We start from the raw sequence: 57226 nt of genomic DNA, 5'->3' as shown, positions 1-57226 counted from the left end.
GGCACGGCGTCGGTCCAGGGCCGGCCGCCGGCGAAGGTGGCGCGGACCCCTCGTTCCGGCAGCAGGCGGCCGCCCGGGGAGACGACCGCTCCGGAGATGATCAGGCCGCCGCGGGACAGCCGGTGGTGGTCGCTGAGGAAGGACCGGATGGCGACATGGGCGGTACCGGCGCGGCGGGCGCGGGCCGGACCGCCGGGCTCGACGTCGCGGAGCGTGTACCAGCGGCCGTCGTCGTCGGTGAAGTGGGTGACCACCCCGCCGAGTCCGCCGGGGCCGATGACCGCTTCGCGGCAGACGCCGTAGAGCCGCAGCGGCCCGTCGGGGCGGTGGTGGTGGCGCACGGCGCCGATCAGCGCCGGGTCGGGGTCGGACGCCGTCAGCCGCCGGGTGACGAGGAGGAGTTCGCGCAGGGCGCAGACCAGCTCGGGGAGGCTGTGGCCACCGTGCGGATCGCGCGCTTCGCGCACGCCGCGCACGACGCCGAGGGCCGCGTCCTCCGCGCGGTGCAGGCCCGCCAGTCGGGCCGTGTGGGCGGCACGGAGCAGCTCGGTCTGCAGGACCGCACCCGCGCCGGCCGTTCCGGCGGAGAGCACGGCCGCCGCCACCCTCCAGAGACCGGAGGCCGCACGGACCTGCTCGGCGGAGGGACCGGCGGCAGCACCCACCGGAACGCGAGCACGCCCGCCCCCGGGCCGCGCGAACCGCCCCGGTTCCGCCCGACTGAGCGTGCCGGCGCCGCGGTTCACATCGGCGCCGCGGTTCGCACCGGCGCCGCCCGAGGAGGCGCCGACGTCAGCACCGGCGCCATGGGTCGGACCGGCGGCACGGTCCGGGTCGGCGGCCCAGGGCGCCTCCGTGGTGCGGGCCGCCTCCGTGGTGCGGGGCGGGGCCGTGGTGCGGCTCGGGTTGGTGGGCGGGGCGGCCGGTGCGGGGGCCGTGGGGGCGACCGGGTGGGTGCTCGCTGCCGGGCCGCCGTTCGGGGCGGTGGCGTGGGACGCCTCCGTGGCGGGGTTCGGTGTGAGGGCGAGGGGGCAGGTGGTCAGGACCGCTGCGCGGTGCAGGCAGCGTGGTGCCAACAGGCAGGTGCAGTGGGCCTGGTCGGCTTCGGTGACCGTGCCGGAGGGGGCCGGCGTCAGGGTCACCCACGTGTCCTCGCCGCAGCGGACGCGGAAGGTCCCGTCCTCGGCGGTGACGGGCTCGGCGGCCAGGGCTTTCACGGCCGCGTCCAGCCTGCCGCGCAGCCGGGTGGTCAGGCCCTCCACCGCGGAGGCGACCACCTCCGGTGCGACCGGTGGGAGTGGGATGTCCGGGCCGGTCGGGGTCATCGGGTCGCTCCGCGAAGACGCTCGCCCACCCAGCGGGCGAGCGAGAGGGGACTGAGGGCGGCCACCGGCATACCGGCCGCGACGAGTCTCCGGGCGACCGGCACGGAGTAGCGGGGGGCTCCGTCGCCGTCCAGAGCGGCGCAGCCCAGCAGTTGGACACCGGAGGAGACGAGGGCCCTGGTCTGCGTCAGCAGACCGCCGACAGCGAAACCCTCCTCGAAGTCGCTCACGACGACCATCAGGGTGCGGCTCGGCACCGTCACCAACGAGCGGGCGTGGGCGAGCCCGGCCGCGATGTGTGTGCCGCCGCCGGTCTTCACCTCCAGCAGCAGGGAGAGCGGATCGGCCACCCGGTCGGTGAGGTCGACGACTTCCGTGCTGAAGGCGAGGAAGTGGGTGGAGAGCATGGGCGCACCGCCGAGCACGGCGGCGGTGAGCGCCGCCCAGATGACCGAGGACTCCATGGAGGCGGAGACGTCGACGACGAGGATGAGCCGCCAGTCGCTCTCCCGTGCGGTACGGGTCCGGAAGACCGGCCGTTCGGGCACGACCTCGACCCTGCCGTCCTCCAGCCGGCGGGTGTGCGCGAGGTTGGCCCGCAGCGTCCGGGGCAGGTCGAGCCGGCCACCGGGGCACCGGGTGGGACGGGGCGTGGTGAGGCCGGTCAGCGTGGGGCGCAGCCGGGTGGCGAGTTCCCGGGTGAGTTCCTCGATCAGCCGTTTGACCAGCGGCCGGAGACTCGCCACCCGCTGCTCCGGCATGCCCCTGGCGAGCGACAGCACGGAGGACAGCAGTTCCACGGAGGGACGTACCGAACCGGGGTCGAGGTGAGGGATCACATCCGTGCGGCCGTCGGCGACGGCACGGCCCAGGACCTCCTCCCGGATGTCCGCGCCGAAGAGCGCCTCCAGGTCCTCCGCCCAGTGACGGGCACTGGCATAGGCCCGGCCCTGGCCGCCCGTGCCCTGGTCCGGGCCGGTGCCGTCGGCCGGCTCCGCCTCCCCCTGTGCCCCGTCGCCGGCCCCCTCGGCACGGCCGTCGGGCGCGCTGCCGTCCGCGCTCTCCTCACCGCCCTGCTCGAACAGCTCGTCGAGGGCGCGGGCGTAGGGCCACAGATCGGGAGGGAGTTTCGCCGTGTCGCGGCCGAGCAGCAGCCGCCAGCGGTCGGCGGGACCGATCCGTGGCGCCGCGTGCGCCGGGCCGCCGCGTGCGGGCTCGTGCGCGGGTTCCCGGGCGCCGGTCCCGGTGTCGGCGGGCGAGGCCGGTGCCGAGGGGACCGCCAGGTCCGCCAGGCCCAGTTCCCTCAGTACGGCAAGGCCCTCGTCGTCGGCCTCGGCCCACCGGCCGACCAGCGCGGCGGGCGCGGTGAGCCGGAGGTCGGGCCGGTCGCCCAGGCGGTCGGTCACAGCGGCCAGCAGGCGCCCCCGTCCCGCCGGTGTGAGGGCCCGGAAGCCGCCGCGCAGGGCGGGAAGCCGGTCGAGGAAGCTCCGGTCGCTCATGGTCTCGACGCGCTCCAGCAGCGGGTCGAGGGCGGTGGGCGCGGACTCGATCAGCGGTGCGGCGGCGACGAGCAGTCCGGTGAGCCTGCGCTCCAGCCGGTGCCGGGTGTCCGGTCCCGTCGCCGTGTCGACCCAGCCGGCGAGCCTGGTGCCCAGCAGTGTCGAGCTGTCGAGGCCGAGCAGCACCCGGGCGGCGAGGGCCGCGCCCTGGACGAGCGGGGAGCCGTCGCGGCCAAGCCGCCGCAGCTCGCCGTCCAGGCGCAGGCCGAGCCGGTCCTCGGCGCTCCTGACGGCCAGGGTCACGAGAGCGGCGGCGTCCTCCTTCTCGTCGCTGCCTGCCAGCCCGGGCAGGGCGCGCACGGCTGCTTCCAGGAGCGTGCCGGAGAGTTGGGCGGCCCTGAGGCGCAGGCGCTCGGTGGTGCCGGGCAGATGCTCCCGGCGTATCGACTCCGACACGTCCAGGGCACGGAGCAGTTCGGGCAGGGTGGCCGCGGCCGGCAGGAGGCGGGCGGCCTCCGTGAGACAGTCGCCGACCAGGCCGGGCAGGGCGCACCGGGCCGCGGCCCCCAGCAGGTCGATGAGCAGGGCCGGGGTGGCTCCGCCGGCGTCCGACGCGCGGCGGTGGTGCTCCCGGAGGGTGGCGTCGGCCGCCTGGGCGGCGGTGACGCCTCTGGCGCCCACCAGTTCCAGCCGGCCGGCGACGGCCGGGGTCCAGGCCGCGCTCCAGCGGGTGGTGAGGGCCTTTCCGTCCCCGGCGGCGGACACCTCGGCCGGCTCGGCGTAGCCGGCCCCGCATTCCTTGAGGCGCTGGAGCAGGATCTCGCGCCGGGCGTCGAGGGCGGAGCGGAGCGGCGAGAGCCGGATCTCCCGCCGGTCGGGGGCGCCGGGACCGGGCAGCCGCAGCGACGCGAGTTCCGCTTCCACCCAGGGGCCGAGTCCGCAACGGGGTGTGCCGGGGGCGGTGCGGCCGCGGCCCGTGCCGACCAGTACCGCGTCCGCGACCCGGCCGAGGGGCTCTCCCTGGCCCAGTACGGACGTCACCGCTTCCAGCAGTTCGCTCCGGCCGGGTGCGGGCAGGCCGCGCAGTGTGCCGAGGTCGCAGGCCAGCCGCAGGGTCTCGATCGCCTCACCCGTACCGGCGGTGTGCCCGCTCGCGCGGATCTCCCGGCACAGTTCGGTGATGAGGCGGGCGGCGGCGTCGCGTATCCGGCCGGGATCGCCGGCGGCTTCGAACGCCGCCTGCTGCCAGCGCGGGTCGCGGACGCCTGCGGGGTAGCCGGAACGGGAGTCCAGCTGGGCGAAGGCGTACGGCACGAGCGACGTGACGACCGGGGAGCCCGGGCCCGTGTCCGGCAGGGCGCCGGTGCCGGGGGCCGGGGGCTCGTCGGCGCCGGCCAGGGCGGGGGCGTGGAAGGCGCCGATCACCGCCGCGACCCGGCGCTCTCCGGCCGCGGCGACGGCGCGGCGCATGTGTGCCTCGCGGGCGAGGTCGAGGGCCGGAATCCCGCCCCGGGCCCGCTGGTCCCGGCGCAGCGCCCAGCCGATGCCGAGGGCGGCGCGGCGCACGGCCTCGGGGGTGCCGCCGGGGGCCAGCACCTCCACGGTGCGGTCCCACAGGTCGTTCCCGCCCGGCCCGGTCGCCTCCGCGCCCCTCGCCGGGCCGGCAGACCAGTTCGGGGCCGTGAGGGGCAGGTCGCAGCAGATCACTTCCGCGCCTCGTTCCCGCGCCCAGCGGATCGCCGCCAGCTCCGGGGAGAAGTCGGCGAGGGGGTGGAAGTGCAGCCGTCCGTCCTGGTGGGCGCCGGCCAGTGCCACGGGCGCGACGGTGCGCGGGTCGGCCAGGTACGGCAGCCACGGCTGGAAGTCGGCCGGCAGTTCGACGCAGACGACCTCGGCGGCCGCGGCGTCCAGCAGTCGGGGCACGGCGACGGCCAGCGCGGGGCTGTGGTGCCGTACGCCGATCAGATACGGCCGTGCGCGGGCCGCCGGCGCGGCGACCTGAGCGGCCGTCTCTTCTCTTGCGGTCATGGGTTCCAGGTGCGGTCGGCTCGGGCGAGCGGTCAGGCGGGGCGGCCGTGTGCGGGCGCGGCGGCCGCCCCGTCTCCGTGTCAGGGTTCAGCGGCGGCGGCCCTTCCGGGGCCGGGGCACCTCCATTTCCTCCAGTCGGGGCTCGTCACCGTCCTCGATCCGCCGCCATGCCTCGCGGTAGAGACCGGCGACGGGTCCGGTGGGCACGACGACGCCCAGGACGGCCTCCTCGCCGTCGAGCAGGTCGTACATCGGCAGCTTCCACCGCTCCAGCGGAAGGTGCGGATTCGCGAGCTGGGTCCAGCCGCCGGGCAGGAACAGCGAGCGTCCGGCCTTGGAGCGCTTGCCCTCGACCACGAGGCCGGTGGCGGCGAGTTCGGCGCGGGCGGCACGCAGCCGGGCCGTTCCGCCGCGCTGCTTCGCCCAGCCGGTCCAGCGGGCGGTGTTGCGGTCGGTGGGGTCCGGCATGGCGAGCAGCATCAGGTAGACGACGGCGGCGTCCTCGCCGATGCCGTACCGCTTGGCCGCGTCACCGACGAGGTCGGGCACGGACCGGGACGGGTCCTGCGGCCACCACAGGCCGTCCTCGTCGCGTGCGCCCGCCGCCGGGTCGCCGGGGTCGGCGAGCAGTTCGGCGAACCGCTCGTCGTGCACCAGGCGCAGGGCGGTCTCCACGGCGTTCGGCCGTTCACCCACGGCCAGTGCGGCCAGGTGGGGATCGCTGCCGGCCGGGTCCAGCAGCGCCGTCCGGACGGCGGCGTACGGGTTGGGGCCCTCGGTGCCCAGCACGACCGCGCCGTAGCGTTCGAAGCCGTCGCCGGTCTCGGAGGGGTCTCCGGCGGCCCGGCGGAACTCCTCCGGGTCCACCCGCCGGTGGAGATCGATCAGCAGACCGGGGCCGGCGAGCCGGTCGCGTATCGCGGTCAGCACCCCGGGCAGGACGGCGCGGATCGGATCGCCCGACGGGAGGCGGTGGGCCAGCCATGCGGCCAGGGCCACCGAACCCTTCAGCACGGAGGTGTCGAAGCCGGGCGTGTCGCCGGCGGACTGGAGGTAATACCGGCCGGCCGTCCAGGTCCGGTCCCGGCTCAGCCGGGGTTCGGCGGACACGTCGAGGAATCCGCGCAGTGCCTCGGCCGGTGCCCATCCCTTGGAGTCCACGGTGCGGACCGCGTCGTTCAGCACCTCCTCGGGGACGGGGATGCGCCGGCCCAGCCGCTCGTTCCAGACCTCGGCCGCCGCGGCGGCGTCGGGGCCGTGCGTCCACAACCGGGACGGCTCGGCGGGCAGCAGCGCCGCCACGACGGCCCGCAGGGCGCCGGTGTCGAGCGACCTCAGTTCGTCCTTGGCCACGCGGGCGTCGGCGGACTTCACCCCGATGGTCTTCAGCGTCGCGGAGGGCACGGCCTCCCGCTTGTCGTCGATCGTGGGCACTCCGGCGAGGACCAGCCGGGCCACGGACGGGGTGACGCCGGTCAGCCGGGCGAACTCCTCGGCGGCCTCCGGGCGCCAGGGTGCCGGACCCCGCTCGGCGAGCTCGGCCCGGAAGGCCGCGACCCAGCCGGGGGCACGCGTCGTCTCCGGCACGAACGGCTCGGCGGAGACGAGGTCGTAGGGAGCGGGTGCCTCGAACCGGCCGGAGGGATCGTGGTGGACGGCTCCGTAGTGCCTGCCCGAGGTGTCGGACGGGTCGTACTCGCGGGCGAACTGGTACCACGTGTCGGGGAAGAGGAGGAACGCGCCGCCGCCCAGGTCGAGCAGGGCCGGTTTCGGGTAACCCCCCACGGCGTCGGGCCCCTTGAACAGGCCGTGGTCCAGACGCAGCCGGACACGGCGCCAGTGGCCGGGCTCCAGCTCCGTGAGCCGCTGCGCGTCCAGTTCTGCGAGGAAGGCGTCCAGCGCCTCCCGGTGCTCCTCCACCGTGGCCTCGGAAGCGGCCCGCAGCGCCAGCAGGGCCGGCAGTACGGGCAGGGCCAGCACGTTCAGGTGCTCCAACGACGACTGCTTCGCCAGGGTGTGGTGCACGCTGCCCGCGGGCGCCGGCTCGGTCAGGCCCTTCATCGACCGGGCGAGCAGGTGCGGCAGCTCGAAGAGGTGGTGGTGGAAGTCGTAGTACCAGCGGCGGTCGCGTTCGGTCAGGCCGGCGCCGCCCACCGCGGAGGCGAGCAGACCGTCGCCCGGCTTGGGCCGTGGCTCCTCGGGGACATCGCCCGTGAGTGCCGCGTCGAGCCGTTCGAGGGCCGCGTCCAGGGTGCGCTGATGCTCGGCGGCGTACCGTGCCACCCCGGTGATGCCCGCGCGCAGTGCCTCGTGGCCGACCTGCGGCAGCAGTGTGCGGACCAGTCCGGGCACCAGGTCCCCGTCCTCGGTCTCGGACAGCGCCCCTGCCAGCAGAGCCGCCGCGGTGTCCTCGCCCGTCCGGCGGAGCGCCGCGGAGCCCTCCGGGTCGCGGGGCCGGAGCATGTGCCAGTAGCGCAACGGGGGAAGCAGCGGGGTACCGGCGGTGAAGGGGCCGGCGGTCTGATCCGAGGACACTTGTGCGACCACGCTGCCGTCGGTGTCGAGCAGTTGGATCCCGCTGTACCGCCGGACCACGGCCAGGAGCCGGCCGGTGCCGGGCATCTCCAGCGCGTGCCGCGGGCTCGCACCGGTCTCGGCGGGTACGACGACGGAGCGTCCGGCCAGGTCCTCGCCGCGCCGCGAGCCGTCGGGCAGCGTCACGACGCGCCAGCCGAGGAGTCCGTCCACCGGGGCGCACACCGGGCCCGGTTCGACCGAGGGGGCGGGCCGCAGCCAGGAAGCCTCCAGGTCACCTCCCGGTGCGGTGCGCAGTCCCTCCTCGATCCACCGGGGCACCCCGGGTTCGCCCAGCGTGTCGCCGGCCGGGTCGTAGGCGTGCCAGGCGCTGCGCTTGTCGTCGGACCAGTCCTTGACCCACACCCAGTACGACGTCCCGTCGCTGATGACCGGCCGTCTCCCCGGAACCACGGTGTCCCCGCGGCGCAGCACACCGTGACCGGTGGTCCGGCCGCCCCCGGGAAGCGGCAGGGAGACGGGGGCCATGCCTCCGCCGGAACCGTCGCTCCCGTCCACCTTGGTGACGTAGGAGCTGTGGACGGCGCCCTCGACCGGTATCGGCGGGGCGTCCGCACAGTGGTGCCAGTGCCCCCGCCCGGCGGACGCGGCGTACGAGTACCACCAGACGAACAGTTCACCGTCCACGTACAGGCAGTCGATGCGGCGGAGTCGGTCCGACGGGTCCGCCGGGAGGCACGCCTCGTGCGTGAGCACCGTGCCCTCGGGGCCGATCACGCGGACCTCCGTACCGGCGACGACGACGAGGTACGGCCAGGAGTCGGTGACGCGGATCGCCGCCGTCGCGTCCCGCGACGCGGCCGACGCGAGTGCCTCGTCCCACGCGGGCCAGCCCAGCTCGTCGAGGAGCCCGCTGCGCAGGGTCCGGGCGAGCGCCGGGGCGAGGCCGGTGGCCAGCGCCTCGCGTACGGCCTCCTCGGCGACGGCCAGCACCTCGCCGGGCAGCCAGCCCAGCGTCCGCAGGACTCCGGAGTAGCCGGAGAACGCCGGGAGTTCGGCGGTGAGATACGCACGGCTGACCTCGGCCACCCATTCGGCGAGCATCGGACGCCCGCCGGGGGACTCGGCGAGGGTGAGGACGGTCTGCTTGTCGTTCGCCCTGTCGTCCGTGGGGCAGGCGCGCCGGAACGCCGGGCGGAAGCGGGCGTCGGCCGCCAGGGCGAGGAGGTCGCGGCGGTCCTCGCGGGCGGCCCACGCCGTCAGGCCGAGTCGCGCCCGCTCCCCGGGTTCCGCCACCGGTACGCCCAGGGCCAGGAGCTGGTCGAGGAGGTCCACATCGCTGACCGGGGGCGGCAACGTACCGCCGGTGGTCTCCAGTTCGGTGCGCAGGACGCCGGCCATGCGGTCGACGAGCGGGTACAGCCCGGCCGGGGCAAGGCTCCCGTCGGCGGTCCGGCACAGCGCGAAGAACCTGCGCGCCCATCCCGCCGTGCCGTCGGGGGACCGCTCCTCGGCGGGCAGCGCGGCGTTGCACAGCCCGGCGGTGGCGCCGGTCTTCTCCAGCAGGTCCAGCCACTGGGGCAGTTCCTCCTGCTCCCACTCCGCGGGCATGATCCCCAGCAGCGTGCCGCGGACGGCGGGCTCCCGCCGGGTCAGCTCCAGCAGGGCGGGCCGGTGGGCCTTCCACCAGCCGAGGGGTGCCCTGGCCGTGCCGGGCAGCGCCAGCATCTCGCGCAGATAGGCGATCTCCTCCGCGAGCGCGTTCTTGCCCGCGACCGCCCTGGCCAGTTTGCGCAGTTCGGCGGCGCCCGGACTCGACGGAGGCTGCCCGTTGGCCGCGAGCCGGACGAAGAGCCCGCGCAGATGCCGGAACGCCGTCGCCGCCGGGACCCGGGACGACAGTCCCTTGGCGTAGCCGGCGAGCACCTTCGTCGGCATGGCGTCGGCCAGGGCGAACTCCAGGAAGACCGCGTCCATGCGGGCCTCGTCGAACGGCAGCGCGTGCGCCGTCTCGGCCTTGCGCGCGTTGACGAACATCTGGGACGCGTACGCCTTCTCGTCGGCGGCCAGGAACACCCGGCCCGCCTGCTCGTAGAAGGCCGGCAGGAAGTGCGGCACGGATCCGGCGAGCCGTTCGCCGATCGTCTCGTAGGTGGCGCGGGCCTTCTTCGGTCTGGATCTCACCGTCCGCGCGACCTTGTCCATCTCCTCGACCAGGGACATGGCCAGGTGGGCGTCCGCGGGGTGGCGGACGAGCACCCATTCAGGGAAGCCCAGTGCCCGGGGCTGCCCGAGACCGACCTCCACCGGCTCGCCCACGGGTTCGAGGCCGAGGAAGCCGGTGCGCGGGTCCTCGTCCTGTCCCGCGGCTTCCACGGGGGTCAGGCGCACGACGACCCGGCCGTCGAGCCCGGGATGCCGGTAGGCCTGCGTGACCATGGGCACCGCCCGGTCGCCCGCCCCCGTGGTGCCGGGCGGCAGCACGGCACCGGCGCGCAGCAGCTCCTCCGCGTCCGCGCCCGGCCCGGTCCCTGCCGCCGCCATCGCCGTCGCCCCGTCCTGTGCCGTCGCGTCGTTCATTCCTGCGTGCCTTTCCTGGGTGTCCGCCGTGTCGTTCACTCGTCGCCGTCCGCGGTCACGGTGCGGCCGGCGTGGAGCGCCGCGGCCATGCGCATGCCCTCGGACCAGGCCACCGGGCCGACCTCGGCCAGCGGGAGGATCCGGTGCCCGTCCTGGTCGCTCCAGGCCAGCCTGCCGGTCCAGGCCTTGTCCTCGGTGTAGGGGTCGCCGATACCGACCGAGGCGGTGAAGATCCGCCCGGCGTCCCGGATCCGGTCGGTGGCGTAGGTGCCGGAGACCTTGTAGCCGAGCGACGTGGCGCGGTTGGAGAGGTGGAACCACGACCGGTACTCGGCACCCGCGAACTCGGTGACCGCACGGGCGTCGCCGTCGACGTCGGCGGGCTTGTGCCAGGTGGCGCGGTGGAGCTGCTCGACGCCCTGGACCACGCCCAACTCGGCGACGAACGTGCGGAGTTCCTCCAGGTCCGGCAGGAGGACCGGGTGGGGCATGGTCACCGTGCGGGGGGTCAGGCGGACGGTCTCGCCGTCCAGGTTCACCACCCGCAGCCCGCCCGAGTCGTCCGCGTCCCGCAGGAATCCGACCTCGTCGGGGCCGTCACCGACGACAACGATGTCCCGCAGCGCCGACCGCCACGCCTCGTCGGGCCAGACCCTGGCCAGCAGACCGGCCGGCACCGGCAGCGAGGACACCATCCAGTTGCCGACCTGCGCGGCGCACTCGGCCGCGTGCCACTGAAGCCACTCGGCGAACCGCTGAAGCTCGTGCACTTCGGGGCGGTCCCGTATCTCCGCCGGCAGCGTTGTCACCTGCCCGGCCCCGGAGGCCCCCGACGCCTGCCGGGCCACCACCCGGCCTTCCACCAGAGCTACTTCGTAAGTGTCGCCCGCTGACAGCCAACCCATGCGTCCTTCGCCTCTTCCACGTCCGGAGACCGGCACCGCGCGTCCGGCGGCCGGATCTGCACGCCCCGCTGTACCGATGGGCGAAAGACTAGGGGCACCCACCGACAGTCCGCGCCGCCGGCGGGCTGTCCTACGGCACGGTCATCAACCGGCTGCACGATGCCGGGACCGTGATGCGCACGTCGTGGCAGACCCGAAAGCACTGGGCACGACCGGCTGCCCGGCTCCCCTGGCCGCCCGCGCACGAGGCAGCCCTGCCCGACCCGGCCTGGCAGATGCCGGCCGGCGCCACCACCGCCCTGTCCCTCGCGACCCCGGCCTCGCCGTACCCGCCCTCGCCAAGGCCCTCGCCGGCCCGAACGCCGACGTCCGCAAGGCCGCCGGGGCGGCACTGACCCGGCACCGTGCCACCGGGGACGCCCGAGCGGCCCTGGCCACGGCGACGACGGACCCGGACGCGGACGTCAGGGCCTGTGCGGCCCCGGGAACTGTGACGGCACCGATGTGCTGGTGCCAGAATCAAACCAAGGCGCTGGGCAGCAGTTCTGATTCTCCACCGCCCTCGGCGACCCCGGCCGCCGGGAGCAGCGGCGTGAGCACCGCCCCCACGGGCGATCCGGTCGGACTCCGTTGTCAGGCCTCCGCGAGCGCTCCGTCGGTGGAGGCACCGGAGGCGATCCCGTACGCGGGCTCGGGCACCGACTCCGGCGCCAGCAGCACCGAGCGGCGGCCGTCGACGCCGACCGGGACGTCTCCGTCGATGGTGACGCGGCGCAGGGTGCGCTCGTGGTCGTCGGAGTCGTCCACGCCGTAGTGCTGGGTGGCGCGGTTGTCCCAGATCGCGACGTCGCCGGCCCGCCATTGCCAGCGGACCGTGTTCTCCGGGCGCTCGACGTGCGACTGCAGGACGCCGATGAGGGCGCGGGAGTCCGGGCCGTTGAATCCGGTGAGCTTCTGCAGGAAGTTGCCGAGGATCAGGGTGCGTTCGCCGGTCTCCGGGTGCACGCGGACGACGGGGTGCTCGGTCCGGAACGTGATCGACGCGAACACCTTGCGGTGCTGCTCCAGCGCTGCGGACGGGGCATCGGGGCGGGCGGCCGCGTAGTCGTAGTCGTTGGTGTGCACGCCGCGCAGGCTGTCGGCCAACACCCGCAGGGGCTCCGGGAGTTCGGCGTAGGCGGCGGCCGTGTTGGACCACAGGGTGTTGCCGCCGTAGGGCGGGATGACCTCGGCACGCAGGATGGAGAAGGCCGGGTAGGCGGGCACGAAGGTCACGTCGGTGTGCCACTGGTTGGCGCGGCCGCCGTGGTCGTTGTCGATGCCGAGGGCGTAGCGGCCGTCGATGGACGGCACGGTGGGGTGCGCGACGAGTTCGCCGAGCAGCCGGCCGAACGCCTCGTGGCCCTCCGCGTCCAGGTGGTGCTGGTCGCGGAAGAAGACGACCTTGTGCTCGAGGACGGCGGCGCGGATCGCGGCGACGGTGGCCGCGTCCAGGTCACCGCCGAGGCGGACTCCGGAGATCACGGCGCCGAGGCGGCCGCCGATCTTCTCGACGGTGAGGGTGGCGGTCGGGGCGGGCGCGGTGGAGGTCATGACGAGCATCCCTTCACAGGTTGGGTTGCCTGAGTTGCTTCAGTTGCTTTCCGAGCGGGAGGAAATCAGCGCAGCTGAAGGCCGATTGGGTGGCTGCGGTGAGAGAGAGGGTGTGGTGCCGTCAGAGACACGGACACGCGGCCGGGGCGGGGCGCGCCGGGCCGGCGTGGACCTGCGGATCACAAAGGTGCGGCGCGGTCATGTCCAAGAGTCTGGGGACCCGCCGGAGTGCCGGTCAAGGTCTCCCGGGACCGCTTCACGACCCTGCAATACCCCCCAGCGTCCCGGTCGTGGTCCTGGTCACTGGCACTCGCCGGACCGCTCCGGTGCACGGCATGTTGGAGCAGCCCGCCCCCAGGTGCACGGAAGGATCCGCCATGTCGACCACCGTTCCCGCCGTCGCCCGCCCTCCGGCGACGGCCGCCGGGAGGCCAACGCCGCATCCGTGCTGCGGGCCGTACTCGACACGGTCCGGTGGCCCGCAGCGGGATCGCCCGGCTGTCCGGGCTGAGCCCGGCGGCGGTGTCCCGGCACCCTTGTCTTCCGGACCGGTCGACGGGCGCGGGAAACGGCTCGTTGACGCAGGTGTCGACGGTACCGCTCAGACCGCCCGCAGGGCGCCGGGGCGGCGGCCGGTGAGGCGGTCGAGTGCGGCGGCGCTCGCGTCGTCGGCCGGCAGGTGGACGACGAGCTGCTGGTCGTCGTCGGCGGGTAGGCCGAGCGTTTCGTACGCCAGCCGCACCTCCCCGACCTGCGGGTGGACCATGCGCACCACCCCGTTCGCCCGCGGCAGCCCCGGCACCGCCCGCAGCCGGCCGGCGAACGGTTCCCCGCAGGACACCGTCAACTCGTCCATCAGTGCGCCGACAGCGACGTCGGTCTGCCCCGGCCCCTGCTTGAGGGCCGCGACCTGCTCGTCGGCGACCGTGTCCCAGTCCGGGTAGACCGTGCGCGCCCGCGGGTCGGTGAAGACGAAGCGCGCGAGGCTGGGCCGGACACCGTCCAGCAGGCCGAGCGGTTCGGTCAGCCGCCGGTACCCGTCCGTGCAGGCCAGGATCTCGCTCAGCCGGTTCATCAGCACGGCGGGCGCCGGTTCCAGCCGCTCCAGCAGCGCCCGCACCGTGGGTCTGACCGCCCTGTTCGGACCCGCCCCGCCCCGGCAGCTGAAGCCGGGGTCGGCACCCTTGGCGAGCCGGTGCAGATGGACCCGCTCACCGGGGGTGAGCAGCAACGCGTCCGCCAGGGCCGCCAGCACCTGCACCGAGGGCCTGCGGTCCCGCCCCTGCTCCAGCCTGGTGACGTACTCGACACTCACCCCCGCGAGCGTCGCCAGCTCCGCGCGGCGCAGCCCCGGCGTACGGCGGCGCGGCCCGGCGGGCAGTCCCACCTCGGCCGGTGTGACGGCTTCCCGGCGCAGTCGCAGGAAGAGGCCGAGCTCGTTGTCGCTCATCCCTCGAACGTAACACCGGCCACCCCGGCGGATCGTGGCCCTGCCGCTACCACCCTCCGCCCGGCCTCCCTCGTCCTCCGGCCCGCCCGGCACCGTGGAGCGCACGCCCCGGCCTGGGGCAGCACCAACCCCTCCGTAGGAGAGCAATCATGTCCAGCGCACGACTGAATCTCGCAGTGATCGTCGGCAGTGTCCGGGAGGGCCGCTTCGGCCCGGTGGTGGCCAACTGGTTCGTCGAACAGGCCAAGCGGCACGACGAGTTCACGATCGACCTGATCGATCTGGCGGACGTCGACCTCCCGCTCGCACTGCCGCCCACACCGCCGGCCCTGCAGCCCGACCTACCGCGTCCCGAGGGCATGACCGAACTGACCCGGCGGCTCGACGCCGCCGACGCGGTCGTCATCGTGACGCCCGACTACAACCGCAGCTTCCCGGCGTCTCTCAAGGCCGCCATCGACTGGCACTACACCCAGTGGAAGGCCAAGCCGATCGGCTTCGTCGGCTACAGCGGCCTCAGCGGCGGTCTCCTGGCGATCGAGCAACTGCGGCAGGTCTTCAACGAGTTGCATGCCCACACCGTGCGCGACTACGTCGCCTTCCCCAGTTACTACCTCCTCTTCTCCCCCGAGGGCACGCTCCGGGACCCGCAGGGCCCCGAAGACGCCGCCAGAGCCATGCTCGATCAGCTGCTCTGGTGGGGCTCGGTCCTCCACGACGCCCGCCGCGACCGCCCGCAGATCGCGAACCGGTAGCCCTCCCCGGTCCCGGCCGACGGCCCTCGCCCCGGCCCCGAGCCGGCCGCGTCGCCGTCCAGGTCAAGGCAAACGGACGTAGCCACGGGCGGAGGGCGCTGCCACCGATGCCGAGGTCGGTGGCCAGGGCGAAGGGGCGCTCCTCGCTGAACAGGCGGTGCAGTGTGTCCGTGATGCGCTCGAACCCGTCAACCACCGTCTCGTCCAGAGCGAGCCGGCCGCTCCGCCCCGGCAGGCGCGGGCGGCCGGGCTCGGCTCTCTGGCCCGGGGCCATGGGCCGCGCACCATCAAGAGCGGCCGGCGTGCAGCGCCTCGCGGTCCCACAGGTGGCGCGGCTGCGTGTGCAGCTGCCAGTAGTGCTCTGCGATGTCGTCGGGGTCGAAGTCGGTGCCGGGGGCGACCGGGCCGTCCACGGTGACGCTCGCCACGTGCACTCCGGAGGACCTGTACTGCTGATCAAGCAGCGCGACCAGAGTCCGGACGCCCGCCTTGCCCAGGGAGAGGCTCACGTACTGCGGCTTGGGCTCGGGCATGCCGCCCGTGACAAGGAACGTTCCACTCCCGCGCGTCGCCATTGCCGGCGCGAGGCGTGCCGCGGCATTGAGCGCTCCCACTACGTTGACCGCCCATGCCTCCATGTGATCACGTACCGACAACTCACCCAGCTCATCCGCGCGGACGAGCGCAGCGTTGTACACGGCGACCTCCGGCACGCCGTGCTCGCCGATGGCCTGGTCCAGGGCCGCGTCCAACTCGGCCCGGTCGGTGCTGTCGGCCTGCAACGTGACGATTGGAACGCCATGGGCAGCGACCGCGCCGGCCACGGCGCGCAGTGTCCGCCCGCCCCTGGCGATCAGCGCGATCGGCAGACCCTCCCTGGCGAACCGACGGGCGACTGCCTGCCCGATCCCCGGCCCCGCACCAATGATCACTGCACCCGGCATGGTCCGGCTCCTTTACTTCACGATCAGCGGATACTGGGGACGGTAAGGCATCACATGTATGTGAAGGTCAAGGAGAAGGCGGGGATGCGAATCGGCGACCTGGCCCACGAAACCGGCGTGAGCAGGAGGATGTTGCGCTACTACGAGGAGCAGGGTCTGCTCCGGCCGGTCCGGTTGGACAACGGCTACCGCGATTACGCCGAGGCAGACGTCGCAACGGTGAACCACGTCCGAGCGATGCTCGCCGCCGGGCTCTCCACTGCGGTCATCGCCAAGGTCGTGCACTGTGTGCACGACAAGGACGAACTGAGGGTGCCATCCGGCTGCCCGACCTTCATCGGGGAGTTGCGGCGCGAACGCGCCCGCATCACCGAGGCAATCGCACAACTCGAGAGTTCCCGGCGAATACTGGACGCCGTTCTCGACACGGCGCCCCGGGACGAAGAAGATCCGTCACGCGAGGCTGCCCCCACAAGCCAGGTCGGTCGCGTGCCGCGGCATGAGCGTGCCCATTGAGGTCCGGCTCTCCAACATCGCGTCGCACACCCTCACTTGTCTGGGAGCTGGGCAGGCGAACAGAAGCCGCAGCGACGCTCGCAGCGGTGGGCGCGGCACCTCCGAGAGGAGCGACGAGTACGGACCTCAGCAGCCGCAGGCGCGTCGTCGCCCCGCGTGGAGCACGCTGGCTCCGTCGTCAAGCGGCCGGCGCGGTTGAAGGGAGACGCCGAGGCGCAGCGGGGGCTTGAGGTTGCCTTTCGGTGGTGACAGGGCGATCACTCGACCGCCCCGTCGCCACACCCAACCTCTGGCCAACCCCGTGAAATCCGCAACCCGGTGAACCTTCTCGGTCAGGGCAGTACACATGACTGACAAGAAGCTGTCACACGCAGACCGGAATGGAGGTACTGCCGACGCCGGTTCTTACTGACATGACTGTTGGAGTAGCACTCAACGCGTCCGACGCGCCGAACCAGGTCGACGCCACCGTGCGATTGGCCCAGGAGGCCGCGGCTGCCGGTCTGCGGTCGGCCTGGTTCGGCCAGACCTTTGGCGCGGACTCACCCCAGCTCGCGGCGATCGTCGGGCGCGAGGTGCCCGGACTGCAGGTGGGCACCTCCGCGATCCCCGTCTTCGGACGCCACCCGCTGCTCGTCTCCAGCCAGGCCCAGACCGCCCAGGCCGCGACGCACGGCCGCTACCACCTCGGTCTGGCCCTGGGCACCAAACTCCTCACGGAGGCCGGCTTCGGCCTGCCCTTCGAACGCCCTATCGCCCGTCTGCGTGAATTCCTCACCGCCCTGCGCCAGTTGACAGAGACCGGCACGGCCGACTTCCACGGTGAACTGCTCACCGCCGCCACCCCGGTCCCAGCGCGCGTACCGGGCGCCGAGAACGGCGTCCCCCTGCTGGTCGCCGCGATGGGGCCGCAGGCGCTGCGGGTCAGCGGTGAGCTGGCGGACGGGATCCTTCCTTATCTGGCGGGACCGCGCGCCCTGGCCGAACACATCGTCCCCGCCCTGACCGCCGCTGCCGAGGCCGCCGGCCGCCCCTCGCCCAGGATCGTGGCCCTCGTGCCGGGCGTGGTCACTGACGACGTGGACGCGGTGCGGGCGAAGGCCACCGAGAACCTCGCGTTCTACGAACAGATCCCGTCCTACGCGCGGGTCATCGAGCTTTCCGGGGGCCGACGCGCCGCCGACCTGGCCGTGATCGGCGACGAGAAGACGGTCGAGGCCGAGGTGCGGCGTTACCGCGACGCCGGCGCCACCGAAGTCGTGTTCTCGGGCACCGAGATCGCCGGCGAAGCGGACCGCCGACGCACCTGGGCACTCCTCGGCGAACTGGCCCGCTGAGTACGGCGGAGCCGGGCCGTCAGCCCGATGGATGACCTGCACCCCTGTGCGAGGCCGGGCCTCGCGTGACAAAGGAGAACGTATGACCGCGGAGGCGACCGCAACGGACCTCCAGGCCTTCACCGAGAACTGGCTGGAGTGGTACCGCGCCCAGGAGGACCGGCTCGCCGACCCGCACGGGTTCCTGGCGATCACCGCCCTGCACTGGCTCGACGACCGGCCGCAGCGCTTCCCCGACGCGCCCGGTGCATGGCACACCGGCCCAGAAGGGGTCGTCGTGACCCTCGACGAGGGTGAGGAACTCGTCGTCGACGGTACGCCGGTGCAGGGTGAACACCACTTCGGCGTACTTCCCGAACGCGGCGGCGTCGACGCGGTCTGGGGAGACGCCGTCATCGAGGTCGCCAAGCGCGGCGGCAACGACATCGTGCGTCCCCGGCACCCGGACGCGCCGCTGCGCACCGCCTTCGCCGGGACACCCGCCTACGCCCCCGACCCGCGCTGGGCCGTGACGGGCCGGTACATCCCCTTCGACGAGCCGCGGCCGACCACCGTGGGCGCCGCGGTCGAGGGCCTCGAACACGTGTTCGATGCCCCGGGCAGGATCGAGTTCGAGCTGGACGGGCGTCAGCTGTCCCTGACCGCCTTCCCCGGGCGTGGTGCGGGCCGGCTGATGGTGCTGTTCACCGATGCGACCTCCGGGGTCACCACCTACGCCGCCAACCGGGCCCTGGCCCTCGAACCGCCCGCCGCCGACGGCACGGTCGTCCTGGACTTCAACCGCGCCGCGAACCTGCCGTGCGCCTACACGGACCTGGCCACCTGCCCGCTGCCACCGGCCGAGAACCGGCTGCCAGTGGCGATCGAGGCGGGTCAGAAGATCCCCCGCGAGCGCGGCGGGTCCTGAGCCGGGCCCGCGTTGGAGCTGATCCAGCAGCAGCTCAAGGCCGCCGGCATCGAGGTGACCCTCAAGCAGCTCCAGGTCACCCAGCCGGCGCCGACGCTCCAGTCGGGCGACTACGACGCGGCGTGGGGGAACATCACCCGCGCCGACCCGGATGCCCTGCGCAGCTCCTTCTCCACCAGGCCGGCCAACTTCTACCGCGTCCCGGCGGGCAGCCTGGACACGGCCATGCGCAGGCCGCGACCACCGACGCCGCTCCTGGACTTCCTGCCGGCTGACGCAAGACCATGACAACGCCCTGACCAGCTCTTTCGCAAAGACGCTTCCGCCTGACAGAAGCCGCCTTGCGCGGCAACCACAGCCGTCAGGACCCTGAGCCCAACCACGGCACGCGGGGCGAAGACGCCCCGCCGACAGGGACGGGAACCATCATGCCGCACATGACCGCCTTCGCCAGGAACCAGTGGTATGTCGCCGCCTACAGTCACGAGGTCGGGCGCGAGTTGCTGGGACGGACGATCCTCGGTGAGCCGCTGGTCCTCTACCGCAGCCAGGAGGACGGCACCCCGGTCGTCCTGCACGACCGGTGCGTGCACCGCCGGTATCCGCTGTCCGAGGCCCCGACCCGGCTCGACGGCGACCGGATCGTCTGCGGGTACCACGGGTTCACGTACGACACGACCGGCGCCTGCGTGTACGTGCCGGGCCAGAAACGCGTCCCGCGCACCGCCCGCGTCGCCTCCTACCCGGTGGCCGAGCGGGACTCCCTGGTGTGGGTGTGGATCGGGGACCCGGCGCTCGCCGACCCGGAGTCCGTCCCGCGGGCCCGGCACCTGGACTCCCCCGGCTGGGTCACGGTCCGGGGCATGGAGCCGATCGACGCCGACTACGGGCTGCTGGTCGACAACCTCCTCGACCTGTCCCACGAGACGTATCTGCACGGCGGCTACATCGGCACCCCCGAGGTCGCCGAGACTCCGATCACCACGGAGGTCGACGAGGGCGCGGGGATCGTCCGGGTGAGCCGGCACATGGACGACGCCGAGTGCCCGCCGTTCTACGCCAGGTCCACCGGCATCAGCGGACGCATCTCGCGCTGGCAGGACATCGAGTACCACGCGCCGTGCCTGTACCTGCTGCACAGCCGGGTCGCCCCGGTCGGTGTGCTGCCCGAGGCGGACGGCAGCGATCCGCACGCCTTCCACACCGAGATCACGTACGCGATCACCCCGTCCGCCGACGGCAGGGTGTACGACTTCTGGGCGGTCTCCCGGGACTGGGCGACGGACGACGCCGAAGTCACCGAGTTCCTGCGGAAGAACAACCACACGGTCGTCATGCAGGACGTCGACGCGCTCAATCTGCTTCAGCGCACGCTCGGCACCGAGCGCACCGGCTACCAGGAGCTGAGCATCAACATCGACACCGGCGGACTGGCCGCCCGCCGCATCCTCGCCCGGCTGGTCGAGGAGGGCGCGAAGCCCGCGGAGGCCCACCGGTGACCGGCCCGGCCACCGGCGAGATCTACCGCGTCGACTGGCTGCCGGGCACGGACGTCCTGCACGGCACCTGTCACTGCGGCGCCGAGCACACCGCCGAGGACCCGGTCGCGATGTGGGAGTGGATGCTCGCCCATCCGGAGGGACACCAGCCACGAGGAAACGGTTCATGACCCCGTACGAAGCCGAACTCGTCGTCGACCGCCGCGAGTCGGCGGCCGAGGGCGTGCTCGTCCTGACCCTGTGCCACCCGCTGGGCGACCCGCTGCCCGCCTGGGAGCCCGGCGCCCATGTCGACGTCGTCCTCGGCCCGGACCTGGAACGGCAGTACTCGCTGTGCGGCGACCCGGACGACCGGGCCGTGTGGCGGATCGCGGTGCTGCGCGAGCCCGGCGGGCGGGGAGGGTCGGCCCACCTGCACGAGCGGGTGGGGCCGGGCGACAAGGTACGGGTGCGGGGGCCGCGCAACCACTTCCGGCTGGAGCCCTCGCCCCGCTACCGGTTCGTCGCCGGCGGCATCGGCATCACACCGATTCTGCCGATGCTCGCCGCCGCCGAGCGGGCGGGTGCCGAGTGGACGCTGCTGTACGGCGGCCGCTCACGCCGGTCGATGGCGTTCACCGGGGAGGTGGAGCGGTACGGGGACCGGGTCACGATCGCCCCCGAGGACGAGACCGGGCTGCTCGACCTCGGCTCCGTGCTCGACGGCGTACCGGACGGCACCCTGGTCTACTGCTGCGGTCCCGGGCCCCTGCTGGACGCGGTGGAGGAGCGGTGCCCGCCCGGCATCCTGCGCGTCGAGCGGTTCCGGCCGAAGGACGCCCCACGGGGCGACGGCGACGCGGAGTTCGAGGTCGTCCTCGCCCGCAGCGGGCGCACGGTCACCGTCCCCGCGGACGTCTCCGTCCTCGACGCCGTCCGCGCCGCCGGAGCCGAGGTGCTGTACTCCTGCACCGAGGGCACCTGCGGCACCTGCGAGACGGACGTCGTCGAGGGCACCCCCGACCACCGGGACTCGGTGCTCACGGACGAGGAGCGGGCGGCCGGCGAGACCATGCTCATCTGCGTGTCGCGGTGCCGTGGGAGGCGGCTCGTGCTGGACCTGTGATCCGCAGGTCGGCGTCGATCCGCGCGACGGCCGCCAGCAGGTGGGGCAGCAGGTCGCGGCGTACGGACTCCGCGGAGTTGCGGCCGGCGTGCACCGCGATGTTCACGCCGGCCACCACCTCGCCGTCCCGGTCCCGCACCGGGACGGCCACCGACCTCAGTCCCTCCTCCAGCTCCTGGTCGACGACGGCGTACCCGTGGCGGCGCACCCGGCGCAGCTCCGCGCGCAGGGCGTCGGCCGAGGTGAGGGTGCGGGCGGTGTGCGGCCGCAGGTCGGCGCGGGCGAGCCGGGCCTCGATCTCGGCATCCGGCAGATGGGCGAGGATGACCCGGCCGACGGAGGTGAGGTGGGCCGGGAAGCGGGTGCCGACCGTGATGGACACGGTCATGATGCGGCGGGTCGGGACACGGGCGACGTACACGATGTCGTCGCCGTCCAGGACGCACAGCGACGACGACTCCCGCACCTCGGCGACGAGGCGTTCCAGATGCGGTTCGGCGATCTGCGGCAGGGTGAACCCGGCGAGATAGGAGTAGCCGAGTTCCAGTACGCGCGGGGTGAGCCGGAACAGCCGGCCGTCGGTGTGGACGTAGCCGAGGTCGGCCAGGGTGAGCAGGAAGCGGCGGGCCGCCGCACGGGTCAGTTCGCAGGCGCGGGCGACCTCGCTCAGCGTCAGGGCGGGGTGGTCGGCGTCGAAGGCCCGGATCACGGCGAGGCCGCGCTCGAAGGACCTCACGAAGTGCGGTGCGCGGGCTGCATCGGGCATCTGGCCTCCGGCAGGGGCCTCACGGCAGGACGTGCGGCAGGTGACGACCGTACGCAGTGCGCACGCTAGGAGTGCGTGTCCCGCACTGTCAACGGGCCGTGACGATGCGCCGTCCCGGCCCTCAACGGCCCGTTTCCGCAAGGGCATTGACCTGACCCGGCCCGGCCCCTACGTTCCCGCTGAGCACGTTCGTGCTGTTCGCGCACAGCCTGTCGGAGCACCTCGTCCGGTCCCACAGGGGGAGTCATGCGTCGTCTGTTCGCCGGCCTCACGGCCGTATCCGTCCTGGCCGTCGCGACGGCCTGCGGCTCCTCCGGCTCCGGGGGGTCGGACGGCGGGGGCGGCTCGTCGGGCGGCACCACCACGGTGAAGGTCGGGCTCATCCCCATCGTCGACGTCGCCCCGCTGTACCTGGGTCAGAAGAAGGGCTTCTTCAGCGAGCGGGGCCTGAGGCTGTCCTTGTCGAGCGCGCAGGGCGGCGCGGCGATCGTCCCGGGTGTGACGAGCGGCCAGTTCCAGTTCGGCTTCTCCAACATGACCTCGCTGATGATCGCCCAGTCCAACGACGTGCCCGTGAAGGCGGTGGCCAACGGCATCGCCTCGACCGGCGAACAGGGCAGGGACTTCGGCGCGATCACCGTCAAGGGCGACAGCCCCGTCAAGTCGGCGAAGGAGCTGGAGGGCAAGAAGGTCGCCATCAACACCCTGAAGAACATCAACGAGACCGCGGTGCGGGCCTCGGTGCGCGCGGCGGGCGGCGACCCGGACGAGGTGGACTTCGTCGAGCTGGCCTTCGACCAGATGCCCGCCGCGCTCGACGGCGGACGGATCGACGCGGCGATGGCGGTGGAACCGGCGCTGGCCACCATCAAGAGCCAGGGCGGCCGGGAGATCGCCTCCCCCATGGTCGACGTGGCCCCGAAGCTCACCGTCGCCATGTACTTCACCTCGGTGAAGTACGCGCAGGAGAACCCGGACGTGGTCAAGAGGTTCCAGGAGGCCACCGCCGAGTCCCTGGCGTACGCCGACGCCCATCCGGACGAGGTCCGCGAGATCGTCACCACGTACACGAAGATCCCGCCGGCCGTCCTGGAGAAGGTGACCCTGCCGAAGTGGCCCGCCGAGCCCAACCGGCCCGCCATCGAGGCCCTGGCGGAGCTGGGCCGGGAGGACGGCCTGTTCGAGCAGGCCCCGGACCTGGACGCGCTGCTGCCGTGAGGGGCGGGAACGCGGCCCTCGGAGCGGCCGGGCTCGCGGGCTTCCTCGCCCTGGGCGAGGTGGTGCCGCGGCTCGGTCTGGTCGAGGAGGACTACTTCCCGCCGGCCGGCCGCATCGCCGGGGCGCTCGGGGAGGAGGTCGCGGACTCCGCCTTCTGGACGGCGCTCGGCGACACCCTCACCGGCTGGGCGCTGGGCCTGGCGATCGCGGTCGGCGCCGGGATCGTCGTCGGGGTGATCCTTTCGGTGGTGCCGTACCTGCGCGAGGCGACGGCGTCCACGATCGAGTTCCTGCGTCCGATCCCGTCGGTGGCGCTGATCCCGCTGGCGGTGCTGCTGTACGGCACCGGGCTGCGGTCGGTGCTGCTGCTGGTCGTGTACGCCGCGTTCTGGCAGGTGCTGGTCCAGGTGCTGTACGGCGTGCGGGACGTCGACCCGGTCGCCGAGGAGACGGCCCGGTCGTACGGTCTGGGCACCTGGGCGCGGATCCGGTACGTGATGTGGCCGACCGCGCTGCCGTACGTGATGACGGGGGTGCGGCTCGCGGCGGCCGTCGCCCTGATCCTCGCGGTCACCGCCGAACTCGTCATCGGGGCGCCGGGGCTGGGCGCCCGTATCGCGGTCGCCCAGACCTCGCAGGCGGTGCCGGAGATGTACGCGCTGATCGTCGTCACCGGCCTGCTCGGGCTGCTGATCAACGTCGGTGCCCGGTCGGTGGAGCGCCGGGCGCTGGCCTGGCACCAGTCGGTGCGCGGGGAGGTGGCGGTGTGAGGCGTCCGCTGCTGCGGATCGTCCTGGTGTTCGCCCTGCCCGCGGTGCTGGTGGGCGTCTGGTGGGCCGCGTCGGCGGGCAGCGAGGACGTGTACTGGCCGCCGCTCGGCACGATCCTGAGGACGTTCCCGGAGGTGTGGACCGGTGAGCGGTGGCGCGGGGACGTCCTGCCCAGCGTGCTGCGGCTCGCGGCGGGTTACGCCCTCGCGGCCGTCGCCGGCGTGGCGCTCGGCACGCTCGTCGGCTCGCGCCGGCGGGTGCGGGCGGTGTGCGAGCCGGTGGTGGAGTTCCTGCGGGCGGTGCCGCCGCCGGTGCTGGTGCCGGTGATCATGCTGTTCGCCGGCATCGGCGACACCATGAAGATCCTCGTCATCGCCGGCGGCTGCGTGTGGCCGGTGCTGCTCAACACGGTCGAGGGGGTCCGCGCGGTCGACCCGGTGATGGCGGAGACCGCCCGCTCCTACGGCATCACGGGCGTGGCACGGCTGAGGGACGTGGTGCTGCCCTCGGCGGGCCCGCAGATCTTCGCGGGTCTGCGCCAGGCCCTGTCGATCGGCATCATCCTCATGGTGATCAGCGAGATGTTCGCCGCCAGCAACGGCCTGGGGTTCGCCGTCGTGCAGTTCCAGCGCTCCTTCGCGATCCCCGGCATGTGGACCGGCATCCTGCTGCTCGGCCTGCTCGGTTTCGTGCTCTCGGTCCTCTTCCAGCTGGTCGAGCGGCGGGTGCTCGGCTGGTACCACGGCCTGCGCGACGCAAGCCGGCGCTCCTGAGTCAAGCTCCTGAAAGGGCGGTCCATGCTCGACGTACGCGGCCTGCGGAAGGTGTACGAGGGGTCCGGGCGCCGGACGGAGGCGGTGCGCGACCTGACCTTCACCGTCGGTGCCGGAGAGCTGGTCTGCCTGGTGGGCCCCTCGGGGTGCGGCAAGACCACGCTGCTCAAGTGCGTGGGCGGTCTGCTCGCGCCGACCGCCGGCGAGGTGTCGCTGGCCGGGCGGAGGGTGGAGGGTCCGCCGCCCGGGCTGGCGTTCGTCTTCCAGGAGTACGGGCGCAGCCTGTTCCCGTGGATGCGGGTCGGCGACAACGTCGAACTGCCCTTGAAACAGAAGGACATGGGCAGGGCCCGGCGCCGTGAGCTGGTCGCGGACGCGCTGGCGTCGGTGGGACTGGCGGACGCCGCCGGGGCGTATCCGTGGCAGCTGTCCGGGGGCATGCAGCAGCGGGTGGCGATCGCGCGGGCGCTGGCGTACGAACCCGAGGTGCTGCTGATGGACGAGCCGTTCGCGGCGGTGGACGCGCAGACCCGGGCCGATCTGGAGGACCTGGTGCGGCGGCTGTGGCGGGAGCGCGGTATCACCGTCCTGTTCGTCACCCACGACATCGACGAGGCGGTGTACCTGGGCGAGCGGGTGATCGTGCTGTCCGCCTCCCCCACGGTCGTGCGGGAGCAGTTCGAGGTCGGTCTGCCGGCCGAGCGGGACCAGGTGCACACACGGGTGGCCCCGCGCTTCGCCGAGCTGCGGACCCGGGTGTACGAGCAGATCCGGGCGGCGAAGCGCGAGGCCTCCGGGGCGGTCAGGAAAGATACGCCTCCACTTCGCTGAACTGGGCCGCCGGCCAGCCGGTGTTGGCGGTGACGTGCAGGCGCAGGTAGCGGATGTCCGCGCTCACGCCGACCGACACGGTGTTGCCGGTGGCCGGGTCGAAGCGGTACGCCGTCGACGGGACGACCGTGGAGTACGACGAGCCGTCCGTGCTGCCCTGCACGGACAGGGTCTGGGTGCGGGCCTGCCAGGCGGACTGCGGCGGCAGTTTCAGCACCAGCCGGCGCACGGGCTGCGCCGAGCCGAGGTCGACGGTCAGGGCCTGGGGGAAGGCGTGGTTCGCCGACTCCCAGTAGGTGTGGGGGTCGCCGTCGACCGCCTTGCCGGGCGTGTAGACGTCCTGGGATCCGGTGGCGGTCACCGGGCGGCCCCGGGCGAGGTTGCGGTCCGGGTCGGGGTCGGGGTTGCCCTGGCCGGGCTGCGGCCAGGTGGAGCAGTCCGACCAGGTGGAGCTCCAGCCGGAGTTGCCGCCGCCGTCGGTGAGGGTGAAGGTGCCGGAGCCGGCCGGGTAGGGGCAGTTGTAGATCCCGGCGGATCCGACGCCGGTGGCGGTGACGTTCCGGAAGGTGGCGGCGCCCTGGGTCTCGGCCTGGACGACGACGGTGCCGGTGTCGCGCACGGTGGCTCCGTCGACGGTGATGTTCTTCGCCGCGTGTCCGCGCCCGCTGCCGGAGACGAACTCGAAGGCGCTGTACGGGCTGTCGGTGATCGTCGTGCCGGTGATCCTCACCTGTGCCTCGATCGCGCTGTCGTAGGAGTCGACGCGCAGGGCGCCCATCGGGTGGTTCCAGTTGGGGTTCATCGCGCCGGTGCGCACGAGGGTGTTGCCGTCGACCGTGATGGTGCCGGACAGGGGGTGGAAGGGGTCGAGGAACTTCTGGTTGGAGATCGCGATGCCGCTGCCGAGGGCGTTGGTGTCGGAGACGAGGTTGCCGCGGACCGTGATGTCGGTGCCGCCGTAGATGGCGATGCCGTTGGCCAGGTTGGGCTGGCTGATGGTGTTGTTCTCGAAGCTGCTGTCGACGTCCGGGGCGTTCAGCGACCACATGGCGAGCGCGTCGTCGCCCTGGTTGCGCAGGAAGTTGTTCCGGACCCTGACCCCGCGGGCGTTGCCGTTGAGGTTGAGGCCGTCGGCGGTGGTGTCGAGGATGCGGTTGTCCTCGACGACGAGGTTGTCGTTGTTGCCGGTCAGCCACAGGCCGACCTTGAGGTGCTGGAGCCACATCCCGGAGACGGAGGAGTTCGGGCCGAGGGAGCCGTTGACGAAGTTGTCGGGGCTGGAGTCGACGCGCTCGGTCACCTCGCCGATCACCGCGAAGTCCTTGATGTGCACGTTGCCCGAGGAGCCGGACTGGTCGATGAAGCGGGAGGCGCGCACCACGGAGTGCCAGTGGCCGGCGCCCTGGATCGTCACGTTCTGCACTCCGCCGAGGGACGAGGTGATCCGGTACTCGCCCGGCGGTATCCAGACCGTGCCGCCCCGGGCCGCGGCGATGGCGTCGCGGAACGCCTGCGTGGAGTCGCCCCGTCCGCTGGGGTCGGCGCCCTTGTCGGTGACGGAGACGGCACCGGAGGGCTTGGCGGCGGGCGCGGCCACCTGCTCGAAGTCGGCGACGTCGACGGTGACCTGGACGTCCGTGGCCTCGAAGGCGAGCTTGTCGCCGGCCTGGACGTCCCGTCCCAGCAGGAGGCGTGCGTTGTCGTAGAGGTGGTGGGTCTTCGAGCCGGCGATCCAGGGGGTGTCGACGTAGGAGTACTTGGAGGTGACGGGGAGGGTCCTCGCCAGCTTCTGGCCGTTGACGTAGACGTTCAGGGTGCCGGACCGGCCGTCGGGGACGCTGTGGGCGACGTTCACGGCGTTGGCGCCGCGGGGCACCGTGAACTCGACGCGCTGCCCGGGTTCCAGGCGCACGGCCCGGCGGCCGGACGCCTCGGAGGCGTGGGTGCCCTGGGTGTGGTCGGGGCCGATCCTCGTGCCGGTGGTGGCCGCCGACTCGGCCTCGACGGAGGTGAAGGGGAGGGTGGCGCCCGCGGCGGCGTGCGCCGGGGCGGGGGCCAGGACGGCGAGCGTGCCGGCGGCCAGGGCGACCGCCGTGGCCATCGCCGGCAGGCGCCTGACGGATCTGAGGCCGTGTGTGTGCATGGGGTGCCGGTCCCTTCGTGGTGGGGTGCGGGAACAAGCGGGTGCGGGAACAAGCGGATGCGGTCTCAGGCACGCAGCCAGACCGCGGTGTCCTTCGGCAGCCGCCCCCGGGCGTCCAGGGGGCCGCTGCTCAGCAGGACACGGGTGTGGGCGGGCAGTTCGGCGGGGGCGTCGGCGAGATTGACCACGCACGTCGCTCCGGTCCGCTCGCGGGTGAAGGCGAGGACGCCCTCGGGGGCGGGCAGCCAGGCCAGCGGGCCGTGGCCGAACGCCGGGCGCAGCCGGATCGCCTCCCGGTAGAGGGTGAGCATCGAGTCCGGGTCGGCGGCCTGGCGGTCCGCCGCGTACGACGCCCAGCCGGCGGGCTGGGGCAGCCACGGCTCGCCGCCGAAGCCGGCGTGGGGGGCGTCGGCCGTCCACGGCAGCGGTACCCGGCAGCCGTCGCGGCCCGGGTCGACGCCGCCGGAGCGGGCGTGCATGGGGTCCTCGATGCGGTCCAGCGGGATGTCGGCCTCGGGCAGGCCCAGTTCCTCTCCCTGGTAGACGTAGACGGCTCCGGGCAGGGCCAGCGACAGCAGGGCGGCGGCCCGGGCCCGGCGGGTGCCGAGGGCGAGGTCGGTGGGCGTGCCGAAGGCCTTGGTGGCGAAGTCGAAGCCGGTGTCGGTGCGGCCGTAGCGGGTGACCGTGCGGGTGACGTCGTGGTTGCAGAGCACCCAGGTGGCGGGGGCGCCGACGGGGGCGTGCTCGGCGAGGGTGTCATCGATGGAGGTGCGCAGCCGCTGCGCGTCCCAGGGGCAGGTCATGAAGGAGAAGTTGAAGGCGGTGTGCAGTTCGTCGGGGCGCAGGTAGCGGGCGAAACGCTCGGTGTCGGGCAGCCAGACCTCGCCGACGAACACTCCCCCGTACTCGTCGGCGACCGCGCGCCAGCCGCGGTAGACGTCGTGGAGTTCGTCCCGGTCGACGTACGGGTGCGGGTCGCGGCCCTCGGTGAAGTCCGGCAGGCGGGGGTCCTTCGCCAGCAGGGCCGCGGAGTCGATGCGGACGCCGGCCACGCCGCGCTCGAACCAGAACCGCAGGATGTCCTCGTGCTCCTGGCGCACGGCCGGATGGTCCCAGTTGAGGTCGGGCTGCTCGGGGGCGAACAGGTGGAGGTACCAGTCGCCGTCGGGCAGCCGGGTCCAGGCGGGGCCGCCGAACTCCGACCGCCAGTCGTTGGGCGGCAGTTCGCCGTGCGCGCCGCGGCCGGGGCGGAAGTGGAACAGTTCGCGCTCGGGCCCGCCGGCGAGCGCGGCCCGGAACCAGGGGTGCTGGTCGGAGACGTGGTTGGGGACGATGTCGACGATGGTGCGGATGCCGAGTTCCCGTGCCTCGGCGATGAGCTTCTCGGCCTCGGCGAGGGTGCCGAAGGCCGGGTCGATCGAGCGGTAGTCGGCGACGTCGTAGCCGCCGTCCTTCATCGGGGAGAGGTACCAGGGGTTGAACCACAGGGCGTCCACGCCGAGGTCGGCGAGGTAGGGCAGTTTCGCCCGGACTCCCGCGAGGTCGCCGGTGCCGTCGCCGTCGCCGTCCGCGAAGCTGCGGACGTACACCTGGTAGATGACGGCGGAGCGCCACCAGTCGGCGTGGTTGCGGTCGGGGGTGGGCTGTCCCACTGTGCGTGCCTTTCGTTCGAGGGGAGGGCGTCAGCCCTTGGTGCTGCCCGCGCTGATGCCGGCGATGATGTGCCGCTGGAAGACGAGGAACAGCGCGACCATGGGGATGCTGGCGATCACCATCGCGGCGATGAGCACGGTGAGCGGCAGGTTCTGCGACAGCTGCACGAGTGCGACGCTGATCGGCTGCTTGTCGGTGTCGGAGAAGACCATCAGCGGCCACAGGAAGTCCTGCCACACGGCGACCAGTGCGAAGATCGACACGACGCCGAGCACGGGCCGCGACATCGGCAGCACGATCGACCACAGGATGCGCAGCTTCCCGGCGCCGTCCATCTCGGCGGCCTCCAGCACGTCCTTGGGGATCTGGTCGAAGAACCGCTTGAGGAGATAGAGGTTGAAGGCGTTGGCGACGGCCGGCAGCCAGATGGCGAGGGGGTCGTTGAGCAGGCCGAGGTCGGCCACGGTCAGGTACTTCGGGACGACGAGGGCCTGGGCGGGGACCATCAGCGTGGCGAGGATGCCGCCGAGGATCACCTTGCCGAAGGCGGGCCTGAGCTTGGACAGGGCGTAGGCGGCGGCCGTGCACAGCACCAGCTGGAACAGCCAGGCGCCGGCCGCCTGCACGACGGTGTTCCACAGGTGGACCGGCAGGTCCATCAGGTCCCAGGCGTCGGTGTAGCCGTCGGTCCGCCAGTCCTCGGGGACGAGGGTGGGCGGCGTCCGTGCCACCTCGTCCGGCGACTTCATCGCGCCGGTCACCATCCAGTAGACGGGGAAGAGGAAGGCGAGGGCGAAGAGCAGGACGACGCCGGTGAACACGGTCCAGTACACGGCCCTGCCGCGCGGCCGGGCGAGGGTGGCCGGGGAGACCAGGGTGCGGGTGCCGCTCATGCGTCCTCCCCGTCGGACCGGGTGAGCCGGAGGTAGACGGCGGAGAAGAGCCCGAGCAGCAGCAGGAGCATGACGCTCAGCGCGCAGGCGCCGCCGAAGTCGTTGTAGAGGAAGGCGTACTTGTAGATGAGGTAGAGGACCGTGACCGTGGAGTTCTCCGGGCCGCCGCCGGTGATGACGAACGGTTCCGTGAAGACCTGCATGGTGGCGATGATCTGCAGGAGCATCAGCATGAGGATGACGAACCTGGTCTGCGGGATCGTCACGTGCCGCACCCGCTGGAGCAGGCTCGCCCCGTCCAGTTCGGCGGCCTCGTACAGCTCGCCGGGGATCGACTGGAGGGCGGCGAGGTAGATCAGGACGGTGCCGCCCATGTTGGCCCAGGTGGCGACGATGACGAGGGAGACCAGCGCGGTGTCGGCGCCGTTGGACCAGTTCGAGGTGGGCAGGTGCAGCAGGCGCAGCGCCTCGTTGGCGAGGCCGGTGCCCGGGTCGTAGAACCACTTCCACAGCAGCGCGCTGACCACCGGCGGGATCATCACCGGCAGGTAGACGACGATCCGGAAGAACGCCTTGGCGTGCCGGAGTTCGTTCAGCACCAGGGCGAGGACGAACGGGACCGCGAAGCCGATCAGCAGGGCGAGCACGGTGAAGGTGAACGTGTTGCGCCAGGCGTCGGCGAACTCCGGGTCCTTGAAGACGCGGGTGAAGTTGGCGGTGCCGACCCATTCGGGGGACGAGCCCGGGGTGTACTTCTGGAAGGCGATCACGACCGCGCGGATCGCCGGGTACCACGAGAACAGCGCGAAGCAGACCAGGCCGCCGACGAGGAAGGCGTAGGCGCGGCCCTGCCGGGCGAGGCGGCGCCGCCCGCGGCCGTGTGCCGGGGGCGGCGCCGTGACCGGGCGGATCCCGACCGCCTCGGCCGGCCGGTGTTCAACCGTCTTCATCGCCGGTCAGCTCCGGGCCAGGATGCCGTCGATCTTGCCGGAGGCGTCCTTCAGCAGCTTGTCGATGTCCGCGTCCTTCTTGGTGAGGACGGCGGAGACGACACCGTCGAGGACGGAGTAGATCTGCTGGGCGTTCGGCGGCTCGATCTTCATCTCCAGGTTCTGGTTGCCGTCGAGGAAGGACTGGTAGTTCTCCACCGGCACGTTGGCGTTGGCCTTCTTGACCTGCTGGTCCTTGGCGTCGGCGGCGCCGGTGAACAGGCGGGGTTCGGGCAGTCCGACCGGGGCGTCGTTCTTCTTGGCGCGGGCGTAGTCGCCGAGGAAGCCGTCGCCGGGGGTGAGGAACATGTGGTCGAGCCACTTCAGGCCGGCGCGGATCTGCTCGGGGCTGGCCTTCTTGTTGAACATGTAGCCGTCGCCGCCGATGAGGGTGCCCTGGCCGCCGGGCATGGGCGCGAGGGCGAGGTCCTTGTAGTTCCCGCCCTTCTCCTTGACCAGGATCGGGATGTTGTCGGGGGCGGCGAGGTACATGCCGAGCTTGCCGGAGCCCATCATCTGCTGGACGTCGTTGATGACCAGGAGCTGCTTGCTGCCCATGGAGTCGTCGGTCCAGCGCATGTCGTGGAGCGTCTGGAGGACCGCGCGGCCCTCGGGGGTGTCGACGGTGGCCTTCTTGCCGTCCTCGCTGACGACGTCGCCGCCCTGGGAGTACAGCTCGGCGGTGAAGTGCCAGCCGCCCTGGTTCTGGGCGCTGTAGTCGGCGTAGCCGACGGTGCCGTCGCCGAGTGCGGCGATCTTCTTGGCGGCGGTGCGGACCTCGTCCCAGGTCGTGGGCGGCCGGTCGGGGTCGAGCCCGGCCTTCTCGAAGAGCGCCTTGTTGTATATCAGGCCCATCGAGTAGCCGGTGCGCGGGATGCCGTAGACCTTGCCGTCGACGGTGTAGATGTCGCGCAGCTGCTGCTGGATGGTCTCGTAGCTCTTCAGTTCCTTGACGTACGGCGTGAGGTCGGCCGCCTGGCCGATGTCGACGACGTGCGCCGCGTCGGTGAAGTACGTGTAGAAGACGTCCTCCATCTGCCCGCCGGCGAGCTTGGCGTCGAACGTCTTCGGGTCCTGGCAGGGGAACGCGTCGTGCGGGACGACGTCGATGTCCGGGTTGGCCTTCTCGAACGCTGCGACGTCCTCCTCGAAGAACTGCCGGTCGACCTTGGCGCTCTTGGGCGGCATGCAGTTGACCGTGATGCGGGTCTTGCCGCTCGCGGAGGCGTCGTCGTCCGACCCGCAGGCGGAGGCGGCCAGGGCGAGTGAGCACACGCTCAAAGCGGCAAAGGTACGGCGGAACCCGGTGCGTGACATCAGTGACCCCTTAGGGACAGGAGCTGTGGGCGCCGCACACTCAAGCACCGGCGACAGCCGAGCGCAAGATGTCACGCAGGATCTGTAATTATTCGACAGTCGAGTGGATCTCAGGGACGAGGTGCTTGCGCGGTCGAACCGCGCACCACCAGCTCCGGCTCGAACAACAGCTCCTCCGCCGCCACCGAACTGCCGTTGATCTGCGCGTTCAGCAGCTCCACGACGGCCCGGCCCATCGCCTCGATGGGCTGCCGGACGGTGGTGAGGGGCGGCTCGGTGCAGTTCATCAGGGCGGAGTCGTCGTAGCCGACGACGGAGATCCGGGAGGGCACGTCGAGCCCCTTGCGCCGGGCGGCCCGTACGACACCGAGGGCGAGCGGGTCGCTCGCGCAGATAAAGCCGGTGACGCCCCGGTCGATGAGCCGGGAGGCCGCCGCGTGCCCGCCCTCGATGGAGAACATGGCGCGCGCGACGCACTCCTCCGGGAGGTCGCCGAGGGCCCGTGCGGCGGCCAGCTTGCGCCCGGAGGGCATGTGGTCGCCGGGGCCGAGCACCAGCCCGATCCGCTCGTGGCCGAGCGAGGCCAGATGCCGCCAGGCCTGCTCCACCGCCACGGCGTCGTCACAGGAGACCCGGGGGAAGCCGAGGTGCTCGATGCCGGCGTTGACCAGGACGACCGGGATGTTGCGCTCGGCGAGGCGCTCGTAGTGGTCGTGGGGCGCGTCGGCCTGCGCGTACAGCCCGCCCGCGAACACGACGCCGGAGACCTGCTGTTGCAGCAGCAGGTCCACGTAGTCGGCCTCCGAGACGCCGCCCTTGGTCTGGGTGCACAGCACCGGGGTGAGGCCGAGCTGGGCCAGCGCCCCGCCGATGACCTCGGCGAACGCCGGGAAGATCGGGTTCTGCAGCTCGGGCAGGACGAGGCCGACGAGCCGGGCGCGCTCGCCGCGCAGCTGGGTCGGCCGTTCGTAGCCGAGCACGTCCAGCGCGGAGAGCACCGCCTGCCGGGTGGCCTGGGAGACCCCGGGCTTGCCGTTGAGCACCCGGCTGACCGTGGCCTCGCTGACCCCTACCTTCTTCGCCACCTCAGCAAGTCGTCGCGTCATGCGCGCAAGCCTAGCGCAAGAAATGCAAGTCCTTTGCGTAACGTGTCATCCCGCTGCCCACAGACCCCGTACGTGACTCGGATGCCGGGCCATCACCTCCCGCACGGCGTCCTCGTCCCGGGCCGCCGAGTGGGTCGTGCAGCCGCTCGGCTGACGCGCTCACCGCCTCCACGCCGGCCGCGCGCTGACCGACGGCGAGCCGGTCACTCGGCCCGGCGCCCGCGGGGTCTCGGCGACAACGACGCCGCCCTTGGACGCCGAGTCCCGATCGGGCGGCGCACAGGCCGCACGGCCCCGCGGCGCTCACTCGGTGGCGGCGACCACCCGCAGGTGGGACGCGGAGCGCCGGGTCCGGCGTTCGCGGTGTGCGGCGCGGCGCGAGTCGCGCAGGACCAGCGTCAGCCGGGTGTAGCCGAGTTCGTCCAGCGACCTGGGGGTCTCGACGACGATCCGGCACTCGGTGGCGCCCCACCGGCGGTCGGGGTGGTGCAGCGGCCGTACGGCGCCGTCGTGCTCGACGGCCTTCCGGCCCACGGCGCGCACCCAGTGCGGCAGGCCCTGCCGGTAGGCGGCCTCCATGATCGGGTCCTGGGCGATGTCGCGGCGGATGGCCTGCAGGCCGTGGTCGTGGCCGTGGCGCTCCACGGCGGAGGCGAAGTGCGCCAGCATCGGCAGGCACCAGCTCGACTCGTGCTCCCCGAGGACCGCGGACGCGTCCGGGTGGAACAGCACGAACCGAAGGAAGTTGTCGGCGGGCATCGCCGTCGGATGCGGGCCGACCTCCCGGAAGAGTGTCCGGAAGGCGCCGTTGGCCAGGACCACGTCCCAGCGGTGGTCGACGACGAGGGAGGGAAAGGGGACGGCCTCCAGGAGCGCGGCGTAGTCCTGCAGATACGCCTGCGCCTCGGGAGTCGCGGGGACGGGCCGCGGTGCCGGCCGCCGCCCTCCTGCCTGAAATGCCATCGGGAGGTCACCCCTCTTGCCTATGCGGCCTTCTCGCGGCGTCCCGATCCTGCTGCCCCGACGCGAGGCATGTCAACTATCGTGGCATTTCGTGCCTGTTGACGGCTGAAATTGGCCACAGTTGTGGCGAGACCTGGATGCGGGTTCGAGCGACAAGCTACTCTCCGGGAAGTTCACGGCAACCGCTTGTGAGAAGCCTGTGAGTCCTGTGAGAGACGTAGGAGATCTGTCGGTGACCGGTGGCTTCGAGGGTCCGGGCGCCGCGGCGACGGCCGCCCTGCCCGCCGTGGTCGCCCGCGTCACCGCGCTCGCCGACCGGCTCGGCGTACCGCACGCCGAGGTCTTCGACGTGGCCCGCCTGTCCGCCGCCTCCGGCGTCCCCGAGCCCGTGGTCAAGGCGCTGCTCGGCGGCCAGCCGGCGGGCGAGCCCGATGTGCAGGCCAGGTTCGTGCAGCGCCTGGACCTGCTGCGCCGCACCCGGCTGAAACCCAACGGGCGCAAGTACACCCAGCAGGAGATCGCCGACGGCGCCGGCATGTCGCGGCAGCAGGCGGGCGCCCTCATCAACGGCGACCGCCGGCCCACGATGGAGCACTGCGACGCCATCCAGCGCTTCTTCCGGGTGCACGCCGGGTTCCTCACCGCCGAGGACCCCGAGGCGCTCGGGGACGCCCTGCGCCACATCGAGCAGGAACTCCTGCAGCAGCTCGCCGACCGCGAGCGCGAGGCCGCCGCTGCCGCCGACGACCCCCTGGAGCGGCTGCTGCAGGACCACGGCGTGCGGGGAATCGCCTGGCGGGCCGCGCAGTTGCCCACCGACCAGCACCGCGACAAGGTCGCCGAGTGGCTGGACATGCTCCTGGAGAGCGTCAAGCGGCCCGAGTCGTGAGCCTGGGGAGAGATGTGGGCATCGGTAGGGAGATGCGCCGCCTGTGCCGCGAGTTGGTCCAGGAGCTGACGATTCCCGCCCCGGCGCGGCCCGCCGACCTCTGTGTCGCGCTGTGCGACGCGATGAGCAGGCGCCGCGGACGTCCCGTCCGGTTCCGTACGGCGGCCTTCCCGACCGGAACCGCGAGCGGGCTGTGGCTCGACATGGCCGACCAGGACCTCGTCGTGGTCGAGGAACGCACCGCCCCCGACCACCAGTTGGTCATCCTGGGCCACGAGCTCTGGCACATGAAGGCCGGTCACCGCGGTCACCACGTCGAGGGCGGCGCGGTCGCCGCCCGGCTGCTGGGCGAACTCGACGAGGACGCCCTGCGGGCCACGGTCCGCACGGTCGCCGCGCGGTCCCGCTTCGACCTCGCCGACGAGCAGGAGGCCGAGGCGTTCGGGCTGCTGCTGGCGAGCAAGTGCCGTACGTGGCTGGCCGGTTCGTCGCTGCGCGGGCCGGTGCAGCGGGACCATCTGGCGGGGCGGATCGAGGCGTCGCTGGGGTACCTGGGCTGACCGCCCGGCGCGGTGGGCCGCGCGGGCGGCCGGGGCGTGCCGGCGCCGCGGGATGCGGCCGTGCCGGCGCCGGCCGGCGGCGTGCGGGGCGCGTCCCGGCCCGATTGTCAGTGGCGGGCGGCAAGCTGGGAGCGTGCCACCGCGGTGCGGGGGCGCGTGAGACGCCGATGTCGTTGTGGGGAGAGCCGACCGATGACCACCGCCGTTCTGACCGACCGCGAGCGCGCCGCCGTTCAGGCCTACCTGCGCCTGCTGCACACCGTGCGGGCCGGTTTCGACGCCGCCTCCGGGCCGCCCGGCGACGCCCGGCGCCCTCCCGTCGTCCCGCCCTCCGTGCTGGCCGAGGCCGAGCAGGCGCTCCGGGCCGCGGGACTGGCGGGGAACGAGGAGGAGTTCTTCCGCCTGCTGCGGAGCTGGTGTCCCCGGCCGTGACCGGGCGCCCTGCGGGCGGGTCCCGCCGGCGCGTCAGGCCGGCGGGACCGTGACGGCCGTGGCCACCAGCCCCTGCCGGGCCGTCCAGCGGCCCTCGAAGTGGGACCGGCGCCTGCCGCCCACCAGCGGTCCGGGTACCAGGAGGGCGGCGCGCAGGGTGCCGCCGTGCCGGTCGTCGGGGTCCGGGCGGATCTCGATGTCCGCCTCCGCGAAGTCCAGCCACTTCCCGGTGAGGGGGAACCACGCCTTGTAGACGGACTCCTTGGCGCTGAACAGCAGCCGGTCCCAGTGGACCCCGGGATGCTCCGCGGCGAGCCGCCGCAGCCGGTCCGCCTCGCCGGGCAGGGCCACGGCGGACAGCACACCGTCCGGGAGCGGTCCGTCGGGTTCGGCGTCGATGCCGAGGGACACCAGGTCGGAGGCCCGGGCGAGGGCGGCTGCGCCGTAGCCGTCGCAGTGGGTCATGCTGCCGACCAGGCCGTCCGGCCAGCGCGGCGCTCCGCGTTCGCCGGGCAGGACGGGCCGCGGGGGCACTCCGAGCTTCTCCATGGCCCGGCGGGCGCAGGAGCGAACGACGGTGAACTCGCGGCGCCGCTTGGCCACCGCGTTGGCCACGAGCGCCGCCTCCTCCGGGTACAGGGGGGTGTGTCCCGTGTCGTCCCTGCCGTGGGCCTCCACGGCGACGACGGTGTCGGGCAGCAGTTCCTCGATCAACGGGCGTCGTCCTCTCCGGGCAGGATGCGCCGCAGCCGTCCGGGCGGCTGCTGTCGTTGGCGCCACTCGCGGGGATAGCCCACCGACACCTCCTCGAAGCGGACGCCTTCGTGCCAGGTGGTCCGCGGGATGTGCAGATGGCCGTAGACCATGGTGTCGACCCGGAACCGGCGGTGCCAGTCGGCGGTCAGCCGGGTGCCGCACCACATGGCGAACTCGGGGTACCACAGGACGTCGGTGGGATGCCGGTCCAGCGGGTAGTGGTTGACCAGGACCGTCGGCAGACCGGCGGGCAGGTCGGCGAGCCTGCGCGCGGTCTCCTCGACGCGCGCCCGGCACCACGCCTCCCGGCTCGGGTAGGGGTCGGGGTGCAGCAGGAACTCGTCGTTGCACACGACGCCGGTGCCGTGGGCGTACTTCAGCCCCTCTTCCTTGGTGGCGCAGCCGGCCGGCAGGAACGAGTAGTCGTAGAGCAGGAACAGGGGTGCGACGACCGCCGGTCCGCCGGCGCCGTGCCAGACGGGGTAGGGGTCCTCGGGCGTCGTCACGCCCAGTTCGCGGCACATCTCGACGAGGTGCTGGTAACGGGCGACGCCGCGCAGGGTGACCCGGTCCTTCGGATGGGTCCACAGTTCGTGGTTGCCGGGGGCCCAGACGACCCGGCGGAAGCGGTCCGCGAGCGTGCGCAGCGCCCAGCGGATGTCGTCCACCGTCTCCGCCACGTCACCGGCGACCAGGATCCAGTCGTCGTCCGACTCGGGACGCATCTTCTCGACCAGGGCGCGGTTCTCCGCATAGCCGATGTGCAGGTCGCTGATGGCCCACAGCTGTCCGGAACCACCGGCCGCGGACGTCATCTCCCGCTCTCCCCCTCCGAGTACGCCACCCGTATCCGGGCCCGGGGCCCGTCATACCCGTGTTCGACACCAAGAGATCACATCCGGCAGCGGCGGACAAGGGCGGTCCGATCGCCCGGCCCGTCCCGCGCACGGAGGTCACCTGAGGTACGCCAGCCCCGGGTGGACGGCGGTGTAGCCGTCGACCAGGCGCTTCGCCACGTTCACCGAGTCGACCAGCGGGTGCAGGGCGAAGGCCCGTACGGCCGTCGCGCGGGAGCCGGACTCGGCCGCCTCCAGCACGTCCCGCTCGACCGCCTTGACGGCGCAGACCAGACCGGTGGCGTGGCCCGGCAGCGGATCGACGGCCATGGGGTGGGCGCCGCTCGCGTCGACCAGGCAGGGGACCTCGATCACGGCCTCGGGGTCGAGGACGGAGAGCGTGCCGCGGTTGCGGACGTTGAGGATCAGGGTGGCGCGCTCGTTCCGGGCGACGGCCCTCATCAGCGCCAGGGCCACCTTCTCGTAGCCGCCCGACAGGTCGTCGGCCTCGCGCTCGCCGGCGCCCGCCGCCTCGCGGTTCTCGGCCATGTAGGTGGCCTCGCGCTCGGCGCGGGTGCGGTTCCACAGCTCCAGGGCGCGGGTGCCGGGGCGCAGGGCCTGCGCGTAGAAGCCGGCCTGCTGGTCGCGCAGGAAGGCACCACGGGTGAGGTCCGCCGCCTGGTAGGCGCGTACGGCCTCCCGGTTGAAGTAGTAGTAGTGCAGGTACTCGTTGGGGATCGCGCCGAGGGACCTGAGCCAGTCGGGGCCGAAGAGCCGGCCCTCCTCGAAAGAGCCGAGCAGGGCCGGGTCGGCGAGCAGGCGCGGGAGTTCGTCGCGGCCGGCGACGCGCAGGCCGCGCACCCAGCCGAGGTGGTTGAGGCCGACGTAGTCGATCCACGCCTTCTCCGGGTCGGCGCCGAGCACGCGGGCGATCCTGCGGCCGAGCCCCACGGGCGAGTCGCAGATGCCGATGACGCGGTCGCCGAGGTGCCGCGACATGGCCTCGGTGACCAGTCCGGCCGGGTTGGTGAAGTTGATGACCCAGGCGTCGGGGGCCAGACGGGCCACGCGGCGCGCGATGTCGACGGCGACGGGCACGGTCCGCAGCCCGTACGCGATGCCGCCCGCACCGACGGTCTCCTGGCCGAGGACGCCCTCGGCGAGCGCCACCCGTTCGTCGTCCGCGCGCCCCTGGAGGCCGCCGACGCGGATCGCGGAGAACACGAAGCCGGCGCCGCGCAGCGCCTCGTCCAGGTCGGTCGTGGCGGTGACCTCGGGTGCGTCGGGCACACCGGCGGCCTGCTCGGCCAGGACCCGGGTCACCGCCTTCAGCCGCGCCGCGTCCAGGTCGTGCAGCACGACGTGGGTCACGCGTCCCTCGGCGCGGTCACCGAGGAGGGCCCCGTACACGAGCGGCACCCGGAATCCGCCGCCGCCCAGAATCGTCAGCCTCACGTCCGCACCCTTCCGTCGCGCGCCCGTCTCGATGCCGGTGCCGATCATGGCATGGTCCGGCGGAGGTACCGTGGCCGCGTGATGCGTGAAGACTCGCCGAGGCCGCAGTCCCTGATGCTGACGTTCCTGGGCGACCAGGTGCTGGGCCGGGACGTCTGCGTGTACTCCGGCAGTGTGATCGACGTCTTCGCGCGGGCCGGGATCGGCGAGCAGGCGACCCGTTCCACGCTGACCCGCATGGTGGGCCGGGGCCTGCTGCGCCGCCAGCGCGAGGGCCGCCGGATGTACTTCGGGCTGACCGATCGTTCGGAGGCCGTGCTGCGCGACGGCGAGCGGCGCATCTGGCACACCGGCGCCGTCAACCGGCAGTGGGACGGCACCTGGACGCTGCTCGGCTTCTCGCTGCCGGAGTCCTGGCAGCGCCAGCGGCACGACCTGCGCTCCCGTCTGGCCTGGGCCGGGTTCGGGCCGCTGTTCAACGGGCTGTGGATCGCGCCCGGCGAGGTCGACGTGTCGTCGCTGGTGGCCGAACTGGGCCTGTCCGCCCACGTCAAGGTGTTCCGCGCGCAGGCCGACGCCGGCATGGACATCGGCGCGATGATCGAGGAGACGTGGGAGCTGTCCGACCTGGCGGCGTCGTACGAGGCGTTCGTCCGGCACTGGCAGCCGTGCGGGGAGCGGACGCCGGACGGCGACGACGCGCTCGTGCTGCGGCTGCGGATGCAGACCGAGTGGCTCGGGCTCATCCGCCGCGATCCGCGGCTGCCGGTCGGGCATCTGCCGGACGACTGGCCCGCCGAGCGGGCGGAGAAGACGTTCCGGACGGTGTACGACCGGCTGGCCCCGCCCGCCCGGGACGCCGCCCGGCGACTGCTCGACCTCGTGCCCGTGCGCGAGGCTCAGGCGTAGAACCGCGACAGGCTCCGCAGCACGGCCGCCGGCTTGGCGCCGCCCTCGGTCTCGATCGTGCCGTCGACGGCGATCTGCACCCCGCCGGGCACCTCCGTGACCTCCGCGAGCCGTCCGGCGAGCCGGATGCGCGAGCCCGCCTTCACCGGCGCGGGGAAACGCACCTTGTCCAGGCCGTAGTTGACCTTCGTCGTCACACCCTGGACGTCCAGCAGTTCGGTGAACAGCGGGATGAAGAGGGAGAGGGTGAGGTAGCCGTGGGCGATGGGGGCGCCGAAGGGGCCGGCGGCGGCCCGCTCCGGGTCGACGTGGATCCACTGGTGGTCGCCGGTGGCGTCGGCGAAGGTGTCGATCCGCTCCTGGGTGACCTCGATCCACTCGCTGGTGCCGAGGTCGCTGCCGGCCAGCTTCTTCAGCTCGTCGAGGCCGTTGACGGTGATGCCCATGTGTCTTCCTTAACCGTTGTCCGTTAACCGTTGTCCGTTGATCGTTGACCGTGTGCACCGTGGTCGCCGTAGCGCTCGCGCACCCGGGACTTGAGGAGCTTTCCGGAGGCGGTGCGGGGCAGTTCGTCCGCGACCACGACCGACTTGGGGATCTTGTACTTGGCGAGGCGGCCGGTCAGCGACGCCAGCACCTCGCCGGGGTCGAGGACGGCGCCCCGGCGGGGGACGACGACCGCGCGCGGCACCTCGCCCCACCTGTCGTCGGGTACGCCGATGACCGCGCACTCGGTGATGTCCGGGTGGGCGAGGAGCAGGTCCTCGATCTCGGCCGGGTAGACGTTCTCCCCACCCGAGATGATCATGTCCTTGATGCGGTCGACGATGTACACGTAGCCGTCCTCGTCGACGCGGGCGGCGTCCCCGCTGCGGAACCAGCCGTCGGCGAAGGCTGCGGCCGTCTCCTCGGGCAGCCCCCAGTAGCCGGCCATGACGTGCGGGCCGCGCACCACGACCTCGCCGGTCTCGCCGGTGCCGGCCGGGGTGAGGTCCGGCCGTACGACCCGTACGTCGCTGAAGAAGTGCGGCACGCCCGCCGAGCCGGCCTTGGCCACGGCGTGCTCGGCGTCGAGGAACAGCGTGCCGGGCGCGGCCTCGGTCATGCCGTAGCCCTGGAGGAAGGTGAGGCCGCGCTCCTGGTAGGCGGCGATGAGCGGGGTCGGGACCGGGGAGCCGCCGCAGGTCAGGATGCGCAGGGAGGACAGGTCGGCGTCCTTCCAGCGCGGCTGCCTGGCCACCTGGTCGAACATCGTCGGCACCCCGAACATGAAAGTGATCCTGTGCCGTTCGACCAGGTCGAGGGTGCCGGCCGGGTCGAAGGACTCCACCAGGACGCAGGTGCCGCCCTTGAGCAGCACGGGCAGGGTGAGCATGTTCAGCCCGGCCGTGTGGAACAACGGGGCGGAGACCAGGGCGCGTTCGCCGGCCGTCAGGTCGTGGTCGACGAGGACGTTGACGGCGTTCCAGGTGAGGTTGCCGTGGGTGAGCATCGCTCCCTTGGGGCGGCCCGTCGTGCCCGAGGTGTACATGATGATGCAGGTGTCGTCGGCGGTGACCGCCTCGTCGATCGGCTCGGTGCCTGCCGCCGCGAGAACGTCCTCGTACTGCGGGCCGGTCTCGACGAACGTCCGTACGTCGGTGCCGCCCGGCAGTCCGGCGACGAGCCCGGCGTGAGAAGGGGCGTGGACGAGGGCCTTGGCGCCGGAGTCGGCGAGCTGGTAGGCGATCTCGGGTCCGGTCAGGCGGGTGTTGAGCGGGACGAAGACCGCGCCGAGCGTGCCGGCCGCGAACAGGGTCTCCAGGTAGGAGGGGTGGTTGGGGCCGAGGTAGGCGATCCGGTCGCCGCGCCGGATGCCGCGGGCGCGCAGGGCGTGGGCGAGGCGGGTGGTGCGCTCGTACAGGCGCCCGTAGGTGACCGTCGTGTCGTGGTGGATCAGGGCGGTGCGGTGCGGGGTCTTGCGGGCCCGGCGTGCGGGCCACGACCCCAGTCCCTCGTTGCGCATGTCGCGCCCCTTACGGTGTCGTCAGCCCGAGCAGGCGGGCGGCGTTCTCCTTGAGGATCTTCGGCCTGACCTCGTCCTTGATCGTCAGCTTGCCGAAGTCGGCGAGCCAGCGGTCGGGGGTGAGGACGGGGAAGTCGGAGCCGAACAGGACCTTGTCCTTCAGCAGCGTGTTGGCGTACTGCACGAGCTGCGGCGGGAAGTACTTGGGCGACCAGCCGGACAGGTCGATGTGCACGCCCGGCTTGTGCGTGGCGACGGCCAGGGCCTCGTCCTGCCAGGGGAAGGACGGGTGCGCCAGGATGATCTTGAGGTGCGGGAAGTCGGCGGCGACGTCGTCGACGTGCAGCGGGTTGGAGTACTTCAGGCGGATGCCGCCCCCGCCGGGCACGCCGGCGCCGATGCCGGTCTGGCCGGTGTGGAACAGGGCGATGGTGCCGGTCTCCTCGATGACCTCGTACAGGCCGTAGGCCACCGAGCGGTCGTTGGGGAAGAAGCCCTGGATGCTGGGGTGGAACTTGAAGCCCTTGACTCCGTACTCCTCCACCAGGCGCCGGGCCTGCTTCACGCCCGCCTTCCCGCGGAAGGGGTCGATGGAGGCGAAGGGGATGAGGACGTCGGCGTTGGCGGCGGCGGCCTCGGCGACCTCCTCGTTGGGGACCGGCTCGGTGCCGGTGGCGGACTCGGCGTCCACCGTGAAGATCACGGCGGCCATCTTCCGCTCGCGGTAGTAGGCGGCGGTCTCCTCCAGCGTCGGCTTCCGCTTGCCCTCGACCTTGAAGTAGGCGGAGGACGCCTCGTGCAGGTCGTCGTCCAGGGAGGCGTGGCCCTTGGAGGACACCTCCGCGTGCGTGTGGACGTCGATCGCGACCAGTTCGTCGATGTTCATCGCCCGGGTCATCACGCCTCCGGCAGCTTCGGTGCGGGAATGCCGACCGTCTGGGGTTCGGCGCCGACCGAGGTGGGCCAGGCGGCAGCGAGCGTGTCGGGGGTCCAGCCGCCGTCGGCGTACGCGGCCCGGATCTCCTGCGGGTGGGACCACAGGGCCACCTTGTCGCCGCCGATGCCGATGCACTGGCCGGTGACGCCGCGCGCGGCCTCGGAGGCGAGGAACGGGACGAGGGCGGCGCAGTCCTCGGGGGTGCCGAAGCCCTCGCCCTTGCGGAGGAAGTCCGGCAGGGGCTCGCCGTTCCTCATCGCCTCGATGTACGGGGCGAAGGCGGGGATGGTCTCGGTCATCGCCGTCGCGGCGACCGGGACGATCGCGTTGACGGTGATGTCCGCGCGGGCCAGCTCCATCGACCAGGTACGGGCCATGGCGGCGATGCCGGCCTTGGCGGCGGCGTAGTTGGTCTGGCCGAAGTTGCCGCGCTGTCCGGCCGGGGAGCCGACCAGGATCAGGGTGCCGCCCTCGCCCTGCTCGCGCATGCGGACGGCGGCGGCGCGGGCGCAGGTGAAGGTGCCCCTGAGGTGGGTGCCGATCACCGCGTCGAAGTCGTCGTCGGTCATCTTCCACAGCACCTTGTCGCGCAGGATGCCCGCGTTGGTGACCAGGACGTCCAGGCGGCCGAACTCCTCCACGGCACGGGCCACCAGCCGGTCGGCGGCCTCGGCCGTGCCGACCGGGACGACCTCGGCGACGGCGGTGCCGCCGGCCTCGCGGACGGACTTCACGGCTGCCTCGGCCACGGCCTCGTCGATGTCGTTGACGACCACCGAGGCACCGTGGGCGGCCAGGGCGTGGGCGTAGGCGAGGCCGAGGCCCCGGCCGCTGCCGGTGACGACGGTGGCCTTGCCGGTGAGATCGATGCTGGGCACGTGCGGATCCCTTCACGGGGTGACTGGGTCGAGCTAGAAGCTAAGAGCAATAATTGGTGTCGTCAATAGTTGTTGCCGACCTCCGGAGTGCGAGAGACTGGGGCGGCACGCAGCAGCCGCCCCGCCAGGGGGCCTCGACCAGGGAGCCCGCCATCACTCGCCAGCACGCCACGAACCCCCAGCCGATCGACGCGGACGAGCCGTGGATGCGCGGTCTGCACGCGGACACGGGCTACCTGCTGTACCGCCTGGGCCTGCGCTCGGGACAGCTGTTCAACGCCTCGCTCCAGGAGTCGGGACTGCGCCTGCGCCACTACGCGGTCCTGCGCCTGCTCGCCACCACCGAGGGCGCGCTGCAGCGCGAGCTCAGCGCCCGGCTCGGCTACGACCCGAGCGCCATCGTCGGCCTGGTCGACGACCTGGAGAAGCTCGGCTTCGCCGAACGCCGGCCGTCGCCCGACGACCGGCGCAGCCGGATCGTCGTCCTCACCGACGAGGGGCGGACCTTCCTCCAGGACACCGACGAGGCGGGGACGCAGGTGACGAACGATCTCCTCGGTCCGCTCGACGCGGGCGAGCGGAAGACGCTGCACGCCCTGCTGCTGCGCATCGCCGGGGACGGACTGAAGTGATGTTGTGCAAATGATTGACGGCTGAAGATTTGCTGCCTAACTTCCCGGGACATCGGCACCGTCCCCCAGGGAGCTCATCGTGCAGCCGTCCCCCTCCGCCCCTTCCGCCCGTCAACCGGCCCCAGACGACCGCCAGTTGCGCCGCGTCGCGCTGTCCGGCCTGCTCGGCACCACCGTCGAGTTCTACGACTTCCTCGTCTACGGCACCGTCGCCGCGCTGGTCTTCGGCGATCTGTTCTTCCCCGGCGCCGACCCCGCGGTCGGCACCATCGCCGCCTTCGGCACCTTCGCCGCGGGCTATGTGGCCCGGCCGCTGGGCGGCATCGTCTTCGGCCACTTCGGCGACCGCGTCGGCCGCAAGTCGATGATGCTGCTGACCATGGCCCTCATGGGCGGCGGCAGCTTCCTCATCGGGCTGCTGCCGACGTACGACGCGATCGGCGTGTGGGCGCCGGTGCTGCTGGTCGCCCTGCGCGTGGTGCAGGGCGTCGCGATCGGCGGCGAGTGGGGCGGCGCGACCCTGATGGTCGTCGAGCACGCCGAACGCACCCAGGGCTCCCGGCGCGGACTGTGGTCCAGCTTCACCCAGCTCGGCGCGCCGCTCGGCTCCGTGCTCTCCGCCGGTGTGGTCGCCCTCGTCTCCGCGCTGCCCGACGACGACTTCCGTTCCTGGGGCTGGCGGGTGCCGTTCCTGCTCAGCGTCGTCCTGCTGGCCGTCGGTCTGTTCGTGCGGCTGAAGGTGGCGGAGAGCCCGCTGTTCGCACAGGGGCGGCGGGAGAAGGCCGCCCGGCCGCCGGTCGTCGAGGTGCTGCGCCGGCCCGGGCCCGTGCTGCTGGCCGCCTGCGTCGGCATCGGCGCGTTCACCGCCCAGTCGCTGCTGACCGGCTTCATGATCTCGTACGCCGTCGACCGGGGCTACAGCCGCCCGCAGGTGCTCACCGCGGTGACCCTCGCCTCCTGCGTGGCCCTGGCCGTGCTGCCCGCCGCCTCCGCGCTGTCCGACCGGGTCGGCCGCCGGCCCGTCGTCCTCGCCGGTGCCGTCGCCTGCGCCGCGCTCGCGTTCCCGGTGCTCGCCCTGGTGGACTCCGGCTCGCCCGGCCTGCTGGTCCTCGCCCTGGTCCTCGGCCACGGCGTCGCCCAGTCCACGATGTACGGGCCGCTCGGCGCCCTGCTCACCGAGCTGTTCGGCACCGAGGTCCGCTACACCGGCGCCTCCCTCGGCTACCAGGCGGCGACCCTGATCGGCGCCGGGTTCTCGCCGCTGATCGCGAGCAGTCTCGTCGCCTCGTACGGCGGCGGCAGCACGCCCGTCGCCCTGCTGCTGTGCGCCGGCGCCGCGGTCACCGCCCTCACCGTGTGGCGGATGCGGGAGACGCACACCGACGCCCTCGGCTCCGCCGTACCCCAGGCCGCCACCCCCGCCAACGCCCCGGAAGGAACCCCGCGTTGAGGTCCACTCTCGCCCTGGCGACCGTCGCCCTGTGCGCGGCGACCGCCCTGCCCGCGCGGGCCGCCGCCCCCGCCGACGCCCACGTCGAGGGACGGCTCCCCTCCGGCGCCGCCTACGTCATGGACGTACCCGCCGGCTGGAACGGAACCGTCCTGCTCTACAGCCACGGATACCGGCCCGCCGGCTCCCCCAACCCGGCCCAGAACGCCCCCGACGCGGACACCCGCGGCAAGCTGCTGGCGGCGGGCTACGCGCTCATCGGCTCGTCCTACGCGACGACCGGCTGGGCCCTGACGGAAGCCGTCCCCGACCAGCTGGCCACGCTGGACCTGTTCACCGAGCGGTACGGCACGGCCCGGCGGACGCTCGCCTGGGGCACCTCCTACGGCGGCCTGGTCACCACGGCACTCGCCGAGCGGCACGGCGACCGGTTCGACGGCTCGCTCGCGATGTGCGGTCTGATGCAGGGCGGCGTCGCCAACTGGAACAGCACCCTGGACCCGGTGTTCGCGCTGCGCACCCTGCTCGCCCCCGGCTCCGGCATCCGGCTCACGGGGTTCACCGGCCAGGACGACGCGCGCGCCGCCGCACAGGCGCTGACCTCGGCGGCCGACGCCGCCCAGCGGACCCCCGAGGGCCGGGCCCGCATCGCCCTGGCCGCCGCCCTGCACAACGTCCCCGGATACAACGACCCCGCGCAGACCGAGCCCGGCCCGAGGGACTGGGCCGGGCAGCAGGCGGGCCAGTACACGGCCGTCCGCGGGCTCCTCCAGCAGCCCGCCTTCGCCTGGCGGCAGGAGGCCGAGAGCCGCGCCGGCGGCAACCCGTCCTGGAACACGGGCGTCGACTACACCGCCATGCTGCGCGCATCGCCGCTGTACAAGGAGGTGACCGAGCTGTACAAGGAGGCGGGAGCGTCCCTGCGTGCCGACCTCGCCTCGCTGAACCGCGCGCCCCGGATCTCCGCCGACCCCGGCGCCGTGCGGTGGATGCGCGACACCAGCGCCCTCACCGGCCGGCTGACCGATCCCCAGCTGATGATCCACACCACCGGCGACGCGCTGATCCCCGTACAGGCCGAGAGCGCCTATCTGCGGGCCGCCACCGCGGCGGGCTCCCGGCCGCTGCTGCGGCAGGCGTACGTCGACGGTCCCGGCCACTGCACCTTCACCCCGGGCGAGACGGTCGGCGCCCTGCACACCCTGGAGCACCGGCTGGACACCGGCCGGTGGGACACCTCGCCGGCCGCCCTCAACGCCCGTGCCCGCACGGCGGATCCGGCGTCCGAGCCCCGCTATCTCCCCCACCACCCGGCGCCGTACCCTCGCCCCTACGACCTCGCCCACCCGGGAGACGCCCGGCCATGAGCCCCCTCCCCCACTCCCGGCTTCGCTCGAGCGGGGGCACCCCCACCGCGCCCGACCGGCTGCTGTCCGTGCTCGCCGCGTTCGACCACGAGCACCCGGCGCTGTGCCTGACGGACATCAGCCGGCGGGCCGGGCTGAGCCTGACCACCGCGCACCGGCTGGTGGGCGCACTCACCGAGTGGGGAGCCCTGGAGCGGGACGAGTCCGGCGTGTACCACGTCGGACTGCGGCTGTGGGAGGTCGCCGCGCTCGCCCCGCGCGGTCTGGCCCTGCGGCAGATCGCCCTGCCGTACCTGGAGGACCTGTACGAGGCCACGCACGAGAACGTGCAGCTGGCGGTACGGGACGGCGGCGAGGTCGTCTACACCGAGTGGCTGTCGGGACGGTCGGCGGTCGGCGTGCACATCCGCGTCGGGGCCCGCTGGCCGCTGCACGCCACCGGCGTCGGGCTCGCCCTGCTGGCACACGGCGACCCGGAGTTCCAGAGGGCGTACTGCGCGGGTCCGCTCGCCTCCTTCACCCCGTACACGATCACCGACCCGGTGCGGTTGCGCCGGGTGCTGGCCGATGTGCGGCGCACCGGCGCGGCGGTCAGCGACCGCCAGGTCACCGACGACGCCCTGTCGGTGGCCGCTCCGGTGCGCGGGCGCGACGGTACGGTGGCGGCCGCCGTCTCGGTCGTCGTGCCGCACGCCGACGCCGCCGTCCCGGCGCTCGTCCCGGCGGTGCGGCTGGCGGCGCGCGGGATCTCGCGGGCGCTGGGCTGGCGGCCCGAGGACGGCGGCGTGCGGCCGGGCACCGGTCCCTCCGACCGCTGAGGACGCGTCCCGGAGGGCGTCGCACGGAAGAGACGGAAAGCCGCACCCGCCGCAATCGGTCCGCAACCCAGGGCCACAGACCGGGCACGCCGCCGTCTTCTGCCACATTTCTCACAGGCTCATAGACCGCCGACAGGCACACACAGGGCCGACCCAGATATACGGTGCAGACTGCGCACATCTCGCCGACCACCGAAGAAAGGCCGCATGCCGTGAGCACCCCCCACATACCCGACCAGGCCGACCAGCAGTCCGGGTGGTCCCGGCGCGGGGTGCTCGCCGCGCTCGGCGCCGTGCCGGTCGCTGCGGCGCTGACCGGCCTGGGCGGCGGACCGGCACGGGCGGCCGAGGGCAACCCCACCGCCACCGTCGAGGCGCTGACGGCCACCGTCACCCCCGAGGCGGGCGGCACGTACGGCGTGGGCATGCCGGTGTCGGTCACCTTCTCGCACGCCGTGACGAGCAAGGCCGCGGTCGAGCGGGCGATCACGGTGACCGCCGACCCGGGCGTCGAGGTGGTCGGCCACTGGTTCGGCGACACCCGGCTCGACTTCCGGCCCAAGAAGTACTGGTCGCCCGGCACGGTGGTCACGGTCTCCCTGCGCCTGGCGGGCGTGCGGGCCGCCGACGGCGTCTACGGCACCCAGTCGCAGGACATCGCCTTCACGATCGGCAGCGCGCAGATCAGCACCGTCGACCTGGCCAAGAAGCGGATGACCGTCCAGCGGGACGGCGAAACGATCGCCACCTACCCGGTCACCGGCGGGGACGCCGACCACACCACCTGGTCCGGGATCATGGTGATCAGCGAGCGGCTGGAGGAGACCCGGATGGAGTCCTCGACGGTCGGACTCGGCCACGAGTACGACATCGCGGACGTGCCGCACGCCCAGCGCCTGACCACCTCGGGCACCTTCATCCACGGCAACTACTGGACCGCCGCCTCGGTCTTCGGGCACACCAACAGCTCGCACGGCTGCATCGGCCTGCACGACGCCAAGGGCGGGGACGACGAGGCCACGGCGGGCCACGCGTTCTACACGGGGTCCCGGCTCGGCGACGTGGTGATCGTGAAGAACTCCGGCGGGCGGACCGTCGACCCGGCGAACGGTCTGAACGGCTGGAACCTGTCGTGGAAGAAGTGGAAGGCCGGCAGCGCGCTCAGCGGCTCCTGACCCGTGCCGCCGGGTTCCGCAGGCGCGCATCAGCCCTTCGCGGGATGAACTCCCCAGCAGCAAAAGGACTTTCTCGGGTTCACCTCTTGACGTCCGGAGGACCGGAGAGCACATTGGGCGCACTCTGAGAGCGCTCTCAAGCCCCCCTGCGCGTCTCGGGGGCGTTCGTGCTCACCGCTCCCGCACACCGAGAGGCACCCCCACATGAGAGAACCTTCCGGCACGCCCCAAAGACGGCGCCCGCTGCGCCGGGCCCTCGTGGCCGTCGTCGGCACGCTCGGCCTCGCGGCCGCCGCGACCGGCGTCGTCGCGCCCTCCGCGACCGCCTCCGCTCCCCCTCCCCCGTCCGGCTGGACGCAGGTCTTCGCCGACGACTTCGACGGCGCCGCGGGCTCCGGCGTGGACACCGCCGACTGGCAGTACGCGACCGGGACCTCGTACCCGGGCGGCCCCGCCAACTGGGGCACCGGCGAGATCGAGACCATGACGTCGCGCCCGGAGAACGTCTCGCTCGACGGCAACGGCAATCTGCGCATCACCCCGCGGCGCGACGCCGCCGGCAACTGGACCTCGGGCCGCATCGAGACCAGGCGCACCGACTTCCAGCCCCCGGCGGGCGGCAAGCTGCGCGTGGAGGCCCGCATCCAGGTCCCGAACGTCACCGGCGCCGCGGCCAAGGGCTACTGGCCGGCCTTCTGGATGCTGGGCGGGCCCTACCGCGGCAACTACTGGAACTGGCCCGCGGTCGGCGAGATCGACATCATGGAGAACACCCAGGGCCTGAACACCGTCTGGGCCACGATGCACTGCGGCACCTCGCCGGGCGGCCCCTGCAACGAGACCAGCGGCATCGGCGGCAGCACCGCCTGCCCCGGCGCCACCTGCCAGGCCGGTTTCCACACGTACCGGGTGGAGTGGGACCGCTCCACAAGCGTGGAGGAGATCCGCTTCTACGTCGACGGCAACAACTTCCACACGGTGCGCGCCAACCAGGTCGACGCCACGACGTGGGCCAACGCCACGAACCACGGCTACTTCATCATCCTCAACGTGGCCATGGGCGGCGGCTTCCCGAACGCCTTCGGCGGCGGCCCCGACGCCGGCACCCAGCCCGGCCACTCGATGCTCGTCGACTACGTCCAGGTGCTGTCGGCAGGTGGGAGCGGTACCACGCCCCCGCCGACCGGCAACCGCGACGCCTACGGCACCATCCAGGCGGAGTCGTACGACGCCCAGTCCGGCGTGATGACCGAGGCCACCTCGGACTCGGGCGGCGGGCAGAACCTCGGGGCCCTCGCGAACGGCGACTGGGTGCAGTACAAGGGCGTGAACTTCGGCTCCAGTGCGGCCCGGCAGTTCTCCGCCCGGGTGGCGAGCGGCGCGGGCTCCGGCGTGAGCGGACTGGTGGAGGTACGCCTGGACAGCCGTACCAGCGCGCCGATCGGCAGCTTCGCGGTGGGCAACACGGGCGGCTGGCAGTCGTGGCGGACGATTCCGGCGAACATCGCCTCCGTCACGGGCACCCACGACGTGTACCTGACCTTCACCAGCGGCCAGCCGGCGGACTTCGTCAACGTCAACTGGTTCACCTTCGGACACTGACCCCGCAGGTGGCCGGGGGGCTCCACGCGAGCGTGGGGCCCCCTCAACAGAGTGGGAACTTCTAGGATCTGCGGCATGGCAACAAGACTCGTGCAGATCAACATGAAGGCCCAGGACGACACCGCGCTCGGCCGGTTCTGGGCGGAGGCACTCGGTTGGGGAGTGGACAGCGAGGGACCCGGCGTCACCAACCTCGAACCCGTGGGCTTCGCCTACCCCGACCCCGCGGCCGTCTGCATAGACATCATCGCCCGCCCGGAACCCAAAACGGTGAAGAACCGGGTGCACATCGATCTGGCCACCACCTCGACCGCCCACCAGGCGGAGCTGGTCGCGCGCCTGAAGGATCTCGGCGCGACGCTCGCCGACGTGGGCCAGGGCGACGTCCCCTGGACGGTCATGGCCGACCCGGAGGGCAACGAGTTCTGCGTCCTGGAGCCCCGCCCGGTCTACCAGGACACCGGGCCGATCGCCGCGGTGGTCGTCGACTGCGCCGACCCACGGGGGATGGCCCGGTTCTGGGACCAGGCGATGGACTGGACGCTGCACGAGGTCACCGACGACCAGGCGACCATGCGCTCCGCCGAAGGCGTCGGCCCCTACCTGGAGTTCGTCCGCACCCCCGACACCAAGAGCGTGTGGAACCGCGTCCACCTCGATGTCGCCCCCTACCCCGGTGACGACCTGGCCGCAGAGGCAGCCCGGCTGCGCGCCCTGGGCGCCACCGACCCCGCCATCGACCAGTCCGCGATCCCCTGGACGGTCCTGGTCGACCCGGAGGGCAACGAGTTCTGCCTCCTCACCCCTCGCTGACCCCGAGCCACGGCTCGTGACCGGCTGACCCCGGGGCGGGTCGTCAGCGCAGTTCCGCGCGGAAGGCCGCCGGGGTCTGGTCCGTGTGCTGGTGGAAGAACTTGGAGAAGTTCGCCGCGTCCGGGAAGCCGACCGCCGCGCCGACCCGGCCGATCGGCATGTCGGTGTGGGCGAGGAGGCGCTTGGCCTCCAGGATCACGCGCTTGTCGATGAACGCCTTGGGCGTCTCGCCGGTGGCCGCGCGCACCGCGCGGACGAGGGTGCGGCGGGAGTAGCCGAGCGCGTCGGCGTAGGCGCTGACGCTGTGGTTGGTGGCGAAGCCGCGCTCGACCGCGTCCCGGAAGAGGGTGAAGGTGGTGTCGCCCTGGACGTCCGCCCGCCGCGCCGCGTCGGCGGAGCTGGCCGCGAGGTGCGCGAGGCGCAGCAGGAACGCCGACAGCGAGTGGCGAAGGACGGCCGTGTGCAGGCTCAGCGGCAGGGTCGTGGCGTCCTCGTACTCGCGCCGCAGCTGCTCCAGCGCCGCCGTCAGACCGGCGAGCTGCGCCTCGTCGGGGTGGAGCAGGGGCGGCAGGTCGTAGCGGTAGAGGCCGGTGGCCTCCACGGTGGCGCGGGGCAGGAAGCCGGGCTGCATGGTCAGCACCGTTCCGCGGTACTCGCTCATCGGCGAGAAGCGGTGGACCTGTCCGGGGCGGATCCACAGCAGGTCGCCGGCGTTCGCCTCGTACTCGGCGAAGTCGATCATGTGGCGGACCGGGCCGTCGGTGAAGAGCATGACGACGTGGAAGTCGATGCGGTGCACGCGGTGAAGCGGGGCGTCCTCGTGCCAGGTGCGGCCGGTGCCCATCGGGCCGACCTGCATGCCGACGCCGAGGACGCTGAGACCGACCGGGAAGGGGAAGGTTCTGATCCCGTCGCCACCGCCGCGGTCGTCGTCGCCGTCTTGGATGTGTTCGTCCGCCATGTCCTTCTCGTGCCGTCTCGCTCGGGCGCCTGAGCCCCGGGGGGTGTCCCAGTTTCACCACAGGCTGGCACACCCCGACCTTCACTCTCAAAAGTCAGACTTTTAAGTTTGAAGCCGTCAGACCAGCACCTTCGCTCCTATCGAGGATTTCTTGAAGATGAGCACGCAGACAGCGGACAGCTTCGAATGGACCGAACTCGACCGGCGTGCCGTCGACACCGCCCGCGTCCTCGCGGCCGATGCCGTGCAGAAGGTCGGCAACGGCCATCCGGGCACCGCGATGAGCCTGGCCCCGGCCGCGTACACGATCTTTCAGAAGTTGATGCGTCACGATCCCGCGGACCCGGAGTGGACCGGCCGTGACCGCTTCGTCCTCTCCCCCGGCCACACCTCGCTGACCCTCTACACCCAGCTCTACCTCGCCGGGTACGAGCTGGAGCTGGACGATCTCAAGAGCTTCCGCACGCACGGCTCGAAGACGCCCGGCCACCCGGAGTACGGCCACACCGCGGGCGTGGAGACCACCACCGGCCCGCTCGGCCAGGGCGTCGCCAACGCCGTCGGCATGGCGATGGCCGCCCGCTACGAGCGCGGCCTGTTCGACCCGGAGGCCCCGGCGGGCGAGTCGCCGTTCGACCACACCATCTGGGCGATCGTCTCCGACGGCGACCTCCAGGAGGGCGTCTCCGCCGAGGCGTCGTCGCTCGCCGGTCACCAGAAGCTCGGCAACCTCGTCTTCCTCTACGACGACAACCACATCTCCATCGAGGGCGACACCGCCACCGCGTTCTCCGAGGACGTGCTGAAGCGGTACGAGGCGTACGGCTGGCACGTGCAGCGCGTCCAGCCCGCCGAGAACGGCGACATCGACGTGCACGCGCTGTACGCGGCGCTGAAGGCGGCGCAGGCCGAGACCGGGCGCCCCTCGATCATCGCGATGCGCACGATCATCGCCTGGCCCGCCCCGAACGCGCAGAACACCGAGGCGTCCCACGGCTCCGCCCTCGGCGAGGACGAGGTGGCGGCCACCAAGCGGGTCCTCGGCTTCGACCCGGAGAAGTCCTTCGAGGTCGCCGACGACGTCCTCGCCCACACCCGGCGCGCCCTGGACCGGGGCGCCGAGGCGCACGCCGCCTGGGACAAGCGGCTCGACAAGTGGCGGGGCGCCCAGCCGGAGCGCGCCGAGCTGTTCGACCGCGTGGTCGCGGGCCGGCTGCCCGAGGGCTGGGAGGACGTCCTGCCGGTGTTCGAGCCCGGCAAGGCGGTCGCCACCCGCGCCGCCTCCGGCAAGGTCCTCCAGGCGCTCGGCCCGGTGCTCCCCGAGCTGTGGGGCGGCTCCGCCGACCTGGCCGGCTCCAACAACACCACGATCGACAAGACCAGCTCCTTCCTGCCCGAGGGCAATCCGCTGCCGGAGGCCGACCCGTACGGCCGCACCGTCCACTTCGGCATCCGCGAGTTCTCGATGGCCGCGGAGATGAACGGCATCGCCCTGCACGGCAACACCCGCGTCTACGGCGGCACGTTCCTGGTCTTCTCCGACTACATGCGCAACGCGGTGCGCATGTCGGCCCTGATGCAGCTGCCGGTGACGTACGTGTGGACGCACGACTCCATCGGGCTCGGCGAGGACGGCCCCACCCACCAGCCGGTCGAGCACCTGGCCGCGCTGCGCGCCATCCCCGGTCTGAACGTCGTCCGCCCGGCCGACGCCAACGAGACCGCGATCGCCTGGGCCGAGATCCTGAGGCGGCACTCCACCGCCCCCGCCCCGCACGGCCTCGCCCTCACCCGGCAGGGCGTGCCGACGTACGAGCCGAACCCGGACGCGGCACGTGGCGGGTACGTCCTCGAGGAGTCCTCCACCGGGACGCCGGACGTCGTCCTCATCGCCACCGGCTCCGAGGTGCAGCTCGCCGTCGGCGCACGGGAGCTGCTGGAGGCCGAGGGCATCGGCACCCGGGTGGTCTCCATGCCGTCCGTGGAGTGGTTCGAGGAGCAGCCCCGCGAGTACCGCGACAGCGTCCTGCCGCCGTCGGTGAAGGCCCGGGTGGCCGTCGAGGCCGGGATCGGCCTGACCTGGTACCGCTTCGTGGGCGACGCCGGACGCATCGTCTCCCTGGAGCACTTCGGCGCCTCCGCCGACGCGGGGACCCTGTTCGCCGAGTACGGCTTCACCGCCGAGAACGTCGCCGCCGCGGCCCGGGAATCCGTCGCCGCCGCCCGCGGTTGATCGCAACGCCAGAAAGAAGAGGATCACAGTGACCGAAGCAACCGCGACCGCGGGAGCACTCAAGCGCCTGTCCGACGAGGGCGTCTCCATCTGGCTGGACGATCTGTCCCGCAGCCGGATCGAGTCCGGCAACCTCGCCGAGCTGATCGGGACGAAGAACGTCGTCGGCGTGACCACGAACCCGTCCATCTTCCAGGCCGCCATCGGCTCCGGCGAGGGCTACGAGGACCAGCTCGCCGACCTGGCCGTGCGGGGCGTCACCGTCGACGAGGCGGTCCGCATGATGACCACCGCCGACGTCCGCGCCGCCGCCGACGTGCTGCGTCCGGTGTACGACGCCACCGGCGGCCGGGACGGCCGGGTCTCCATCGAGGTCGACCCGCGCCTCGCGCACGACACGGCGGCCACGATCGCCGAGGCCCGCCAGCTGGCCTGGCTGGTCGACCGCCCCAACGTGATGATCAAGATCCCGGCGACGAAGGCCGGTCTCCCGGCGATCACCGAGGTGATCGGCGCCGGCATCAGCGTCAACGTCACGCTGATCTTCTCCCTGGAGCGCTACCGCGAGGTCATGGACGCCTACCTCGCCGGCCTGGAGAAGGCGCAGGCGGCCGGGCTGGACCTGTCCGGCATCCACTCCGTCGCCTCCTTCTTCGTCTCCCGCGTCGACAGCGAGATCGACAAGCGGCTGACGCTGCTGGGCACCGACGAGGCCCTGGCCCTGAAGGGGAAGGCGGCCCTGGCCAACGCGCGACTGGCCTACGAGGCGTACGAGGAGGTCTTCGCCGGCGACCGCTTCACCGCGCTGGCCGGTACCGGCGCCAACCGGCAGCGGCCCCTGTGGGCGTCCACCGGTGTGAAGGATCCGGCATATCGGGACACCCTGTACGTGGAGGAGCTGGTCGCTCCCGGCACCGTGAACACGATGCCGGAGGCCACCCTGAACGCCACCGCCGACCACGGCGACGTCCAGGGCGACACGGTCACCGGTGGCTACGCCCAGGCCCGGGCCGACCTCGCGGCCGTGGAACGGCTCGGCATCTCCTACGACGAGGTGGTGGAGCAGCTGGAGCAGGAAGGCGTCGCCAAGTTCGAGGTGGCCTGGCAGGACCTGCTCGACGCCGTGACGAAGTCCCTCAACGACAAGGGAGTTGACGGGGAATGAGCGAGGAGCTTCCCGCTGTGACGGTTGACGAGACCAAGGCGACGAAGGAAGCGAAGGAGGCCCGGACGGCCCAGGAGGCCGCCGGGGCGCGGGAGGCCGGGCAGCCCGAGGCCGCCCGGACGACCACGGCGACCACAGCGACCAAGAAGGGCAAGGGCGCCAAGCGGGCCGAGGCCGCGCGGGAGGCCGCGGGCGGGGCGGACGAGAAGGCCGCCGAGCCCGTGGCGCCCCTCGACTGGAGCAACCCCCTGCGTGACCCCCGCGACCGCCGCCTGCCCCGCATCGCGGGCCCGTCCGGCCTGGTCATCTTCGGTGTCACCGGCGACCTGTCCCGCAAGAAGCTGATGCCGGCCGTCTACGACCTGGCCAACCGCGGTCTGCTGCCGCCGGGCTTCTCGCTGGTCGGCTTCGCGCGCCGGGACTGGGAGGACCAGGACTTCGCCCAGGTCGTGCACGACGCCGTCAAGGAGCACGCGCGCACGCCGTTCCGCGAGGAGGTCTGGCAGCAGCTCGCCGAGGGCATGCGGTTCATCCCCGGCGACTTCGACGACGACTCCGCGTTCGAACAGCTGCGCAAGTCCGTCGAGGAGCTGGACGCCTCCCGGGGCACCAGCGGCAACTACGCCTTCTACCTCTCCGTGCCGCCGAAGTTCTTCCCGAAGGTCGTCCAGCAGCTCAAGAAGCACGGGCTGGCCGACGCACCGGAGGGCTCCTGGCGCCGCGCGGTGATCGAGAAGCCGTTCGGCCACGACCTGACGAGCGCCCGCGAGCTCAACGCGATCGTGCACGAGGTGTTCGAACCGGACCAGGTCTTCCGCATCGACCACTACCTGGGCAAGGAGACGGTCCAGAACATCCTGGCGCTGCGCTTCGCCAACCAGATGTACGAGCCGATCTGGAACCGGTCCTACGTGGACCACGTGCAGATCACCATGGCCGAGGACATCGGCATC

49 protein-coding genes (1 of these 49 cut by a window edge) are annotated in these 57226 nt (G+C 72.7%); 26 read left to right on the top strand and 23 right to left on the bottom strand.

The window, feature by feature from the left end; all coding sequences use genetic code 11:
• The 6 genes from H0H10_RS03675 to H0H10_RS03650 all read right to left on the bottom strand — a co-directional run.
• Positions 1–1325: the 5' portion of a hypothetical protein gene (locus H0H10_RS03675; RefSeq protein WP_188179333.1), read on the bottom strand. The gene continues 769 nt to the left of window position 1, outside the view; only the first 1325 of its 2094 coding nucleotides appear in the window; the start codon lies at positions 1323–1325; the stop codon falls past the left edge of the window.
• On the bottom strand, positions 1322–4852 hold the full coding sequence (locus H0H10_RS03670) for a DUF5682 family protein (protein ID WP_188179332.1): 3531 nt from the start codon (positions 4850–4852) through the stop codon (positions 1322–1324). The genes H0H10_RS03675 and H0H10_RS03670 overlap by 4 nt, the downstream gene beginning before the upstream one ends.
• 87 nt (positions 4853–4939) lie before the next feature.
• Positions 4940–9967 (bottom strand): DNA-binding protein, encoded by a 5028-nt coding sequence (locus H0H10_RS03665; RefSeq protein ID WP_373566800.1) that lies wholly within the window; start codon positions 9965–9967, stop codon positions 4940–4942.
• Between the two features lie 35 nt (positions 9968–10002).
• Complete coding sequence (locus H0H10_RS03660) at positions 10003–10872, bottom strand: DUF4132 domain-containing protein (protein WP_188179331.1); 870 nt, start codon at positions 10870–10872, stop codon at positions 10003–10005.
• Positions 10873–11505: 633 nt separating this feature from the next.
• Entirely contained in the window at positions 11506–12465 is a 960-nt protein-coding gene (locus H0H10_RS03655; protein WP_188179330.1) for a TauD/TfdA dioxygenase family protein, read from the bottom strand.
• A gap of 601 nt (positions 12466–13066) precedes the next feature.
• Positions 13067–13915 (bottom strand): helix-turn-helix domain-containing protein, encoded by an 849-nt coding sequence (locus tag H0H10_RS03650; RefSeq protein ID WP_188179329.1) that lies wholly within the window; start codon positions 13913–13915, stop codon positions 13067–13069.
• 149 nt (positions 13916–14064) lie between these two features.
• Between H0H10_RS03650 and H0H10_RS03645 the strand changes: the two genes are divergently transcribed.
• Positions 14065–14670: an NADPH-dependent FMN reductase gene (locus tag H0H10_RS03645; RefSeq protein WP_188179328.1), complete on the top strand. Its 606-nt coding sequence runs from the start codon at positions 14065–14067 to the stop codon at positions 14668–14670.
• A 287-nt stretch (positions 14671–14957) separates the two neighbouring features.
• Here the strand turns inward: H0H10_RS03645 and H0H10_RS03640 are convergent, their stop codons facing one another.
• A complete protein-coding gene (locus tag H0H10_RS03640; RefSeq protein ID WP_188179327.1) occupies positions 14958–15614 on the bottom strand; it encodes an SDR family NAD(P)-dependent oxidoreductase in 657 nt (218 codons plus the stop codon).
• A gap of 84 nt (positions 15615–15698) precedes the next feature.
• Here H0H10_RS03640 and H0H10_RS03635 point away from each other — a divergent pair, with 84 nt between their 5' ends.
• The 7 genes from H0H10_RS03635 to H0H10_RS03605 all read left to right on the top strand — a co-directional run bounded on the left by H0H10_RS03635 (position 15699) and on the right by H0H10_RS03605 (position 20978).
• The gene (locus tag H0H10_RS03635) at positions 15699–16130 is read left to right on the top strand and encodes a MerR family transcriptional regulator (protein WP_188179361.1); all 432 of its coding nucleotides are present in this window, start codon (positions 15699–15701) and stop codon (positions 16128–16130) included.
• Between the two features lie 413 nt (positions 16131–16543).
• Entirely contained in the window at positions 16544–17467 is a 924-nt protein-coding gene (locus H0H10_RS03630; protein WP_188179326.1) for an LLM class F420-dependent oxidoreductase, read from the top strand.
• Between the two features lie 82 nt (positions 17468–17549).
• Positions 17550–18374 (top strand): DUF1684 domain-containing protein, encoded by an 825-nt coding sequence (locus H0H10_RS03625; RefSeq protein ID WP_188179325.1) that lies wholly within the window; start codon positions 17550–17552, stop codon positions 18372–18374.
• A gap of 12 nt (positions 18375–18386) precedes the next feature.
• Positions 18387–18662 (top strand): hypothetical protein, encoded by a 276-nt coding sequence (locus H0H10_RS03620; protein ID WP_188179324.1) that lies wholly within the window; start codon positions 18387–18389, stop codon positions 18660–18662.
• A gap of 140 nt (positions 18663–18802) precedes the next feature.
• Positions 18803–19873: a Rieske 2Fe-2S domain-containing protein gene (locus H0H10_RS03615; protein ID WP_188179323.1), complete on the top strand. Its 1071-nt coding sequence runs from the start codon at positions 18803–18805 to the stop codon at positions 19871–19873.
• Positions 19870–20043, top strand: coding sequence for a hypothetical protein (locus H0H10_RS03610; protein ID WP_188179322.1), 174 nt, complete (start codon positions 19870–19872; stop codon positions 20041–20043). Before H0H10_RS03615 ends, H0H10_RS03610 begins: the two co-directional genes overlap by 4 nt.
• The gene (locus tag H0H10_RS03605) at positions 20040–20978 is read left to right on the top strand and encodes a PDR/VanB family oxidoreductase (protein WP_188179321.1); all 939 of its coding nucleotides are present in this window, start codon (positions 20040–20042) and stop codon (positions 20976–20978) included. The genes H0H10_RS03610 and H0H10_RS03605 overlap by 4 nt, the downstream gene beginning before the upstream one ends.
• On the opposite strand, the gene H0H10_RS03600 is transcribed toward H0H10_RS03605, so the two are convergent.
• On the bottom strand, positions 20929–21744 hold the full coding sequence (locus H0H10_RS03600; RefSeq protein WP_188179320.1) for an IclR family transcriptional regulator domain-containing protein: 816 nt from the start codon (positions 21742–21744) through the stop codon (positions 20929–20931). The two genes, H0H10_RS03605 and H0H10_RS03600, sit on opposite strands and share 50 nt — an antisense overlap.
• A gap of 246 nt (positions 21745–21990) precedes the next feature.
• Here H0H10_RS03600 and H0H10_RS03595 point away from each other — a divergent pair, with 246 nt between their 5' ends.
• The 4 genes from H0H10_RS03595 to H0H10_RS03580 are packed head-to-tail and all read left to right on the top strand — an operon-like array spanning position 21991 to position 25336.
• Positions 21991–22962 (top strand): ABC transporter substrate-binding protein, encoded by a 972-nt coding sequence (locus tag H0H10_RS03595; RefSeq protein ID WP_188179319.1) that lies wholly within the window; start codon positions 21991–21993, stop codon positions 22960–22962.
• A complete protein-coding gene (locus H0H10_RS03590) occupies positions 22959–23732 on the top strand; it encodes an ABC transporter permease (protein ID WP_188179318.1) in 774 nt (257 codons plus the stop codon). Before H0H10_RS03595 ends, H0H10_RS03590 begins: the two co-directional genes overlap by 4 nt.
• Positions 23729–24505: an ABC transporter permease gene (locus H0H10_RS03585; protein WP_188179317.1), complete on the top strand. Its 777-nt coding sequence runs from the start codon at positions 23729–23731 to the stop codon at positions 24503–24505. The genes H0H10_RS03590 and H0H10_RS03585 overlap by 4 nt, the downstream gene beginning before the upstream one ends.
• A 24-nt stretch (positions 24506–24529) precedes the next feature.
• Complete coding sequence (locus tag H0H10_RS03580; protein WP_188179316.1) at positions 24530–25336, top strand: ABC transporter ATP-binding protein; 807 nt, start codon at positions 24530–24532, stop codon at positions 25334–25336.
• Here the strand turns inward: H0H10_RS03580 and H0H10_RS03575 are convergent.
• The 7 genes from H0H10_RS03575 to H0H10_RS03545 all read right to left on the bottom strand — a co-directional run bounded on the left by H0H10_RS03575 (position 25308) and on the right by H0H10_RS03545 (position 34400).
• Positions 25308–27437 (bottom strand): discoidin domain-containing protein, encoded by a 2130-nt coding sequence (locus tag H0H10_RS03575; RefSeq protein ID WP_373566799.1) that lies wholly within the window; start codon positions 27435–27437, stop codon positions 25308–25310. The two genes, H0H10_RS03580 and H0H10_RS03575, sit on opposite strands and share 29 nt — an antisense overlap.
• A 107-nt stretch (positions 27438–27544) precedes the next feature.
• Positions 27545–29131 (bottom strand): glycoside hydrolase family 13 protein, encoded by a 1587-nt coding sequence (locus H0H10_RS03570; protein WP_188179314.1) that lies wholly within the window; start codon positions 29129–29131, stop codon positions 27545–27547.
• Between the two features lie 30 nt (positions 29132–29161).
• Entirely contained in the window at positions 29162–30025 is an 864-nt protein-coding gene (locus H0H10_RS03565; RefSeq protein ID WP_188179313.1) for a carbohydrate ABC transporter permease, read from the bottom strand.
• Positions 30022–30975: a carbohydrate ABC transporter permease gene (locus H0H10_RS03560; RefSeq protein WP_188179312.1), complete on the bottom strand. Its 954-nt coding sequence runs from the start codon at positions 30973–30975 to the stop codon at positions 30022–30024. The genes H0H10_RS03565 and H0H10_RS03560 overlap by 4 nt, the downstream gene beginning before the upstream one ends.
• Positions 30976–30981: 6 nt before the next feature.
• A complete protein-coding gene (locus tag H0H10_RS03555) occupies positions 30982–32331 on the bottom strand; it encodes an ABC transporter substrate-binding protein (RefSeq protein WP_188179311.1) in 1350 nt (449 codons plus the stop codon).
• 110 nt (positions 32332–32441) lie between these two features.
• Positions 32442–33437, bottom strand: coding sequence for a LacI family DNA-binding transcriptional regulator (locus H0H10_RS03550; RefSeq protein WP_188179310.1), 996 nt, complete (start codon positions 33435–33437; stop codon positions 32442–32444).
• A gap of 303 nt (positions 33438–33740) precedes the next feature.
• The gene (locus tag H0H10_RS03545; protein WP_188179309.1) at positions 33741–34400 is read right to left on the bottom strand and encodes an MmyB family transcriptional regulator; all 660 of its coding nucleotides are present in this window, start codon (positions 34398–34400) and stop codon (positions 33741–33743) included.
• A 232-nt stretch (positions 34401–34632) separates the two neighbouring features.
• Here H0H10_RS03545 and H0H10_RS03540 point away from each other — a divergent pair, with 232 nt between their 5' ends.
• The 3 genes from H0H10_RS03540 to H0H10_RS03530 all read left to right on the top strand — a co-directional run bounded on the left by H0H10_RS03540 (position 34633) and on the right by H0H10_RS03530 (position 36281).
• On the top strand, positions 34633–35289 hold the full coding sequence (locus tag H0H10_RS03540; protein WP_188179308.1) for a helix-turn-helix domain-containing protein: 657 nt from the start codon (positions 34633–34635) through the stop codon (positions 35287–35289).
• Positions 35290–35321: 32 nt separating this feature from the next.
• Entirely contained in the window at positions 35322–35849 is a 528-nt protein-coding gene (locus H0H10_RS03535; RefSeq protein ID WP_188179360.1) for a toxin-antitoxin system, toxin component, read from the top strand.
• A 192-nt stretch (positions 35850–36041) separates the two neighbouring features.
• Positions 36042–36281, top strand: coding sequence for a hypothetical protein (locus tag H0H10_RS03530; RefSeq protein ID WP_188179307.1), 240 nt, complete (start codon positions 36042–36044; stop codon positions 36279–36281).
• Positions 36282–36314: 33 nt separating this feature from the next.
• Here the strand turns inward: H0H10_RS03530 and H0H10_RS03525 are convergent, their stop codons facing one another.
• The 3 genes from H0H10_RS03525 to H0H10_RS03515 all read right to left on the bottom strand — a co-directional run bounded on the left by H0H10_RS03525 (position 36315) and on the right by H0H10_RS03515 (position 39328).
• Positions 36315–36995 carry a 4'-phosphopantetheinyl transferase family protein gene (locus H0H10_RS03525; protein ID WP_188179306.1) on the bottom strand — a complete coding sequence of 227 codons (681 nt, stop codon included), beginning with the start codon at positions 36993–36995 and terminating at the stop codon, positions 36315–36317.
• Positions 36992–37852 carry a metallophosphoesterase family protein gene (locus H0H10_RS03520; RefSeq protein ID WP_188179305.1) on the bottom strand — a complete coding sequence of 287 codons (861 nt, stop codon included), beginning with the start codon at positions 37850–37852 and terminating at the stop codon, positions 36992–36994. The genes H0H10_RS03525 and H0H10_RS03520 overlap by 4 nt, the downstream gene beginning before the upstream one ends.
• Positions 37853–37990: 138 nt before the next feature.
• Positions 37991–39328, bottom strand: coding sequence for a 6-phospho-beta-glucosidase (locus H0H10_RS03515; protein ID WP_188179304.1), 1338 nt, complete (start codon positions 39326–39328; stop codon positions 37991–37993).
• 81 nt (positions 39329–39409) lie between these two features.
• Here H0H10_RS03515 and H0H10_RS03510 point away from each other — a divergent pair, with 81 nt between their 5' ends.
• Positions 39410–40237 carry a PaaX family transcriptional regulator gene (locus H0H10_RS03510; RefSeq protein ID WP_223179316.1) on the top strand — a complete coding sequence of 276 codons (828 nt, stop codon included), beginning with the start codon at positions 39410–39412 and terminating at the stop codon, positions 40235–40237.
• On the opposite strand, the gene H0H10_RS03505 is transcribed toward H0H10_RS03510, so the two are convergent.
• The 4 genes from H0H10_RS03505 to H0H10_RS03490 are packed head-to-tail and all read right to left on the bottom strand — an operon-like array spanning position 40228 to position 44057.
• Positions 40228–40683: a MaoC family dehydratase gene (locus tag H0H10_RS03505; RefSeq protein WP_188179302.1), complete on the bottom strand. Its 456-nt coding sequence runs from the start codon at positions 40681–40683 to the stop codon at positions 40228–40230. The two genes, H0H10_RS03510 and H0H10_RS03505, sit on opposite strands and share 10 nt — an antisense overlap.
• Before the next feature lie 23 nt (positions 40684–40706).
• Positions 40707–42242, bottom strand: a complete 1536-nt coding sequence (gene menE, locus H0H10_RS03500; protein WP_188179301.1) for an o-succinylbenzoate--CoA ligase — start codon at positions 42240–42242, stop codon at positions 40707–40709.
• A 10-nt stretch (positions 42243–42252) separates the two neighbouring features.
• The gene (locus H0H10_RS03495; RefSeq protein WP_188179359.1) at positions 42253–43128 is read right to left on the bottom strand and encodes an amidohydrolase family protein; all 876 of its coding nucleotides are present in this window, start codon (positions 43126–43128) and stop codon (positions 42253–42255) included.
• Between the two features lie 11 nt (positions 43129–43139).
• A complete protein-coding gene (locus H0H10_RS03490) occupies positions 43140–44057 on the bottom strand; it encodes an SDR family NAD(P)-dependent oxidoreductase (protein WP_309141722.1) in 918 nt (305 codons plus the stop codon).
• Positions 44058–44263: 206 nt separating this feature from the next.
• On the opposite strand from H0H10_RS03490, the gene H0H10_RS03485 reads away from it, so the two are divergent.
• The 7 genes from H0H10_RS03485 to H0H10_RS03455 all read left to right on the top strand — a co-directional run bounded on the left by H0H10_RS03485 (position 44264) and on the right by H0H10_RS03455 (position 51914).
• Entirely contained in the window at positions 44264–44689 is a 426-nt protein-coding gene (locus tag H0H10_RS03485) for a MarR family winged helix-turn-helix transcriptional regulator (protein ID WP_188179300.1), read from the top strand.
• 79 nt (positions 44690–44768) lie between these two features.
• Positions 44769–46139 carry an MFS transporter gene (locus H0H10_RS03480; protein ID WP_373566798.1) on the top strand — a complete coding sequence of 457 codons (1371 nt, stop codon included), beginning with the start codon at positions 44769–44771 and terminating at the stop codon, positions 46137–46139.
• Entirely contained in the window at positions 46136–47506 is a 1371-nt protein-coding gene (locus H0H10_RS03475; protein ID WP_188179299.1) for a prolyl oligopeptidase family serine peptidase, read from the top strand. Before H0H10_RS03480 ends, H0H10_RS03475 begins: the two co-directional genes overlap by 4 nt.
• Positions 47503–48324, top strand: a complete 822-nt coding sequence (locus H0H10_RS03470; RefSeq protein WP_188179298.1) for an IclR family transcriptional regulator — start codon at positions 47503–47505, stop codon at positions 48322–48324. Before H0H10_RS03475 ends, H0H10_RS03470 begins: the two co-directional genes overlap by 4 nt.
• 212 nt (positions 48325–48536) lie before the next feature.
• A complete protein-coding gene (locus tag H0H10_RS03465) occupies positions 48537–49499 on the top strand; it encodes a L,D-transpeptidase (RefSeq protein WP_188179297.1) in 963 nt (320 codons plus the stop codon).
• 204 nt (positions 49500–49703) lie between these two features.
• On the top strand, positions 49704–51101 hold the full coding sequence (locus H0H10_RS03460; protein WP_188179296.1) for a glycoside hydrolase family 16 protein: 1398 nt from the start codon (positions 49704–49706) through the stop codon (positions 51099–51101).
• Between the two features lie 75 nt (positions 51102–51176).
• Complete coding sequence (locus H0H10_RS03455; RefSeq protein ID WP_188179295.1) at positions 51177–51914, top strand: VOC family protein; 738 nt, start codon at positions 51177–51179, stop codon at positions 51912–51914.
• A gap of 43 nt (positions 51915–51957) precedes the next feature.
• Here H0H10_RS03455 and H0H10_RS03450 read toward each other — a convergent pair whose 3' ends face one another.
• Positions 51958–52875 carry a helix-turn-helix transcriptional regulator gene (locus H0H10_RS03450; protein WP_188179294.1) on the bottom strand — a complete coding sequence of 306 codons (918 nt, stop codon included), beginning with the start codon at positions 52873–52875 and terminating at the stop codon, positions 51958–51960.
• A gap of 157 nt (positions 52876–53032) precedes the next feature.
• Here H0H10_RS03450 and tkt point away from each other — a divergent pair, with 157 nt between their 5' ends.
• From tkt to H0H10_RS03435, 3 genes are all read left to right on the top strand, one after another.
• A complete protein-coding gene (gene tkt, locus H0H10_RS03445) occupies positions 53033–55108 on the top strand; it encodes a transketolase (protein WP_188179293.1) in 2076 nt (691 codons plus the stop codon).
• Between the two features lie 22 nt (positions 55109–55130).
• Positions 55131–56273, top strand: a complete 1143-nt coding sequence (gene tal, locus H0H10_RS03440) for a transaldolase (protein ID WP_188179356.1) — start codon at positions 55131–55133, stop codon at positions 56271–56273.
• A partial coding sequence (locus H0H10_RS03435) for a glucose-6-phosphate dehydrogenase (protein ID WP_188179292.1) occupies positions 56270–57226 on the top strand: 957 nt, incomplete at its 3' end. The genes tal and H0H10_RS03435, both read left to right, overlap by 4 nt.

The sequence above is a fragment of the Streptomyces griseicoloratus genome (assembly GCF_014534645.1).
Taxonomy (GTDB): domain Bacteria; phylum Actinomycetota; class Actinomycetes; order Streptomycetales; family Streptomycetaceae; genus Streptomyces; species Streptomyces griseicoloratus.
This window is presented reverse-complemented; position numbering and strand designations above follow the sequence as displayed.

Bases quoted from the DNA above. Each gene is read 5' to 3' on its own strand.
- H0H10_RS03670 (WP_188179332.1), bottom strand. From the start codon at position 4,852: ATGACCGCAAGAGAAGAGACGGCCGCTCAGGTCGCCGCGCCGGCGGCC.
- H0H10_RS03665 (WP_373566800.1), bottom strand. From the start codon at position 9,967: ATGAACGACGCGACGGCACAGGACGGGGCGACGGCGATGGCGGCGGCA.
- H0H10_RS03660 (WP_188179331.1), bottom strand. From the start codon at position 10,872: ATGGGTTGGCTGTCAGCGGGCGACACTTACGAAGTAGCTCTGGTGGAA.
- H0H10_RS03655 (WP_188179330.1), bottom strand. From the start codon at position 12,465: ATGACCTCCACCGCGCCCGCCCCGACCGCCACCCTCACCGTCGAGAAG.
- H0H10_RS03650 (WP_188179329.1), bottom strand. From the start codon at position 13,915: ATGAGCGACAACGAGCTCGGCCTCTTCCTGCGACTGCGCCGGGAAGCC.
- H0H10_RS03645 (WP_188179328.1), top strand. From the start codon at position 14,065: ATGTCCAGCGCACGACTGAATCTCGCAGTGATCGTCGGCAGTGTCCGG.
- H0H10_RS03640 (WP_188179327.1), bottom strand. From the start codon at position 15,614: ATGCCGGGTGCAGTGATCATTGGTGCGGGGCCGGGGATCGGGCAGGCA.
- H0H10_RS03635 (WP_188179361.1), top strand. From the start codon at position 15,699: ATGCGAATCGGCGACCTGGCCCACGAAACCGGCGTGAGCAGGAGGATG.
- H0H10_RS03630 (WP_188179326.1), top strand. From the start codon at position 16,544: ATGACTGTTGGAGTAGCACTCAACGCGTCCGACGCGCCGAACCAGGTC.
- H0H10_RS03625 (WP_188179325.1), top strand. From the start codon at position 17,550: ATGACCGCGGAGGCGACCGCAACGGACCTCCAGGCCTTCACCGAGAAC.
- H0H10_RS03615 (WP_188179323.1), top strand. From the start codon at position 18,803: ATGCCGCACATGACCGCCTTCGCCAGGAACCAGTGGTATGTCGCCGCC.
- H0H10_RS03605 (WP_188179321.1), top strand. From the start codon at position 20,040: ATGACCCCGTACGAAGCCGAACTCGTCGTCGACCGCCGCGAGTCGGCG.
- H0H10_RS03600 (WP_188179320.1), bottom strand. From the start codon at position 21,744: ATGCCCGATGCAGCCCGCGCACCGCACTTCGTGAGGTCCTTCGAGCGC.
- H0H10_RS03595 (WP_188179319.1), top strand. From the start codon at position 21,991: ATGCGTCGTCTGTTCGCCGGCCTCACGGCCGTATCCGTCCTGGCCGTC.
- H0H10_RS03580 (WP_188179316.1), top strand. From the start codon at position 24,530: ATGCTCGACGTACGCGGCCTGCGGAAGGTGTACGAGGGGTCCGGGCGC.
- H0H10_RS03575 (WP_373566799.1), bottom strand. From the start codon at position 27,437: ATGGCCACGGCGGTCGCCCTGGCCGCCGGCACGCTCGCCGTCCTGGCC.
- H0H10_RS03565 (WP_188179313.1), bottom strand. From the start codon at position 30,025: ATGAGCGGCACCCGCACCCTGGTCTCCCCGGCCACCCTCGCCCGGCCG.
- H0H10_RS03560 (WP_188179312.1), bottom strand. From the start codon at position 30,975: ATGAAGACGGTTGAACACCGGCCGGCCGAGGCGGTCGGGATCCGCCCG.
- H0H10_RS03555 (WP_188179311.1), bottom strand. From the start codon at position 32,331: ATGTCACGCACCGGGTTCCGCCGTACCTTTGCCGCTTTGAGCGTGTGC.
- H0H10_RS03550 (WP_188179310.1), bottom strand. From the start codon at position 33,437: ATGACGCGACGACTTGCTGAGGTGGCGAAGAAGGTAGGGGTCAGCGAG.
- H0H10_RS03545 (WP_188179309.1), bottom strand. From the start codon at position 34,400: ATGGCATTTCAGGCAGGAGGGCGGCGGCCGGCACCGCGGCCCGTCCCC.
- H0H10_RS03535 (WP_188179360.1), top strand. From the start codon at position 35,322: ATGCGCCGCCTGTGCCGCGAGTTGGTCCAGGAGCTGACGATTCCCGCC.
- H0H10_RS03530 (WP_188179307.1), top strand. From the start codon at position 36,042: ATGACCACCGCCGTTCTGACCGACCGCGAGCGCGCCGCCGTTCAGGCC.
- H0H10_RS03520 (WP_188179305.1), bottom strand. From the start codon at position 37,852: ATGACGTCCGCGGCCGGTGGTTCCGGACAGCTGTGGGCCATCAGCGAC.
- H0H10_RS03510 (WP_223179316.1), top strand. From the start codon at position 39,410: ATGCGTGAAGACTCGCCGAGGCCGCAGTCCCTGATGCTGACGTTCCTG.
- H0H10_RS03505 (WP_188179302.1), bottom strand. From the start codon at position 40,683: ATGGGCATCACCGTCAACGGCCTCGACGAGCTGAAGAAGCTGGCCGGC.
- menE (WP_188179301.1), bottom strand. From the start codon at position 42,242: ATGCGCAACGAGGGACTGGGGTCGTGGCCCGCACGCCGGGCCCGCAAG.
- H0H10_RS03495 (WP_188179359.1), bottom strand. From the start codon at position 43,128: ATGAACATCGACGAACTGGTCGCGATCGACGTCCACACGCACGCGGAG.
- H0H10_RS03485 (WP_188179300.1), top strand. From the start codon at position 44,264: ATGCGCGGTCTGCACGCGGACACGGGCTACCTGCTGTACCGCCTGGGC.
- H0H10_RS03470 (WP_188179298.1), top strand. From the start codon at position 47,503: ATGAGCCCCCTCCCCCACTCCCGGCTTCGCTCGAGCGGGGGCACCCCC.
- H0H10_RS03460 (WP_188179296.1), top strand. From the start codon at position 49,704: ATGAGAGAACCTTCCGGCACGCCCCAAAGACGGCGCCCGCTGCGCCGG.
- H0H10_RS03455 (WP_188179295.1), top strand. From the start codon at position 51,177: ATGGCAACAAGACTCGTGCAGATCAACATGAAGGCCCAGGACGACACC.
- H0H10_RS03450 (WP_188179294.1), bottom strand. From the start codon at position 52,875: ATGGCGGACGAACACATCCAAGACGGCGACGACGACCGCGGCGGTGGC.
- tkt (WP_188179293.1), top strand. From the start codon at position 53,033: ATGAGCACGCAGACAGCGGACAGCTTCGAATGGACCGAACTCGACCGG.